The sequence below is a fragment of the Methylobacterium nigriterrae genome (genome assembly GCF_037106235.1).
Taxonomy (GTDB): Bacteria; Pseudomonadota; Alphaproteobacteria; order Rhizobiales; family Beijerinckiaceae; genus Methylobacterium; species Methylobacterium nigriterrae.
Genome location: NZ_JBAWTG010000041.1, coordinates 1 through 49445 on the forward strand (window position 1 = coordinate 1; position 49445 = coordinate 49445).

Annotated in this window: 35 protein-coding genes and 6 pseudogenes; 18 read left to right on the forward strand and 23 right to left on the reverse strand. The window is 67.9% G+C overall.

Translation table 11 applies throughout. From position 1 onward, the window contains the following. Positions 1–98, forward strand: a pseudogene (locus WDW90_RS20060) (succinate--CoA ligase subunit alpha); the annotation flags it as partial. A 422-nt stretch (positions 99–520) separates the two neighbouring features. On the opposite strand, the gene oxlT reads toward WDW90_RS20060, so the two are convergent. After that, positions 521–1798: an oxalate/formate MFS antiporter gene (gene oxlT / locus WDW90_RS20065; protein ID WP_336489236.1), complete on the reverse strand. Its 1278-nt coding sequence runs from the start codon at positions 1796–1798 to the stop codon at positions 521–523. A gap of 648 nt (positions 1799–2446) precedes the next feature. Here oxlT and WDW90_RS20070 point away from each other — a divergent pair. From WDW90_RS20070 to fdhF, 4 genes are all read left to right on the forward strand, one after another. Continuing rightward, positions 2447–3139, forward strand: coding sequence for a GntR family transcriptional regulator (locus WDW90_RS20070; RefSeq protein WP_336489237.1), 693 nt, complete (start codon positions 2447–2449; stop codon positions 3137–3139). Between the two features lie 605 nt (positions 3140–3744). Beyond that, the gene (locus WDW90_RS20075; RefSeq protein WP_336489238.1) at positions 3745–4065 is read left to right on the forward strand and encodes a hypothetical protein; all 321 of its coding nucleotides are present in this window, start codon (positions 3745–3747) and stop codon (positions 4063–4065) included. Between the two features lie 540 nt (positions 4066–4605). Then, positions 4606–6324 carry an NAD(P)H-dependent oxidoreductase subunit E gene (locus WDW90_RS20080; protein ID WP_336489239.1) on the forward strand — a complete coding sequence of 573 codons (1719 nt, stop codon included), beginning with the start codon at positions 4606–4608 and terminating at the stop codon, positions 6322–6324. A gap of 310 nt (positions 6325–6634) precedes the next feature. After that, a complete protein-coding gene (gene fdhF / locus WDW90_RS20085) occupies positions 6635–9406 on the forward strand; it encodes a formate dehydrogenase subunit alpha (RefSeq protein ID WP_336489269.1) in 2772 nt (923 codons plus the stop codon). Between the two features lie 197 nt (positions 9407–9603). Here fdhF and WDW90_RS20090 read toward each other — a convergent pair whose 3' ends face one another. From WDW90_RS20090 to WDW90_RS20110, 5 genes are all read right to left on the reverse strand, one after another. Further along, positions 9604–9846 (reverse strand): hypothetical protein, encoded by a 243-nt coding sequence (locus WDW90_RS20090; RefSeq protein ID WP_336489240.1) that lies wholly within the window; start codon positions 9844–9846, stop codon positions 9604–9606. 176 nt (positions 9847–10022) lie between these two features. Beyond that, on the reverse strand, positions 10023–10964 hold the full coding sequence (locus WDW90_RS20095) for an efflux RND transporter periplasmic adaptor subunit (RefSeq protein WP_336489241.1): 942 nt from the start codon (positions 10962–10964) through the stop codon (positions 10023–10025). Further along, positions 10961–11170, reverse strand: a complete 210-nt coding sequence (locus WDW90_RS20100) for a DUF1656 domain-containing protein (protein WP_336489242.1) — start codon at positions 11168–11170, stop codon at positions 10961–10963. Before WDW90_RS20100 ends, WDW90_RS20095 begins: the two co-directional genes overlap by 4 nt. After that, entirely contained in the window at positions 11167–13185 is a 2019-nt protein-coding gene (locus tag WDW90_RS20105; RefSeq protein WP_336489243.1) for an FUSC family protein, read from the reverse strand. Before WDW90_RS20105 ends, WDW90_RS20100 begins: the two co-directional genes overlap by 4 nt. After that, complete coding sequence (locus WDW90_RS20110; RefSeq protein WP_336489244.1) at positions 13182–13652, reverse strand: MarR family winged helix-turn-helix transcriptional regulator; 471 nt, start codon at positions 13650–13652, stop codon at positions 13182–13184. Before WDW90_RS20110 ends, WDW90_RS20105 begins: the two co-directional genes overlap by 4 nt. 425 nt (positions 13653–14077) lie before the next feature. Here WDW90_RS20110 and WDW90_RS20115 point away from each other — a divergent pair, with 425 nt between their 5' ends. Both WDW90_RS20115 and WDW90_RS20120 read left to right on the forward strand, forming a co-directional pair. Next, a complete protein-coding gene (locus WDW90_RS20115; RefSeq protein ID WP_336489245.1) occupies positions 14078–15160 on the forward strand; it encodes an HD-GYP domain-containing protein in 1083 nt (360 codons plus the stop codon). 396 nt (positions 15161–15556) lie between these two features. Continuing rightward, positions 15557–15817, forward strand: coding sequence for a DUF6894 family protein (locus WDW90_RS20120; protein ID WP_336489246.1), 261 nt, complete (start codon positions 15557–15559; stop codon positions 15815–15817). Between the two features lie 284 nt (positions 15818–16101). Here WDW90_RS20120 and WDW90_RS20125 read toward each other — a convergent pair whose 3' ends face one another. Both WDW90_RS20125 and WDW90_RS20130 read right to left on the reverse strand, forming a co-directional pair. Beyond that, positions 16102–17487: a TAXI family TRAP transporter solute-binding subunit gene (locus tag WDW90_RS20125; RefSeq protein WP_336489247.1), complete on the reverse strand. Its 1386-nt coding sequence runs from the start codon at positions 17485–17487 to the stop codon at positions 16102–16104. 172 nt (positions 17488–17659) lie between these two features. Beyond that, positions 17660–18358: a sigma-70 family RNA polymerase sigma factor gene (locus WDW90_RS20130; RefSeq protein WP_336489249.1), complete on the reverse strand. Its 699-nt coding sequence runs from the start codon at positions 18356–18358 to the stop codon at positions 17660–17662. 318 nt (positions 18359–18676) lie between these two features. On the opposite strand from WDW90_RS20130, the gene WDW90_RS20135 reads away from it, so the two are divergent. Further along, entirely contained in the window at positions 18677–18919 is a 243-nt protein-coding gene (locus WDW90_RS20135; protein WP_336489251.1) for a hypothetical protein, read from the forward strand. Between the two features lie 76 nt (positions 18920–18995). On the opposite strand, the gene selA is transcribed toward WDW90_RS20135, so the two are convergent. Beyond that, positions 18996–20408 carry an L-seryl-tRNA(Sec) selenium transferase gene (gene selA / locus WDW90_RS20140; protein ID WP_336489252.1) on the reverse strand — a complete coding sequence of 471 codons (1413 nt, stop codon included), beginning with the start codon at positions 20406–20408 and terminating at the stop codon, positions 18996–18998. A 313-nt stretch (positions 20409–20721) separates the two neighbouring features. On the opposite strand from selA, the gene WDW90_RS20145 reads away from it, so the two are divergent. Then, positions 20722–21270 (forward strand): FecR domain-containing protein, encoded by a 549-nt coding sequence (locus WDW90_RS20145; protein WP_336489253.1) that lies wholly within the window; start codon positions 20722–20724, stop codon positions 21268–21270. Next, a complete protein-coding gene (locus WDW90_RS20150; RefSeq protein WP_336489254.1) occupies positions 21270–23105 on the forward strand; it encodes a CHASE2 domain-containing protein in 1836 nt (611 codons plus the stop codon). Before WDW90_RS20145 ends, WDW90_RS20150 begins: the two co-directional genes overlap by 1 nt. 44 nt (positions 23106–23149) lie before the next feature. On the opposite strand, the gene WDW90_RS20155 is transcribed toward WDW90_RS20150, so the two are convergent. From WDW90_RS20155 to WDW90_RS20165, 3 genes are all read right to left on the reverse strand, one after another. Further along, the gene (locus WDW90_RS20155; RefSeq protein WP_336489255.1) at positions 23150–26755 is read right to left on the reverse strand and encodes a hypothetical protein; all 3606 of its coding nucleotides are present in this window, start codon (positions 26753–26755) and stop codon (positions 23150–23152) included. 171 nt (positions 26756–26926) lie between these two features. Beyond that, positions 26927–28303, reverse strand: coding sequence for an HlyD family type I secretion periplasmic adaptor subunit (locus tag WDW90_RS20160; protein WP_431311083.1), 1377 nt, complete (start codon positions 28301–28303; stop codon positions 26927–26929). 4 nt (positions 28304–28307) lie between these two features. Next, positions 28308–30059, reverse strand: coding sequence for a type I secretion system permease/ATPase (locus WDW90_RS20165; RefSeq protein WP_336489256.1), 1752 nt, complete (start codon positions 30057–30059; stop codon positions 28308–28310). 531 nt (positions 30060–30590) lie between these two features. On the opposite strand from WDW90_RS20165, the pseudogene WDW90_RS20170 reads away from it, so the two are divergent. Together WDW90_RS20170 and WDW90_RS40760 are read left to right on the forward strand one after the other, a co-directional pair. Beyond that, positions 30591–30884 (forward strand): annotated as a pseudogene (locus WDW90_RS20170) (helix-turn-helix domain-containing protein); the annotation flags it as partial. Positions 30885–30938: 54 nt separating this feature from the next. After that, positions 30939–31136: pseudogene (locus WDW90_RS40760) on the forward strand (DUF6894 family protein); the annotation flags it as partial. A gap of 308 nt (positions 31137–31444) precedes the next feature. Here WDW90_RS40760 and WDW90_RS20175 read toward each other — a convergent pair. The 3 genes from WDW90_RS20175 to WDW90_RS20185 form a co-directional block, all read right to left on the reverse strand. Beyond that, positions 31445–31762 carry an ArsR/SmtB family transcription factor gene (locus WDW90_RS20175; protein WP_336489257.1) on the reverse strand — a complete coding sequence of 106 codons (318 nt, stop codon included), beginning with the start codon at positions 31760–31762 and terminating at the stop codon, positions 31445–31447. Between the two features lie 118 nt (positions 31763–31880). Next, a complete protein-coding gene (locus WDW90_RS20180) occupies positions 31881–33350 on the reverse strand; it encodes an MmgE/PrpD family protein (RefSeq protein WP_336489258.1) in 1470 nt (489 codons plus the stop codon). A gap of 97 nt (positions 33351–33447) precedes the next feature. Continuing rightward, on the reverse strand, positions 33448–34503 hold the full coding sequence (locus WDW90_RS20185) for an asparaginase (RefSeq protein ID WP_336489259.1): 1056 nt from the start codon (positions 34501–34503) through the stop codon (positions 33448–33450). Positions 34504–34909: 406 nt separating this feature from the next. Between WDW90_RS20185 and WDW90_RS20190 the strand changes: the two are divergent. Continuing rightward, positions 34910–35176, forward strand: a pseudogene (locus WDW90_RS20190) (Na/Pi cotransporter family protein); the annotation flags it as partial. A 107-nt stretch (positions 35177–35283) separates the two neighbouring features. Here the strand turns inward: WDW90_RS20190 and WDW90_RS20195 are convergent. From WDW90_RS20195 to WDW90_RS20225, 8 genes and pseudogenes are all read right to left on the reverse strand, one after another. Further along, complete coding sequence (locus WDW90_RS20195; RefSeq protein WP_336489260.1) at positions 35284–35997, reverse strand: class I SAM-dependent methyltransferase; 714 nt, start codon at positions 35995–35997, stop codon at positions 35284–35286. Between the two features lie 57 nt (positions 35998–36054). After that, positions 36055–37044, reverse strand: coding sequence for an NAD-dependent epimerase/dehydratase family protein (locus WDW90_RS20200; protein ID WP_336489261.1), 990 nt, complete (start codon positions 37042–37044; stop codon positions 36055–36057). A 2-nt stretch (positions 37045–37046) separates the two neighbouring features. Beyond that, positions 37047–38474, reverse strand: a complete 1428-nt coding sequence (locus tag WDW90_RS20205) for a nucleotide sugar dehydrogenase (protein WP_336489262.1) — start codon at positions 38472–38474, stop codon at positions 37047–37049. A 118-nt stretch (positions 38475–38592) separates the two neighbouring features. Continuing rightward, on the reverse strand, positions 38593–39888 hold the full coding sequence (locus tag WDW90_RS20210) for a glycosyltransferase family 4 protein (RefSeq protein ID WP_336489263.1): 1296 nt from the start codon (positions 39886–39888) through the stop codon (positions 38593–38595). A 245-nt stretch (positions 39889–40133) separates the two neighbouring features. Beyond that, complete coding sequence (locus tag WDW90_RS20215; RefSeq protein ID WP_336489271.1) at positions 40134–40376, reverse strand: asparagine synthase-related protein; 243 nt, start codon at positions 40374–40376, stop codon at positions 40134–40136. Positions 40377–40396: 20 nt separating this feature from the next. Further along, positions 40397–41494 (reverse strand): annotated as a pseudogene (locus tag WDW90_RS40765) (asparagine synthetase B family protein); the annotation flags it as partial. Between the two features lie 157 nt (positions 41495–41651). After that, positions 41652–42836: a DegT/DnrJ/EryC1/StrS family aminotransferase gene (locus WDW90_RS20220; protein WP_336489264.1), complete on the reverse strand. Its 1185-nt coding sequence runs from the start codon at positions 42834–42836 to the stop codon at positions 41652–41654. 52 nt (positions 42837–42888) lie between these two features. Further along, positions 42889–43617: a sugar phosphate nucleotidyltransferase gene (locus tag WDW90_RS20225; protein WP_336489265.1), complete on the reverse strand. Its 729-nt coding sequence runs from the start codon at positions 43615–43617 to the stop codon at positions 42889–42891. Between the two features lie 330 nt (positions 43618–43947). On the opposite strand from WDW90_RS20225, the gene WDW90_RS20230 reads away from it, so the two are divergent. From WDW90_RS20230 to WDW90_RS20250, 5 genes and pseudogenes are all read left to right on the forward strand, one after another. Further along, the gene (locus WDW90_RS20230) at positions 43948–44745 is read left to right on the forward strand and encodes a sugar transferase (protein ID WP_431311084.1); all 798 of its coding nucleotides are present in this window, start codon (positions 43948–43950) and stop codon (positions 44743–44745) included. A 128-nt stretch (positions 44746–44873) separates the two neighbouring features. After that, complete coding sequence (locus WDW90_RS20235; protein ID WP_336489266.1) at positions 44874–46142, forward strand: polysaccharide biosynthesis/export family protein; 1269 nt, start codon at positions 44874–44876, stop codon at positions 46140–46142. 56 nt (positions 46143–46198) lie between these two features. Continuing rightward, entirely contained in the window at positions 46199–47440 is a 1242-nt protein-coding gene (locus WDW90_RS20240; RefSeq protein WP_336489267.1) for a right-handed parallel beta-helix repeat-containing protein, read from the forward strand. Between the two features lie 805 nt (positions 47441–48245). Next, positions 48246–48953: an HWE histidine kinase domain-containing protein gene (locus tag WDW90_RS20245; protein ID WP_336489268.1), complete on the forward strand. Its 708-nt coding sequence runs from the start codon at positions 48246–48248 to the stop codon at positions 48951–48953. Continuing rightward, positions 48950–49339 (forward strand): annotated as a pseudogene (locus tag WDW90_RS20250) (winged helix-turn-helix domain-containing protein); the annotation flags it as partial. The gene WDW90_RS20245 and the pseudogene WDW90_RS20250, both read left to right, overlap by 4 nt. Between the last annotated feature and the right edge of the window lie 106 nt (positions 49340–49445).

Consider the following 49445-nt stretch of genomic DNA (forward strand, 5'->3'; position numbering starts at 1 on the left):
CCGAGGACAAGATCGCCGCCATGGAGGCGGCCGGCATCCGCGTCTCGCCCTCCCCCGCACGCCTCGGAGCAACCCTCCTCGAACGCCTCAAAGGGTGAGGTCGTCCCTGTCCTGCCGCGACGCGCGGCAGGAGCCCGAATCACGGATTGCCGAAGGGGACGGGCCGCGCAACGCGTCCCGCCCCCTTCGCTTACCGCGCCCGCGGCCCGGAAGGGCGCCGGCGCCGGCGCCCGAATCAGAGGGGACAGCGGCAGGGCGCGCCTCGGATGAACCGGCCGGGATCGCCGTCCGTGCCCCGTTCGAGGCGCCGGCGACGGCCTCCAGCCGCTCGGGGACGGCCTCGGCTTTCTCCTCTACCGCCCGAGGGCTCGGCCCGCCGCTCAACGAAACCCGGCCTGTTCCCGAGCGCGCCGTCCGCGTGAAGGGATGCGCCGGGCGGGATCGCGCGGCGACGCCCCTTCACGAAAAAACCCGGCGCCGCGGGGCGCCGGGTTCGGGATCGTGGCTGTGTCGCGGACGATCAGTGCGCGGGAGCGGTCGCGAGACCCGCAGGCTCCTTCTTCACGTAAGCCGCCCGCATCGGCTTGAGGACGAAGACCGCCATCAGGGCCGCCAGGATGTTGAGGGCGGCGGCCGCGATGAAGACCGCGTGCCAGTTCCCGGTCCAGGTCGTGATGATGCTGGTGTAGGGCACGATCAGCGCGGCCGTGCCCTTGGCGGTGTAGAGAAGGCCCGCGTTCGTCGCCGCGTATTTCGACCCGAAGGTGTCGCCGCAGGTCGCCGGGAAGAGCGAGTAGATCTCACCCCAGGCGAAGAAGACGAGACCGGTCAGGATCACGAAGGCGATCGGGTCCTGGCCGAACACGCTTAGCGCGTAGATGCCGACGCCCTCGATGCCGAAGGACAGGAACATCGTGTTCTCGCGGCCGATATGGTCCGAGACCCAGCCGAAGAAGGGCCGCGTCACGCCGTTCAGCACACGGTCGAGAGTCGCCGCGAAGGTGAGGGCCGGGAGCGTGATGCCGAGGAGCGAGACCGGAACCTCGGCGATCTTGAAGTCCTTCGCGATCGGGCCGAGCTGCGCGGTGGCCATCAGGCCGCCCGCCGCCATCATCACGAACATGGCGTACATCACCCAGAAGATCGGCGTGCGCACCATCTCGCTCGGCTTGTAGTCGCGCTTGCTCTGGCTGACGCGCGCCACTTCCGGCACCTCGCCCTTTTTCGGGGCAACGAGGAACAGGGCGAGCAGCATCACGATGAGGCCTTGGCCGATGCCGAAGTAGAAGAAGGCAGCCTCGTAGCCCTGCGACTTGATCATCGCCTGGATCGGCACCACGGTGAGCGCCGAACCGGCGCCGAAACCCATCGCGGTGATGCCCGCGGCAAGGCCGCGCCGGTCGGGGAACCACTTCAGCGAGTTGCCGACGCAGGTGCCGTAGACCGCGCCTGCGCCCGTGCCGCCGATCGCCGCGGCGATGTAGAGGGTAGTGAGCGAGGTGGCGTAGGAGTTCATCACCCAGGCGATGGCGCAGAGCGCGCCGCCGAACAGCGTGACGATGCGCGGGCCGTACTTATCGACGAACCACCCCTCGATCGGCACGAGCCAGGTTTCGGTGACGACGAAGAGCGTGAAGGCGATCTGGATCGCGGCGCGATCCCAGCCGTGACGCTCCTGCATGGGGTTGACGAAGAATGTCCAGCCATACTGCATGTTGGCGATCATGCACATGCAGATGACGCCGAAGGCCAGTTGAAGCCATCGGCTAACTGGGGCCCCTTCCCGGGTGTCTGACATAGGCGTTTCTCCTGACCGTTGGTTTTTGTGGCGTCCCTGGGGTCCTCGCCAGCCCCACGCGCTCGCGACGATGCCCGGTACTTGAAGAACCCGCCGGGATAGCCGATTTGCCTCGGCCTAGGTCGACGGTATACCAGGGATTATTTGATCTGAGGAAAGACGGCCTGTCAATCGTTTGTGTTCGGACATTTGCAGCGAAGCAGGATGAAACTCATAGCTCTGCACGTGTGAAAAATTTTCGTTTTGCAGCGCAAGAAAATTTGGCATCGCACAGATTGGGTTCGTGCAATATCGACACATAGCCTGATGTGCCCTGCCGACGTCAGCTTCGGCTCGACTTCAGAACAGTGTGGATGCCGAAGAATTCGCGCGGTGGGGCGTGCCAGGGTTCGGCCGCTACGAGGCGTCGGACGTTCTTCGACGAAGGTATCATTTGACACGATGTATCTGGTATACCAATATAAGGTCAGAAACTTGCCGGTGCGCAGCCAGGCGGGCGGATCTTCGGATGGAGAGCGCGGCGCCGGTCACCACCGGATCGGGTGCAATCGAGTGCCCGGCTAGGACTCCACGCCTGATTGCGATAGGTCTCGGCGACCGCGCGAGGGCGAGAGCACGGCAGGCGCGGAACGGTCATTGGGTGCAGCGATGGTGAAGAGCGACCAGTTCAACATTACTCCGATCGTCGCGAGTTCGAGCCTGCGCACGCTGGCCTACGAGGCGCTGAAGGCCGCCATCACCAAGATGGACATCTACGGCCGTCCCGACGAGGTAAGGCTCGACGAGCGCAAGCTCTCGCAGGATCTCGGCGTGAGCCGCACGCCGGTGCGCGAGGCCCTGACGGTGCTGGAGCAGGAGGGGTTCGTCCGCTCGGAAGCCCGGCGCGGCGTCTTCGTCATCAAGAAGACGAAGAAGGAGATCGTCGGGATGATCCATGCCTGGGCGGCGCTCGAGAGCATGGCGGCCCGGCTTGCCTGCGAGCGCGCCACGGACGCGCAGCTGAGGTCGCTGCGCGAGCTCTTCCCGGAATTCTACGAGGGCAAGCCCTCCGAGCACATCGACGAGTACTCGGACGCCAATATCCGCTTCCACCAGACGATCATCTCGCTCGGGCACTGCCACGTCATCCAGGACCTGTCGAGCAACCTCCTGATGCACGTGCGCGGCATCCGCAACACGGCGCTCCGCCAGGGTGAACGGGCCGAGAAGTCGATCAAGGAGCACGTCGAGATCATCAAGGCCCTCGAGGCCCGCCAGGGCGACTTGGCCGAGCGCCTGGTGCGCGAGCACGGCCTCGGCCTCGCCGCCCACGTCAACATGTACGGCGACTACCTGGAGTAGGGATTGGCCGGGCCCGTTCGGGCTGCGTCGTCTTCGCAAGGCCCCGGCGGGCGGACCCCCGCCGGGGCTTTTCGTTCGAGCGTCGCGTCGGCCTCCGCCGCTCTCCGGGCCGCAAACGCGCACGGCGGACGCGCCAAGTCTCGGGCATCGCGGCGCCGGCCGGACGTTGCGCCGGTGTCGCCTAGCAACGGAACGGTCGGCCGCAGAGCCGCTCGCCGACGATGGCGTTCGCGGTATCGGCAGCGCGGAGCGAGATGCCCGTCTGCTGGTGCCGCTCATGCTCCTGACGCCTCCGTCAAAAAGCCAAGCGATCGGCGAGCAACGGCTTGCATCGCCGCCATCGGCGTCGATACCCACAATCAGTGCTGGTATTTGGTATACACAAATGCTAGCTTTGATTCGTCCTTCCTGAGACATGGGACTACCTTCAAGCGCGCTCCTGACGGACGCGCTTTTCTTTTTGACCGTGCGCCGTCCCAACCTCGACGATGCGACGCCGCCGCGGCTTGCGACCTCCTGCGGATACAAGCGCGACCTGTCGACGTTGACCGTGCCCGGGGCTCGATTTCGGATCGCGCCCCGCCTCGAGGCAGGGGGATGCGCGCATGATCATCGCTGACATTCAACGGACGGATCGATCTTGGGCCGCGCGCATCGCGCAGGCCTATGCGGCGGAGACTAAGCCTCCGCTCACGGCGGAACTCGTCGCGCGTGTGCAGGCCAGCCTCGTCGGCCTCGACCTGCCGGAGGGCAACCTCGACCCGGCCGCGGTCGCGCGGGTCAACGCGGCCCTCGATGCGTTCGAGTTGTCGCTTGAGGCAGCGGCGGGTCCACGCCTGATGTCCGCCAATGCCGGGACAGGTGCGGTCGAAGTAGCCCATCGCTCGGAAGCCGGGCATCCGTTGCGCTCCTTCGGCGGCCAGTGATGCGAAGCAGCACGGTCCGCCACGCGTCCTTCCGCCCGCAGAAAAATGCGCCGCGGTCATGCAGAAAATCGAGCCCAGCCATGCCGTCATGGCTTGCCTTCGCCTTTCTCGATGCTTGACCGGAAAGCGCGGCTTCGCTCGCGGGGGACCGACTTGAGCGATGCATTAAAATTCAGATGCCTTATCGGCGCGCGTCGGCGCAGATTTCAACGCTTCCAACCTGCATCGGGAATAAATGTGAGCCCTGTTTCAGCATTATGATGCCGGTATTTTGGCGATGCAAAAGGATATAATGCAGAAAGCGGTCTTGCTTCGATATGCACGAGCAGAGATCATTCGGTCCGCAGAGCTTGTACGCCAAATCCTGCGAAACTTCTCGGGCCTTGAAACCCGTGCTATGCCCCCGTGCGCGAAAACTGCGACCGGAGGGGATCAGGTTTTTGCACTGCACAAAGCGGTGATGCGGTCTCACTCCGCACCTATCGCCGACCCAGCCGACCGATAGCTTGTATTTTGTATGCCAGAGATTAGAGTAGCGGGATGAGCCAGCACGATATCTCCCGCGTTCAGCGGTTCGACCACCCCGGGCGCGGACGCGACCGTGCGAGGCCGGTGCCGAAGGGGCGCCAGGTTGAGCCGACCGCCAAGGCGGAGATCGAGTCGCTGCTGGGCGGCGCCTCGCGCCAGCGCGACCTCTTGATCGAGCACCTGCACCTGATTCAGGACACCTACGGGCAGATCAGCGCCGCGCATCTCGGGGCGCTCGCCGACGAGATGGGGCTCGCCTTCGCGGAGGTCTTCGAGACGGCGACCTTCTACGCCCATTTCGACGTGGTGAAGGAGGGCGAGGCGGCCATCCCAGCGCTGACCGTGCGCGTCTGCGACAGCATCACCTGCGCGATGCACGGTGCGGAGCCGCTTCTGGCCGCGCTCCAGGCCGAGCTCGGGCCCGGCATCCGGGTGGTGCGCGCGCCCTGCGTCGGACTCTGCGACCATGCTCCCGCGGTGGAGGTCGGCCACAACTTCCTGCACCGGGCGGACGTCGCAAGCGTCAAGGCGGCGGTCTCGGCCGGCGACACGCACGCGCATCTGCCAGACTACGTCGATTACGACGCCTACGTGGCGGGCGGCGGCTACAAGAGCCTGGAGCGCCTGCGCTCGGGCGATCTCACCGTCGACGCGATCCTGTCGATCCTCGACGACGGCGCCCTGCGGGGCCTCGGCGGCGCCGGCTTTCCGACGGGACGCAAGTGGCGCTCGGTCCGCGGCGAGCCGGGCCCGCGGCTGATGGCGGTCAACGGCGACGAGGGCGAGCCCGGCACCTTCAAGGACCAGCTCTACCTCAACACCGACCCGCACCGCTTCCTCGAGGGCACGCTGATCGGCGCCCACGTGGTCGAGGCCGAGGACATCTACCTCTACATCCGCGACGAGTACCCGATCGCCCGCCAGATCCTCGCCCGCGAGATCGCCAAGCTGCCCGCCGGCGGTCCACGCATCCACCTGCGGCGCGGCGCGGGAGCCTATATCTGCGGCGAGGAATCGTCGCTGATCGAGTCGCTTGAGGGCAAGCGCGGCCTGCCGCGGCACAAGCCGCCCTTCCCGTTCCAGGTCGGCCTGTTCGGCCGCCCGACGCTCATCAACAACGTCGAGACGCTGTTCTGGGTGCGCGACCTGATCGAGCGCGGGGCGGAATGGTGGAAGAGCCACGGCCGCAACGGCTGCGTGGGTCTTCGCTCCTACTCCGTCTCGGGCCGGGTGAAGGAGCCCGGCGTGAAGCTGGCGCCGGCCGGCATCACCGTGCAGGAGCTGATCGACGAGTATTGCGCGGGCATGGCCGACGGCCACAGCTTCGCGGCCTACCTGCCGGGCGGCGCCTCGGGCGGCATCCTGCCGGCCTCGATGGGCGATATCCCGCTCGATTTCGGGAAGCTCGAGAAGTACGGCTGCTTCATCGGCTCGGCCGCCGTCGTGATCCTCTCGGACCGCGACGACGTGCAGGGCGCGGCCCTCAACCTGATGCGCTTCTTCGAGGACGAATCCTGCGGCCAGTGCACGCCCTGCCGGGCCGGCACGCAGAAGGCCCGGATGCTGATGGAGAACGGGATCTGGGACACCGACCTTCTCGGCGAACTCTCGCAATGCATGCGTGACGCCTCGATCTGCGGCCTGGGCCAGGCGGCCTCGAATCCGCTGACGAGCGTAATCAAGTACTTCCCGGACCTCTTCCCCACGCCGCGCCCGATGGCGGCGGAGTGAGGCCGGGACGCGGAACGACCATCGCCCGAGACGGCCGCCACGGACGCGGCCGCGTGACACACAACCCTTCGCCGCCGGCGCAGCCAGGCAGGCCGGAGGGCGGGAGCGGAACCTGATGAGCAGCGGCACGCAGAACAGCAACCCGAGCGGCACCGATCCCCTGGTCAAGGGCCCGACCGGGCCGCAGGACGCGGGCGGAGATGGCACGCGGCCGGCGACCGGGGGCGCCTACTCGCAGGGCGCGAAGTCCGGCGGACAGGCCGGCCCCGCCGCGAGCGGGACGCTCGGCCTCAGGAACATCCCGGCCGGCATTCCGGGCGTCGTGTTCGAGTTCGACGGCGAGCAGATCGAGGCACGCCCTGGCGAGACGATCTGGCAGGTCGCTCAGCGACTCGGCACCCATATCCCGCATCTTTGCCACAAGCCCGATCCGGGCTATCGGCCGGACGGCAATTGCCGCGCCTGCATGGTCGAGATCGAGGGCGAGCGCGTGCTGGCGGCCTCCTGCAAGCGCGTCCCGGGCGTCGGCATGAAGGTCAAGTCGCAGAGCGACCGGGCCGTGAAGGCCCGCGCCATGGTGATGGAGCTTCTCGTCGCCGACCAGCCGGCCCGCGAGACCTCCCATGACCCGGACTCCCATTTCTGGCACCAGGCCGACCATTTGGAGATCGCCGAGAGCCGCTTCCCGGCCGCCGAGCGCTGGGAGGCCGACGTCAGCCACCCGGCCATGAGCGTCAATCTCGACGCCTGCATCCAGTGCAACCTCTGCGTCCGCGCCTGCCGAGAGGTCCAGGTCAACGACGTGATCGGCATGGCCTACCGCTCGGCCGACGCCAAGGTGGTATTCGACTTCGACGACCCGATGGGCCAGTCGACCTGCGTCGCCTGCGGCGAGTGCGTCCAGGCCTGCCCGACCGGCGCCCTGATGCCCTCGGCCTATCTCGACGAGAACCAGACCCGCACGGTCTATCCCGACCGCGAGGTCGACTCGCTGTGCCCCTATTGCGGCGTCGGCTGCCAGCTCTCGTACAAGGTCAAGGACGAGAAGATCGTCTACGCGGAAGGCCGCGACGGCCCGGCCAACCATAACCGGCTCTGCGTCAAGGGCCGCTTCGGCTTCGACTACGTCCACCACCCGCACCGTCTCACGAAGCCGCTGATCCGCCTCGACGGCGTCGCGAAGGATGCCAACGACCAGGTGGATCCGGCCAACCCCTGGACGCATTTCCGCGAAGCCACCTGGGAAGAGGCCCTCGACCGGGCGGCCGGCGGCCTCAGGAGCATCCGCGACACGCACGGCCCCCGCGCGCTGGCCGGCTTCGGCTCCGCCAAGGGCTCGAACGAGGAGGCCTACCTCTTCCAGAAGCTCGTGCGCCTCGGCTTCGGTTCGAACAACGTCGACCATTGCACGCGCCTCTGCCACGCCTCGTCGGTCGCTGCCCTGATGGAGGGCCTGAATTCCGGCGCGGTGACGGCGCCGTTCTCGGCGGCTCTCGACGCCGAGGTGATCGTCGTGATCGGGGCGAACCCGACTGTGAACCACCCGGTCGCCGCGACCTTCATCAAGAACGCCGTCAAGGAGCGCGGCGCCAAGCTGATCATCATGGACCCGCGCCGTCAGGTCCTGTCGCGCCACGCCTACAAACACCTCGCCTTCAAGCCGGGCTCGGACGTGGCGATGCTCAACGCGATGCTCAACGTCATCGTCGAGGAAGGCCTCTACGACGAGCAGTACATCGCCGGCTACACGGAGAACTTCGAGGCGCTGAAGGAGCGCATCCACGACTTCACCCCGGAGAAGATGGCCCCCGTCTGTGGCATCGACGCCGAGACCCTGCGGGACGTCGCCCGGCTCTACGCCCGGTCGCGCGCCTCGATCATCTTCTGGGGCATGGGCGTCAGCCAGCACGTCCACGGCACCGACAATGCCCGCTGCCTGATCGCGCTCGCGCTCACCACCGGCCAGATCGGCCGGCCGGGCACCGGACTCCACCCCCTGCGCGGGCAGAACAACGTGCAGGGCGCCTCCGACGCCGGCCTCATCCCGATGGTCTACCCGGACTATCAATCCGTCGAGAAGGCGGCTGTGCGGGAGCTGTTCGAGAATTTCTGGGGTCAGTCCCTCGACCGCAAGGCAGGCCTCACGGTCGTCGAGATCATGCGGGCGATCCATGCCGGCTCGATCCGCGGCATGTTCGTCGAGGGTGAGAACCCGGCAATGTCGGACCCGGACCTCAACCATGCCCGCCACGCGCTCGCCATGCTCGACCATCTCGTCGTGCAGGACCTGTTCCTGACCGAGACCGCCTTCCACGCCGACGTGGTGCTGCCGGCCTCGGCCTTCGCCGAGAAGGCGGGCAGCTTCACCAACACCGATCGGCGCGTGCAGATCGCCCGGCCGGTGGTGCCGCCGCCCGGCGACGCGCGCCAGGATTGGTGGATCATCCAGGAGATCGCCAACCGGATGGGCCTGTCCTGGACCTACGAGAGCCCGGCCGACGTGTTCAACGAGATGGCGCAGGTGATGCCCTCGCTGAACAACATCACCTGGGAGCGCCTGGAGCGCGAGGGCGCCGTGACCTATCCGGTGGACGCGCCCGACCAGCCCGGCAACGAGATCATTTTCTATGCCGGCTTCCCGACCGAGAGCGGCCGGGCCAAGATCGTGCCCGCCAACATCGTGCCGCCGGACGAGGTGCCCGACACCGAGTTCCCGATGGTGCTCTCCACGGGCCGCGTGCTGGAGCACTGGCACACGGGCTCGATGACGCGGCGCGCCGGCGTGCTCGATGCGCTGGAACCCGAGGCGGTGGCCTTCATGGCACCGCGCGAGCTGTACCGGCTCGGCCTCGAACCCGGCGACACGATGCGCCTCGAGACGCGCCGCGGCGCCGTCAACGTCAAGGTCCGCTCCGACCGCGACGTGCCGGATGGGTTCATCTTCATGCCATTCTGCTACGCCGAGGCCGCGGCGAACCTGCTGACCAACCCGGCGCTGGACCCGATGGGCAAGATCCCGGAGTTCAAGTTCTGCGCGGCGCGCGTCTCACCGGCCTTGGAGGCCCAGATCGCCGCGGAATAGGCCGCTTCAGCGGAAGATCCCGCAGGCCGATGATCTGCGGGATCTTTGCGAGGGTGTCGGGCATGGCCTCGGCCGATGCCCCTCGTCTCGGCCGCGGCTTGGGGAGCATCGGCGTCACCTTCGGGCGCCGTTCGCGATCCCTGGGACCATGAGCCTCCGGCGCGGGCGGACAGCGCGGGCGCGGGGTCTCGAGCCGTTTACTCGGCGCCGTCGACGAAGCTCAGGCGCAGGCGGAAGCCGTCCTGAAGCGAGGCCGGAAGCGGGTGGGGCGCCTCGTCGGCGCGGCTGAAGCGCAGCGCGTAGGTCATATCGTCGGGCAGCGGCTTCAGGGTGGCGGGCGCCATCGCGTAGGCCACGCAGGTGGTCAGCCAGGCACTCGCGGCAATCTGCGCTGCGAACCAGCGCAGGAGGCGACGGCGCACCGGGCTGCGGCGGGGCATGTCCACGGCCTCGTCGGACCGCGGCAGCAGTCCGGATCGCGGCAGCATGGCCGAACATTGCGCTGGCGCGGGCCACGAGAAGTCGAAGGCGTCTTGGTCGCGGTCAAGGGAGAACGGCAGCTCGGTCATGCCGCGCAGTTTGTCGCGACTTCGCTAAGGCCCTGTAAACCCGACGCTCAGCCGACCGTGCGCCCCAAGCGTGCCGTGAGCCGGTGCCAGAGATCGGCGAGACCGGCGGGCCGGACCCTTGTCCCCGGTTCCACCGTCACGGTCGCGGTGCGGCCGGCCACGAGCCGCAGCTCATCGGGCACCGCATCGAGCGTGATCCGCACCGGCACCCGCTGGGCGAGCCGGACCCAAGCGAAGGTCGGGTTGACGTTGGCGAGCAGCGTCGCACCGGCACCACGCTCGCGATCCTCGATCCCACCCGCGATGCTCTCGACGTGCCCGTGCAACGGGACGGCTTCGCCCATCAGCCGGACCCCGACCGGGTCGCCGACCTGAATGCGCGGCAGCTTCGTTTCCTCGAAATAGCCCTCGACCCGCAGGGTGTCGCTATCGACGAGGGCCGTCACCCCACGCCCGACCGAGACGTAGGCGCCTGGCCGCAGGTCGAGATTGGTGATGCGGCCGTTCACCGGCGCGCGCACCGTGGAGCGGTCGAGGTTCAGCCTGGCGAGATCGCGGTCGGCCACGGCGCCGTCATAGGCGGCCCTCGCCTGCTCGGCCGCGGCCCGGGCGAGTTCCAGCTTCTGCTGCGTGACCGCGTTGTCGCTGAGCTTGCGGTAGCGCTCGTCATCCGCTTCCGTCTGCCTGGCCGCGGCGCGCCGGCCCGCAACCTGTGCCTCGGCCTGCCGCAGGGCGACCTGGAAGCGCTCGGGGTCGATGCGGAACAGGACGTCGCCCCGGCGGACCTCCTGGTTGTCCCGCACCAGCACCTCGGTGACGAGGCCCGAGACGTCGGGAGCGACCGCGACCACGTCGGCGCGCACCCGTCCGTCGCGGGTCCAGGGCGCCTCCATGTAATAGTCCCACAGGCCGAGCCCGACCGGCACCGCGAGAGCGATGAGGCCTAGCGTGACGAGGACGCGCAGGGTCTGGGCGAGGATCCGGGTCATGGAACGACTTGGGGCAAGAGGGTGACGATCCCTCCGAGCAGCAGGACATAGAGGGCGAGATCGAAGAGCGGCCGATGCCAGACGAGCCGATAGAGGCCGATCCGGGCAAGCCCGCCCCGCACCGGCAGGCCGATCAGGAAGGCCGCCAGCATCGCGGCCGCGAGGCTCGGCATGAAGATGCCGTAGAGGTCGAGGTCGCCGCTCATGCCGCCCTCTCCAGGGGCTCGGGATCGCGCGCGCAGGCCCGGTAGGGCAACGCGTCGGGGAAGAGCGCGCGGCGCAGGCCGACGAGACCGAGGCACGCCTCGCCGCAAGGCTCGTCGGTGCCCGGCCCGGGCGCCGTCGCATCGAGCGCCGCGTCGATCCAGCCGAGGAGCGGGCGCGTGTTTCCGGCCGCGTGATCGGGCAGCCCGTCGAGGACACGGTCGACGGCCCTGCGCGCCCCGGCCGGCAGGCGAGAGCGGCCCCGGCGCAATTCGGCAAGGTTCATGGCGGCCCGCACTTCGGCGACGAGGTCGGCGGTGCCGGCGAGATCGTCGGGCGGGAGCGCCACGAGGCGCGGGGCCAGCAGGCCGAGCCGATCGAGCATCAGGGCCGAGAGACCGGCTCCGTCGCGGTAACCCACCCTGCGCGCCGCGCCGAGCAGCGTCGCGCGGTTTCGAAGCCGGAGGCGGCGGGCACTCCAGCCGGCGTCGACCGAGCGCAGCAGCCGCGTCACCAGGGCCGCCACCCACATGCCGACGATGACGGCGACCGCCGCGTTGGCGAAGGCGGGAAAGTCCGCGCTGTAGGTCGACTGCAGCGCGAGCAGGGTCGAGCCGTTCACGGCCGCGCCGGTCGCGAGCGGCGCGGTGCGAGGCTCCTGCATCAGCGCGCCGCAGACGAGATAGGCCGGCATCAGCAGGAGGATCACGCTCTCGATGTTGGTGGCGAGCGGCAGGAGCGCGAACAGGTAGAGGCCGCCGACCGCCGCGCCGATGATCGCCGAGGTGGCGAAGCCCATGATGGCCGGCGCCGGATCGTCCAGGGTCGCGTAGAAGCAGCAGGCGACCGCCGCCATCATGGGGGCGCCAGAGCCGTCGGGCCAGCCCGTCGCTATCCAGATCGCGCAGGTCAGCAGAATCGTCGCCGTGACGCCGAGGGCCGAGCGGAGCGCCATGCCGTGGTCGCGGTGGCGTACATGGCCCGGAGCGGCGAGATGCCGGAAGGCGGGAGGCACACGCGTGGTGCGACCGTCGAGAACCTCGCGGCGCAGCGCGCGGATATCCTGGCGCAGGTCGATGAAATCGCGCAGGCGCAGCATCAGGCTCGCGCGCAGCAGTTCGTCCCAGGTGGCGGGATGCGGCGGCGCCGCGTCGGCGGCCATTCTCGCGAGGCGCCGAGCCTCGTCCGGATCCGTGCCGCCCATCCGCAGCCAAGCGCCGAGATCGGCCAGCACGCGCCGACCGGCCCGGTCGAGACCGCCGCCGGCCTCCAGGGCCGCGACGCGATCTGCGATGGCAGACAGGATCGGCAGGAACATCAGCATGTGCTGGCGGAGCGCTGCCAGCGCCCGCACCGCGCCCGGGCGCGCCCCGGAATCGTAGGCGAGATGCGTCGCGAAGGCCTCGAGCGCCACCGCGTCGGCGGCGAGGCGCACAGGGCCGGCGTCGGGATCGGCACGTCCTTCGAAGGCCGCGAGCGCAAGCCGGCGGGCGTCGCCGAGCCACGCGTCGAGCCGGGCCGCGACCACCGGCGCAACGGGCCGAGGCAGGACCTGGGTGGAGACGAGGCTCGCGCACAGGATCCCGAGGGTAATCTCCTCCGCGCGCGCCACCGCGGTCTCGAACATTGCCTGCGGCTCGGCCACCGCCGGGAACCCGATCAGCGCCGCCGTGTAGCCGCCCAGCATGAACAGGTAGCTGCGCGGCGTCCGGTCGAGAAGCGAGAGGTAGAGGCAGAGCCCCACCCAGAGCGCGACGGCGAGGCAGAGCAGCTCCGGCGCGTTGACGAGGTTCGGCACGAAGACAACCGCCGCGACCGCGCCCAGAAGGGTGCCGCCGACGCGGTAAACCGCCTTCGAGCGCGTCGCCCCGGCGAGGAGCTGGCTCGTGATGTAGACGGTCGCGACCGCCCAGTAGGGCCGCGGCAGATCGAAGGTCTGCGCCAGGACGAGGGCCAGCATCGCCGCCGCGAAGGTCTTGGCCGAGAAGATCCAGGCCTGGTGACCGGGGAGCGTCACGACAGGCGCCCCTCGCCGCGTGCTTGCTCGCCGCGCGTGTAGTCCTGCAGCGCCTGAAAGACCCGCAAGCTCGCCTCGAGGTCCGCCGCGCTGATCCCCGCGAAGACGGTCGCGCGCAGGGTCTCGAGCTCGGCCTCGATCGCCGCGACCGCGATCCGGCCTGCCTCCGTCAGCGCGAGCACCTTGGCGCGCCGGTCGGTGGGATCCTCGCGCCGCGCGATGAGGCCGGCGGCGCAGAGCTGGTCGAGAAGGCGCACCAGGGTCGGCCCCTCGACGCCGACCGCCTCCGCCAGCGTCGCCTGCCGGGGCTCCTCGCTGAGCCGGCCGATCAACAGGAGCGGCAGCGCGGTGGCATCCGAAAGGCCGTGCCGGTCGACCACGGCGTCGGCCGCGCGCCGCCACAGGCGTCCGGCCTGCAACAGCGCCAGGGTGTAGGCTCGGCGAAGCCGGTGGAGTTCGGCGGACATCACGGTTCCATCGGACCGGCCGCGCGGCCAGGGTCGGATATTGATATGATGCGAATTGTTAGCATGCTACTTTTTTGAATGCAAGTGATTTGTGCGGCGTGTGGAGCGGCGATCCCGCCGAAGCTGCCGCAGGGACCGCATGGCCTCCGACAACCGGCGAGCAATGCAACCTAGGCGTTTATTATCGGCGGCCGAGTATCCGATGCGGTTCGGCCAAGTTGATTGCGCGGCCGTTAACCGTCCTGTTCGCACAAGGCCGACCGGCATGCGCGAAACCAAAATTCGGCGTTCGACAACGTACGGCGCCCTCGCGTATGAACCGCGAAGAAACGATTAACTTACAATTTTTCCGGTAGGGTCATCCGATCGTTTACCGAGCGAAGAGGCCGTGGCACTTGGCTCACAAATGGGCCGGATCGCTTGCGATGAGGCAGGATTCCTTCGTTCTTCTCGTCACCGACAGGCCGTCGCAGATGCGCGGCCTGGCCGGCGGCGTCGAGCGGATGGTGACCTGCACCTGCCTGACGCCGGGCGCGGCGCTGCCGGCCGAGCGCCCGCTCCTCGTCATCCTCGATCTCGATGAGCGGCAACCCGGCAATGCCGCGTCCCTCGCGAGCCTCGATCAACGCACCCGCGACGGCGCGGTACCCTGCCTGACACTGCTGCGGGATGCCGGAGGCAGGCGCGTCGATCCCGCGACGCTTTCCGACAGCCACCGGATCCTGCCCGCGACGACCCCGCGCGACACCGTGCTGGCGAAGGTGCTCGACATGATCGGGCAAGCTGCGCGGGCCTGCACGGAACGGACGCGGCGCCTGGAGGCCCGGGCCGTGGCGGCCACCGGCCTCGTCACGGAACTGTTCTTCACCGCCGCGGCCGGGCGGGGCGTGCGCGACGCCGATGCCGACAGGGGCACCGAGACGGTGCTCGAGGCCGTCTCGGAGACGGGCATCCGCGCCTGGCTCGACGTCATCTGGAAGCACGACGCGCAGGTCTACCAGCACACCTTGAGCGTGTCCGGCTACGCGGCGGCCTTCGGCGACGAGATCGGCCTCTCGCGCGACGATCATCTGCGCCTCACCAAGGCGGCGCTCCTGCACGATATCGGCAAGTCCAAGATCCCGGCTGCGATCCTGAACAAGCCCGGCCCGCTGACGCCGGACGAAACGGCCCTGATGCGCGACCACGCCAGGCTGGGCGCGGACCTGCTCCTCGCGCAGGGCGGATTCGCGCCCGAGATCATCGCCGTCGTGCGCCACCATCACGAGAAGCTCGACGGCAGCGGCTATCCGGACGGGCTTGCGGGCGTGCAGATCAGCGATCTCGTGCGCATCGTGACGATCTGCGACATTTTCTCGGCGCTCACGGAGCGTCGGGCCTACCGCGCTCCCCTCAGCGTCACCGAAGCCGTCACCGTGATGACGGGCATGCGCGGCCAGCTCGACCGGACGCTGATGCACGCCTTCGCGCCGATCATCGCCCGCACCACGGCCGGCGACTGGCGCTGACCGACTCAGGCCGAATCACCGTCGGACCCCGCCGACTCACACCGTACGCCGTTCGCTCCCGCGGTCCGTGAGGGTGCAGCGCGTGGCTCGAAAGACACAGGCGTCGCGGCCCAGCATGGCATGTCGACGCCGTCCGTCGGCAACGAATTTTTTGCGATCGGGCAGACCGGTTGAGAACACGAAGCTAACCGATTGCGGCAGGCGGTTTTTCTAGAAAAACATCAGTATTCTGGACGGCCGCGAAGCCTTCGCGGCAGGCCGATAGGTACTGATCCATACATCTTGGGCATATTGCATTGCGCCGTCTGCTCGGCCATACAGTGAACCCAACACCCGGCCTCCGGGCGTCTTGAACAAATACCCTCCCAGCACGACAGAATCGTGAGAGGTCATCACATGGCCCGATACTTCTTTGACTTCATCACATCATCGCTCTCGACTCACGACGACGAGGGATCGGACTGTTCAGACAGGAGCGCGATCTCCGAGAAAGCTCTTTCGGCCCTGTGCGAGATCGCGGCCGATCATCCGCAGCGGTACATGAACCAAGATCTGCGGATCGATGTGCGAAACAAGACTGATCAGATCGTGATGAGCGCCTCGCTTCGTCTTTCGACGCACTGGCTCGTCGCCAGCGAGCATATCGAGGCGGCCTGAACTTTCGCCGAGCCCGCGGGACCTCGGGCGGCCCCTGCATCGCTTGCACGGGCTCCCCTGCTCGCGCTGTCAGAACAGGCCGAGCAGCAGGCAGCCGAGGGCCACCAGGATCACAGCGCTGACGATGATCGTCCCCTGAGCATCGTTGATCATCGGATCGCGAATCCGGGTCATCAGGCTCATGGCCGGCTCCTGGGCAATGTTCGGGTCGAGGACCGAAACTGCGCCCGCGGCCCGCGCGCGTCCTTATCAAAAGTCAGGAGATGCAGGCGCTTGGCGCTCGCTCACTCGACCGCCCGGAGGCCGGGCTTCGGCGTCGGCCGGGGCGCCGTCGTCGCGCCGCCCGCGGCCTTGCGCGCCACGGTCGAGCGCGCGGCGTCGACCGCCATCGCGGCCGCGCCGATCGTGCGCAGTTCGGTCGGCTTATCGAGGGCGTAGCGCACGACCTCCGCGGCGAGATCGTCGATCTCGCCCGCGAGCGCCTCCAGCTTGGCCGCATCGGCCCCGCCCGAAACCTCGGCCTGGATCTCGAGGAGGCGGTCCGTCGCGACGCCGATGCGCTCGCGACGGAGCCGGAACACGCGCTGGCGCAGCCAGGCGAGCGCCGAGCCGATGCCGCCGCCGAGGAACGCGACGAGGTAGATCCAGGTCTCGTAGCGGTCAATGAAGCCTTCCTGCTCACGCTCGTAGTAATCGATAGCGCCCGGATGGATCGGCAGGCGCGCGCTCGTGGCCGCAACCGTGGACTCGTAGCTCGGGGCGTGGAGGTAATTGGCGGCCGGCACGGTGTCGGAGAGGCGGGTGCGCATCTCGAACAGGTACTGGGTCACTTCCGCCGCGACGCTCCGGGAGAGGTTCGAACGTGCCATCAGGCGGTAGGAGGCACCGACGGTGACGACATCGTCCTCGGGCAGCTTCGGGTTGCCGCCGAACAGGCCCGCCGTGACGGTGACCGCCTGGAGCCGCGGCAGGCGCTCGATGAGTGCCGCCCCGTCGGCCACGCCGACGAGGCTGATCCGGCGGTTGCGGCTCGCGCCCTGGACGAGACCGATGAGGCGCATCGCCGCCGGGGTCGTCGGCGTCGTCACCAGCGCCAGCGCGTCGATGCGCTTCTCCGCGAAGGCCTTGGCGAGATCCTCGTCCTCCACCGGGACGAGGGCGACGCTCCGGGGCGGCACCGGACCGGTCGGAGCGTCGGCGAGGAGCGTGAGCCCGTAATGCTCGACGAGATTCTTGACGAGCGAGCGGTCGGCCCCGCGCTCGGCGATGACGCCGAGGCGCTTGCGGGCGAGGTCGGGGATAGCCTTGATCCCCGCGGATTCGGGAGCAGCCACGAGCGCCGCCTGCTCGCGCAGGATCGCCAGCGTGAGCCCGTTCTCGGGCATCGCCACGTCCGGCCGCACGACGGCGAGATCGGCCTTGCCCGATTCAAGCGCCTCGGCTGATTCGCGCACGCCGTCGAAGGAAAGGACCTTGAGCCGGACGGGCTTGTGCCAGGTTGCTAGCGCGTCAGCGTAGGCCTTGAGCAGCGCCGGCTCGGTGCCACCGCTCGGGGCGACCGCGATGGTCAGCGTGGTCGCGCGCGAGACGTAGAAGACGCCCGCGGCTGCCAGCGCCAGGACCACGGCGGCGACGAGAAAGGCGACCTCCCGCCGCAACAGATTGGGCATCGCCCGAAGCCTCGTCCGATCGCGGGACCCGACCCGCGCCCGCTCGTGCGCAACGCTCCGGATCGGATCCCGGTTGCGATCGGCCGCCGCGTAGGTCCGGCGATCGGGCCGGGAAGGGTCTCCGGCCAGTCGACCGCGTCGCTGCAGCCAGGACGACGGGAGGCCCGGCCGCCTACATCGCTTCGGCGGCGGCCGCGGCGTCGTCGAAGCCCATCAGGCCGGCGAGCTGGGCTCGGGCCCGGCTGACCCGGCTCTTCACGGTGCCGACCCGGCACCCGACGAGGTCGGCTACCTCCTCGTAGGTGTAGCCCTCGGCCCCGACAAGCAGCAGCGCCTCGCGCTGGGCGGTCGGCAGCATCTCGAGCTTGGCGTAGAGCCCTTTCAGTGCGCAGACGTCTTCCTGGTCCGGCGTCGATGTCAGCCGACCTGCATGGCTGCCGTCGGCGTCCTCGACCTCGCGCTTGGCCTTGCGCATCTCCGAGTAGAACTGGTTGCGCATGATGGTGAACAGCCAGGCGACCAGCTGTGTGCCGGGCTGGAAGCGATGATGGTTGGCCCAGGCCTTCACCAGCGTCTCCTGCAGGAGGTCGTCCGCGCGGGTCGCGTTGCCGGTGAGCGAGAGCGCGAAGGTGCGCAAGGCCGGCATGGCCCGCATCAACCCGTCCCGGAAATCGGGCGTCGCGGTCTCGCCCTTCGTCCGCAGCGCGGATTCGAATCGCTCGACGAGGCGGGTCAGGCGCTCGGGAAGCGTCTCCGCCTGCGCGAGGCTGAAATAGGCCCGAAGGGAAGTGGCAAGGGATTCCCGCAAGGCGGTCGCGCCTTCAACCGGGACGGATCCGCGGTTCGGGTGCGTCGCTACGGCGTTCATCATGGCGTCTGTCCCGGCATCATCTCGACTCCCTTGCGGCGGGGCCGCCGAAGCAGGGAGCGAGCCTTCTTAGGATACTCTCAGGAACCAGGATATTGTTTTGTCATACCCTGGCAAAGGCGGAGTTCCCCGGCCGGTTTCGGGAAGGCCGGCCAGGCGCGCGCCCGAAGCGAGTTGCGATGGGCGCAAGTCGATCTTGAGAAATTCATTACCGCACAATCAAATCGGCACAAATTCGATCGTATTCGCTGATACGATTCGAGTGGAACGGGATGACGAGACCAGCGTTTTTGCTCCAATTCAGATTCAGGAGCATCTCACATGCGTCATGTACTCATCGCTGGCATCGCGTTTGCGGCCGTGGCCGGTTTCTCGGCAGACTCGATGGCCGAGACAACGGTCGTCCATCGCGATTCCGGGCCGAGCGTCGCGGTCGAGCACCGCGAAGGCGTGGTCGAACGCCGGGACGTCACGACGGGCAGCGTCGATTGCGGCTCGAAGACCGTTCACAAGGAGGACGGCATGGGCAATTCCAAGACTGTCCGCAAGGAAGGCTGCAACTGACGGGGCGGTCCCTCGGCGATCACGACGCGGCCGCGACGCCCGGAAGCGTCGCGGCCGCGTCTTTGCGCGGCGAGCATCAGAGCGGCAGCCTATCGAACTGGGCGAGGAATTCCGCCTCGTCTTCCAGGGTGCGCAGGTCGAGGCGTAAGGCGCCGTCGGCGATGCGGCCGATCACCGGCACCGGGCAGGCCCGCAGCAGCCCGGCGAGGCGCTTGAGCCAGGCTCCGCTGCCTCTGCCCCCCTCCCCCGGCGGCTGGAGCGCCAGGCAGGCGCTCGGCATTGTCTCGACCGGCAGAGCGCCGGAGCCGATCTGGCTCGTGCAAGGCTCGACCGCGACGCGGGCCCGGTCACCCAACCGAGACGTCAGGGCGGGCAGAAGACGCTCGGCCTGGGCGCGGATCGCGCCGGCTTCGCGGGTGAGGAGGCGGAGCGTGGGCAGGCGCTCGGCCAGCCTTTCGGGATGAAGGTAGAGGCGCAAGGTCGCCTCCAGCGCCGCGTAGGTCATCTTGTCGACGCGCAGCGCCCGCTTCAGAGGGTTCCGGCGGATTCTCGCCACGAGGTCGCGCCGCCCCGCGACCACGCCCGCCTGGACCGCACCGAGGAGCTTGTCGCCCGAGAAGGTGACGATGTCGGCCCGCGCCAGCGTCGCCGTGACGGTTGGCTCCGGCGGCAGGCCGTAGCGGGCGAGGTCGATCAGGCTGCCGCTGCCGAGATCGATCGCGAAGGGCACGCCTCGCTCGCGGCAGAGACCGCCGAGCTCGGCCTCGTCGGCCTCGGCGGTGAAGCCCTGGATCGCGTAATTGCTCGGATGCACCTTCATGACCAGACCGGTGCGCGGACCGATCGCCTCGGCATAGTCGCGCAGATGCGTGCGGTTGGTCGTGCCGACCTCGCGCAGGCGGCAGCCCGCGCGCGCCATCACGTCGGGGATCCGGAAGGAACCGCCGATCTCGACGAGCTCGCCCCGCGAGACGACGACCTCGCGACCCATCGCCAGGGCGTTGAGCACAAGGAGGACGGCGGCCGCGTTGTTGTTGACGACGATGGCGGCTTCCGCGCCGGTGAGCTGGCAGATCAGGGCCTCGGCATGTGCGTCGCGCTCGCCCCGCTCGCCCCGGCCGAGATCGAACTCGAGGTTCGAGGGCCGGGTCATCACGGCGGCAACAGCCTCGGCCGCTTCCGGAGGAAGCAGGGCCCGGCCGAGGTTGGTGTGCAGCACGGTGCCGGTGAGATTGAAGACCGGCCGCAGTGAGGGCCGGTTCTCGTCCCGCAGCCTCACTGCCGCCCGGGCAAGCAGGCCGGCGGGATCGGCCTCCGCCGCGCGTCCCTCGCGGACATCGGCCAGCACGGCCCGGATCGCGTCCGTCACGGCGCTGCGGCCAAAGGCCCGGATCGCGCCGTCCGCATCCGGTTCGCCGAGCAGACGCTCGACGGAGGGGAGCCGCGGGCGGGTCGGAGGCGCTGCGGGCGGCATCACGGCATTCGTCATCGCCGGCACGATAGAGCGAAGGCGCCGCGCCTACGAGACGGCTCTTTCCCGCACTCGGTACACGGCAGCGCGATGTCCACCGATGAGGCTCGCCACGGCTGCCGACGGCCGGGCGCAGCACAGCCGTCGCTCCGGCCCGCAGGACGGTCCATTCCGCACGAAGGCGCGCACTTCCTCTGCTCTGAGTTGCGCGCCCGATCGCGCCTGCCCAAAGTACCGGATTGCCCCATGCCGAGGGCGCACGGCGTCGCCGGCCGCGTCCCGGGACCGTCAGCGCCCGCATCATCGGCATGGCCCCACGGGATCAGTCGGCATGGCTGCTGCCCTCGCGCATCTCCCGATCCTGCAACCGCGCCGGCGCCTCCGGCTCGGGGCCGCCGTTCTGGCCGCCATCCTCTGGAGCTCGGTATCCGCGACCGCTCAGACGCGCGGCTGCACCGTCACGCCCTTCACGGACCCGCCGCGTCAGGTCCTGTCCTGCGCAGGCGGCGTGACGGTGAGCGCGGAAGCCAGGAGCGCCTATCGCCTCCTCGACCGCAACGGGGACGGCCGGCCGGACGGCGCGGAACTGACGAGCGGCGGCCTCCTGATCGAGGCCCCGCCGCGCCGGGGCGGCTTCCAGATCCTGACGCCGCACGCGATCGCCTCGGTGCGCGGCACGGTCTGGGCCGTCGACGTGGTGCCGCGCCGGACCTCGGTTTTCGTTCAGACCGGGGTGGTCGCGGTCCAGCGGCCGCAGGGGCAGGCCGTCACCCTGCGGGCGGGCGACGGGGTCGACGTGGATGCGGACGGCGGTCCGCTCGATGTCAAGCAATGGGGCCGCGAGCGCGCCGCCGGGCTGCTGGCCCGCTTCGGCCGCTGATGCCCGACGCGCTCCGGCTCGCGCGCGCCGCGCATTGCGCGGCCTCGCTGGCACTAGCGCTGGTCGTGGCGGCCCTCGTAGGATCTTGGCACATGGAGGGGCGATCGACCGTCCTCGACCGGATCGAGGCACCGCTGCTCGATCTGCGCTTCGCCCTGGCCGGACAGCGCCCGGCGCCGCCCGACCTCGTCATCGTCGCCCTCGACGACGCGGCGATCCGCGCGGCCAAAACCTATCCCCTGCCGCGGGCCATGATCGCGCGCCTTCTCCAGACCCTGTCGCGCCTCGGGCCGCGGGCGCTCGGCCTCGACATCCTGTTCCTCGATCCCGGGCCGGAGGCGGAGGACCGGGCGCTCGCCGAGGCCCTGAAGGACAGCGGCTCCATCATCGCGGGGGCTGCCCAGTTCGGCCGCCCCGGCCCGGACGGCGCGGCCCCGCGCGGCGAGGTCGAGGCCGCCGAGCAGGTGATCGAGCCGACAGAGCGCTTCCGGCAGGCGACCGCGTTCGGGCTCGTGAATCTCGCGACCGATCACGGCGGCACGCCGCGCCACGTGCCGCTGTTGATCCGGACCGGCGACGCCCTGCTGCCGTCCTTCGCGCTTCTCGTGGCCGCCCGGGCGGCGGCAGCCGAGCCGGTCCTGGCGGCGGGGCGGCTGACCGTCGGGACCGTCACGGTACGCCCTGATCTCGGCCTCAACTTGCCCCTGCGCTATTACGGCCCGCGCGGGACGATCCGCTCGCTCAGCGCCGTCTCGGTTCTGCGCGGCGAGGTCGGGCCGGACGCGATCCGCGGCCGTATCGTGCTGATCGGCGCGACGGCTTTGGGCGGCGGCGACACCTTCGCGAGTCCCTACGACCCCGTGTTGCCGGGCGTCGAGGTGCTGGCGACGGCGATCGGCCACCTCGCCACGGGCGACGGCCTCGTGCGCGACCGCGCCGTCCGGCGCCTCGACGCCGCCGCGGCGCTGACCCTCGGCATCGGAGCCGCCCTCGCCCTGACCCTCGCGCCCCCCGCCCTCGGATGCGCGCTGGTCGCCCTGGCGGCGGCGGCCTGGCTCGGTCTCACGCTGGCAGCCTTCGCAGCCGGCATCTGGCTCAGCGCGACAGGTCCCATCGTGGCGATGGCGCCGGTCGCGCTCGTCGCGATTACGGGCCGCCTGGTGCTGGACCGCCGTGCCGCCCAGCGGCTCGCCAGCGCCGAGGAGGCGCTCCGGGCCTTTCATCCGCCGGCTCTCGCGGACCGGATCGAGCGGGACCCGGCCTTCCTGGCCGAGCCGCGGGCGCAGTCCGCCGCGGTCGTGTTCTGCGATCTGAGAGGCTTCACGCAGCTGAGTGAGCGGCTCGGCCCGCGCCGGACCCAAGCTTTCCTCAAAGGCTTCCAGATCTGTCTGGGCGACGAGATCGCCCGGCACGGCGGTGCCGTGATGAGCTTCATGGGCGATGGCGCCATGAGCGTGTTCGGCCTGCCCGAGCCCCGGCCGGACGACGCGCACCGGGCGCTCGCGGCCGCCTGCGCGCTCGTTCCGCGCCTACGCCGCTGGTTCTCCGAGGAGGCGCCCGAAGGCGGCGCGCTCGATCTGCGGGTCGGCGCGCATCACGGCGAGGTCGTGGTCTCGCGCCTCGGCGCGGCCGACTACCAGCACATCACGGTGACGGGCGACACCGTCAATGTCGCCAGCCGCCTGATGGAAGTCGCGAAGGATCTCGGCGTGCCGCTGGTGGCGAGCCAGGCGCTCGTGTCGGCGGCAGGAGGGCCGGAATGCGACACCTTCACGGGCCATCTGTCCGTCCCGATCCGCGGGCGTCAGGAGCCAGTCGCGATCGCCTACCGGTGAGGCCGGTCACTCTTCGACGCCAGGCCGCAGGGCCGGGCGGCGTCTCAGGTGAAGCCCGGATGAAGACCGTGGAGATCGGTCGGGATACCGACCAGCTTGACGTCGGCCTGCATGTCCGGGAGGCCGAGCCAGCCGCCCGGATGCGCCGGATCGTCCTGTGGAGCATCCGCGCCGAAGACGAGCTCGCCGTTCTCCGACACCGCCGCGACCGCGTCGGGACCCGGCGGCTTCGGCGGCACGGGACCCGTCGCGGGATTCGCCGGCGTCGACGCGGACTCGATTTTCGGCGTGGCCGATCCGGCCGGATCGGTGGTGGGACCGGTTGGTGACGCTGCGCTCTCGCCGGGTGGGGGCAGCTTGTTCGCCGGCTGGGCGGTTCCGGCCTCGGGTGCGGCGGGCGGCACGCCCAGATCGAGTGCCTCGCCAGGTACCCCGCCAGGTGCCCCGCCAAGTGCCTCGCCCGCGCCGATCGGATGCGCGGCATCGTTCGGCGTGGCAGCGGCGGGGGAAGCCTCGGCGGTGGCCGGCGGGGTCTCCTTCGCGATGCCGGCACTCTCGCCCGACGGCGTGTCTCCGGGTGCCGCAATGGTCGAGGCGGTGGCAATCCCGCCTGCGGGTGCGGTCGCGATGCCGCCCGGATCCGGCGCGGCGACAAGGACGGCGACCGGCGCCTGCGCGCCGGGTCCGGTCTCGGCGGGCGTTGCGGCCGTGGCGCTCGGTTCGGATGCGACGATGGCGCTCGGTGGCCCGCCGTCATGCGCGGATGCGTGCGCGGCCTCGCTCGACGGCGTGTCCGCGTGGGCCGCTCCGGTTGCACTCTCGGAATCGGCAGGGTGGAGGCCGCCGGCCAAGCCCGCATGATCGGCCGCGGTCTCGGCGGTTGCGCTCGGTGGCGCCAAGGCGCCTCCCGTCGTGGAGGCCTGCACGATGGCGGGCGCCGCGGCCGGCCCGTGATCGTGGTCTGCACCGGTCCCCGAGTGCGATACGGCCGTCACGGCCGGGAGGCCGGCCGAGACCGCCGGCCCATCGCCCGCGCCGGATGCATGCGCATCGCCCGGCGAGTCGGCCGAAGCTGCGTGACCGGTCGTTGCCGCGGCCGGATGGTCCGGAGCATCCGCGGCGGCTCCTGCAGGGGCCGCCAAGGCGGCAATGGGTGCCGCGATCGGTTCGGGCGCAGCGCCGGGCCCGGCCGGATGCGGGACGCTCGCCGGTTCCGTCTGAGAAGCGGCCGAAGCCGGAATGCCGTCGAGCGGAACCGTCGGCTGGTTCTCGGACTGGGTGTGGACGTCCGCCGCGGCCGACACGGTGGTTCCGTGCGAACCGGCACTCGTCGTCTGTGCCGAGCCGCCATGCGAGACATGGGAACCCGCATCGTCTCCGGATGCGGGCGGCTGAGCGATTGCCGTCTCGACGGTGCCGGTCTTGGTCGGCGCTGCCGCGGGCGGCTTGGCGGCCGGCGCAGGACTGTCTGAGGCGTCGGTCGAAGCCGACGGCGCCGATGAGATCGGAACAGCCTGGCCGTGCGGCGCCTCGGCAGCGGGCGTAGGCTGGGTTGTGGCCTGTGGACCCGCCCCGGTCGGCGAAGAGGACGCGGGCATCGCAACCGGTTCGGGGGCAGAGCCGGTGCCGGCGAACGATGAGGCATCCGCCGCCGTCGCCGTCACGACGGGCGAGGCAGTTCCATCGATGGCCGCCGACGGGCTGGTCGAGACCGGCATGGGCGCGCCGGCGCCCGTCTGCGCCGTGGCGGTGCCCGACCCATCACCGGTTCCGGCAGGTTGAGGCATCCCGGCCGAGGTGGTCGCCGGGACGGTCGCGACGCCGGTTCCTCCGACGCTCGCCGGCGAAGTCAGGGGCGCGGCCGCGACCGTCTCGGTGACTGCCGCGACCGGGGACGCCGTCATGATCGGGGACACGGCGGCTGTGACCTGGTGCGGGGTTCCGGTCGGGAGGGCCACGGACACGGCAGGGGTGGTGCCGTCGGCGACGGCCGCCACGGCGGTCTTCGCGGGTAGGGCCGTGGCGGTCCCCGCCACCGGCGTGGCCGAGACATGCGTTCCGTCCGCACTCGTCGTCGTGGCCGGGGCCGCGACGATTTCGGTGGAGGCGGCCGCGCTGACCTTCGCCGAGGCGACCTCCACGCTGTTCGAGGGAGAGGAGGCCGCCGTGCTGGTCGAGCCGGCAGCGCTGTCCTGGCCGACCAGCGGGCTCAGCTTGGCGGTCAGGGCCGTGCCGGTCCCTGCGCCCGTCGTCGAGCTCGAAGCCGTGGATTTCGCCGCGGAACCGTCCGGAGCGGCCGACGCCTCCGTCGTCGCCTGGACGGCGGTACCGGTTCCGCCCGCATCGGTGGTGACCGCCGGGATCGGCGAGGCGGCGGTCTTCGAGACCGTCGTGGAACCGAGTGGGTCGGATGCAGCCTTCTGGGTGACCGGTGCCGCCTGGGCGGCGGATGCGGCCGTCGATGCGGCCGACGGCGCGCTCGCGGTCGGGGCATTTGCCCCGTCCCGGTGTTCGGGCACGCTCGATGCCTTCGCGGCAGAGGAAGACGGGGTCGTAGCCGGGGCCGGATCGGTCGCGGCGCTCGGCGCCGTCGACGCGCTCGGCGCGTCCACGGGCACAGGGGCAGCGCCCTTGTCGGCATGGAACCGCGCGACCAGCGCCCAGTTCGATCCGACGTCCGAGGCCTTGATCGCCCCGAGATTGCCGGGGCTGAGCTGCAGGAATTGCAGCAGGCTCGTGGATGTCAGCGTGCCGAAATCCTGGAAGGTGTGCGCCGCCGGACCGGCCGGTACGGCGCCCATCATGCCCGGCCCCGCACTATCGGTATGCTCGCCCGCCGAGTCCGCACCGGGCCGGAGGGCGGAGGCCGCCTCAGCGGTGCGGCCGTGCCCGCTGCCGCGATCGAGGGCTGGGGCCGAGGCGGACGCGGAGGCATCGGCGCGCGCAGCCTGCGCGGTCGCTTCGGATGCCTCGTCCGTCGAGAGCAGTTCGGCATTCAGCTTGTGCTTGAGGTCGCCGAGCACGAAGGCACCCTCGGCGATCATCATCGCCGACAGAATGATGCTGTCGACGTGACGGCGCGTGTCGTCCGGCGCGTCGTCGCGCGCTGGCGCGGCCTTGGCCAGGACCGGGTGGGTCGGTGCGTCCAGGATGCCGGCCTGCGGCGTCACGTCCTTCGCGTCCGCGCCCGAGGCCGTGCCGAACCCGTCCGAGGTCAACTCGTGGGCGACGGCATCCTCCGAGCAGAGGCTGAAGGCCGCGCTCGCGATGATGGCCGCCAGCAGAGCGGCGGGGTGGATGACGAGCCGCGCTCCGCTCTTCGGGCTCGGGATCGGCAGGAGCGTCGGGTAGCGGGCCGCCATCTCGTTGAGCAGGGCCCGGAAGTCGGGCCCTCGCAGCGGCGATGCGAGCGCGTCCGAGGCGATGACGTAGCAGCCGTCGATCCGCGCGAAGTGCATGATCGCGTCGCCATCGGCCCGGCAGAAGACGAACCAGGGGTCCTCCTCGTCGCTCGCGCCGCACTCGCTCGTGATCCGCATCCCGGCTTGGACCAGCGCGGCCTCGACCCGGTAGAACTCGGCGAGCTCCTGCTGCGACCAATGTCCACGCGTCGTCGGGGCGGGCCGGAAGAACGAGACGACGGCACTCATCGACGCACCTCACCCCCAGTGACCAGCTTCCTCGAAGGACGAGCGCCGCGAAAGTCCCTGTCGGAGCACCCCGCGTCGGCGATCCGCCGTCGCGGACGGGTGCGCGGGCTCGATGCTGATCCGAATGCCGGGCCCAAGCAACCGCCGGGACCGTACGGACCGGAACCCGGATCAGTGCTCGCGGAAGGCACGGCCCATCGCCTCGAACAGCGGCGCCACCATGTAATCGAGCGCCGTGCGCTCGCCGGTCGTGATCATAATCTCGGCCGGAAGGCCCGCGACGAGACGGCGCCGGACCGTGTCCGGGACCTCGAGATCACTGATCTCGATGATCCCGAGGAAGTAGGGTTGCTTCGTCGCCTCGTCGATCAGGCGGTCGCGCGAGACCGACGCGAGATTGCCCAGGATCGTCGGGATCCGGCGCGAGTGGAAGGTCGGGAACTTGATCTCGGCCGGCATGCCGGCATGCACCGTCTCGAGGTCGTTGGGCGCGAACTGCACGTGCACGACGAGCCGGTCGCTCGTCGGCACGATCTCCATCAGGGGCTCGCCCGAGCGGATGACCTGACCGACCGTGTAGACCTTCAGCGCCTGCACCACGCCGCCGCGCGGCGCCGTCACCGCGAGCCGCTTGAAGATGTCTTGCGCCACGGAGAGCTTCTCGCGGAGTTCCGAGATCTTCTGGCGCGCCTCGAGAAGTTGGCCGGCCACGTCCTCCTGGAACTTCTGCTTGATCTGAGCCGTCTGCAGGCCCGCCTCTCCGATGCCGTTCTGCGCCTTGGCGGCGTCGGCCATCGAGCGACCGATGATCCCTTCGAGCCGGGTGCGCTCGCGCTCCATCACGAGAAGGCGCGAGAGCGGGATGAGGTTCTTCTCGCGCAAGGCGCGCAGACCTGCCAGTTCCTGGTTGATGAAGCCGACCTGCTCCTCCACCGAGGCCTTCTCGACCGCGAGGCCCTTGATCTCGGTGTTGAGCTGCGTGACGCGCGCGGCCAGGAGATCGATCTGCGCACGCAGCGACGTTTGCCGCTCCTGGAGCTGGTTCATCTGATCGTTGATCACGCGGGCGACGTTGGGCTCGGCGAGGCGACCGGAGATCTCCTGCGGCAGGTCGAGGCCGCTCTTGCGGTCCCGCTCCGCCATCAAACGAGCCTCCAGGATCAGGGCGGCGTCGAGCTGACCCTGGAACAGGTCGACGCTCGCGCGCGACTGCAGGGAGTCGAGCCGCAGGAGAACGTCGCCCTGCCGGACGGTCTGCCCTTCCTTGACCAGGATCTCCCGGACCATGCCGCCCTCGAGATGCTGCACGACCTTCCGGCTGCTCTCCACATTGATGATCCCGGGGCTGACGACGGTGCGGTCGAGCCGAGCGACCGTGCTCCAGACGCCCATCACCCCGAAGGTCAGGAAGATCAGCACGTAGCCGGCGATCGCGGGCCTGCGCCACGTGCTGGTCGGAAGGGACGCGGGTCTCGGCCCCGCATCCGGCATCGCGCCGGCCGGAACGGATCGGGGCAGGCTCGGCGATGCGGCGAGAGTCGGCAGCATGGCTTCAGCCGACCGCCCGCTGCGGCGGGATGTAGAGTGGCTCGGCGGCAGCTTCGTAGGAGAGGCTCGCGACAGCCCGCGGCCGGGCGAGGCCGCGGATCACCTGCTCGGGCGAACCGCTCGCCAGAATGGCGCCCCCCTCCATCGCGATGACGAGGTCGGCCTCGGCCAGGATGCTCATCTTGTGGGTCACGATCATCAGCGTCGTGCCCCGACGCTTCAGCTCGGACACGGCCTGCATCAGCGCCTCGTCCCCGGCCGCGTCGAGGCTCGCGTTCGGCTCGTCGAGCACGATGAAGCTCGGGTTGCCGTACATGGCGCGCGCGAGCGCGATGCGCTGGCGCTGGCCGCCGGACAGGACGTAGCCGCCCGCTCCGATCTGCGTGTTGTAGCCGTCGTCGAGTTCCTGGATCAGCTCGTGACAGCCCGCCTTCTGGGCGACTTCGATCACGGCCTCCGCGTCGATCTCCTCGAAGCGGGCGATGTTCTGGGCGACGGTCCCGGCAAAGAGCTCCACGTCCTGAGGCAGGTAGCCGATATGGCGGCCGAGCGCCTGCGGGTCCCAGTGCGACAGGTCGGACCCGTCGATCCGGAGCGACCCGCGATGGACCTGCCAGATACCGGTCATCGCGCGGGCGAGGCTCGACTTGCCGGCCGCGCTCGCCCCGACCACGCCCAGCACCGTGCCGGGTGCCAGCCGGAAGCTGACCCCGCGCAGGATCGGGATCCGCTTGCCGGGTGCGGCCACGACCAGGTTCTCGGCCTCGATCTCGCCGCGGGGACGCGGCAACGCGAGGCGCTGCACCCGCGGGGACGCCGCCGCGTCGAGGTGCTTCAGCCGCGCGTAGCTGGCCCGCGCCGCCGAGAAGCCTCGCCAGTTCGCCACCAGTACTTCGATCGGCGCCAGCGCGCGCCCGCTGAGGATCGAGGCCGCGATCATCGAGCCCGCCGTGATCTCGCGATGGATCGCCAGATAGGCGCCCGCCCCGAGGATCATCATCTGCAGGAACATCCGGACGAACTTCGAGAGCGCGACGATGAGGCCCGCACGGTCGCTCGCGCGCATCTGGCAGGCCAGCACCTCCTGATGGCGACCGTTCCAGAGGTTGCGGAAGGCCGCGAGCATGCCCATCGCCTGGAGCACCTCGCCGTTGCGGAGCGCCGCCTGGGCGCATTGCCCGGCCGAGGCCCCGGCCCGCGCCGCCGCCGCGAGCGCGCGCCGCGTGGCCAGCTCGTTGAGGAGCGTCAACGCCAGGATCACGACGCCGCCGGCGGCCGTCATCCATCCGAACCAGGGGTGCAGAACGAAGCAGATGAACAGGAAGGTGGGCGTCCACGGCGCGTCGCAGAGGGCGAGCAGGCCGGGGCCGGTCAGGAATTCCCGGAGCGTGTCGACGTCCCGCAACGCGCGGCCGTGCCCGGCGTCCGGGCACAGGATGTTGCCCCGGTGGACGGCGCCGAAGATCGGCTCGGCGATCCGCTGATCGAACGCGACCCCGCCGCGCACGAGCACGCGCGCGCGCAGGGCCTCGAGCGCGGCGTAGACGAGGAGCGCGAAGGCCGCGATGACGGTGAGCCCGATCAGGGTCATCTCGTTGCGGCTCGCCAGTACCCGATCGTAGACCTGCAGCATGTAGAGCGGGCCGACGAGCAGCAGGATGTTGATGAAGAGACTGAAGATCAGCGCCGTGACGAGCGCGGGCATCACCGAACGAACGCCCTGACTCAATATCAAGGAAGCCTTGCTTGAGGTCATGATGCCCATTCTTGCACTGGAACAAGCCCTGCGGCGACAGGAGGGAGCATGATCGGGGCGGGACCGGGCGTTCGGACCGACGGGGCCGGCGCCAGGGCTTCTGTTCGGTTCGGCGAGTCTCCATGGTGCGACGACAGGCCCGGGCTTCACGAAGCTCGGACGTTCATCGTCGTGATCGTCCGCATCGGCAGATATCCTGACGCGGATCCGAGATCCTGGTCAGAACATCGCGTGCAGCGGTGAAGGCCTGCGCGGACACTCCGCGCAGACTCGGCGCCGACGGCGCAGCCATCGCACGCGACGCATCCAGGCAGCGTTCCGGATCTGCCTGGCTGAACGGCGCTCAGGTGTTGCAGGAGATACTACACCGATATCGCCGCACGACACCCCCGGACACTTGATGCGTCCTGGAACGTACCATCGTTCTGTTTGCGAACGCACGACGGGGAATTTGGCTGGACAACGACTTTGTACGCAGTTTTACTCTACTGACATCCGCCTGTCTTTGCTATCCGCGCAGAGCGAGGTCTCGTGTACGCGCATCATCAACGCCTGGACTTGGACGAAGTACAGGAGCTGCGCCGCGAGGGCGGACGCTTCCTGAGAGAGTTGCGGGAGGCGCGCGGCCTCTCCCAGCGCCAGCTGGCGGGCCTGATCGGCGCGGATTACTACACGTTCATCTCGCAGTTGGAGGCGGGACGCGGGCGCATCCCGCCCGATCGCTACCGCGTATGGGCCGAGGCGCTCCGCGTCGACGCCAGGGACTTCGTGCAAACCCTGATGCGATTCTACGACCCCATGACCCACGACGTCCTGTTCGGCGAGGATCCCGTCCGGACGGCCGGCGCGCCGCGACCGAGTCTTCAGCGCTATCATTTCAACCTCGTCTGCGGCGATGCGGTGATCGAGGATCCGGTCGGGGTCGAGGCAGGTAGCCTCGACGAGGTGCAGGACGAGATCCTGGCGGCGATCGACGAGCTACGCTCCGAGCGGGAGCTCGACGCGGATGCCGGGCAGTGGTGCATCGAGATCCGGAACGCTTCCGGCCATCTCATGCAGGCGATCGGACTCGCCTGAGGTTCGGGAGCGCCCTCGGCGGCGCACCTCGTTCAAGAACGCGGCGGGCCATGACGCCACCGCTGCGCGCAGATCGAGCGGGCTCGGCACTCGGGCACCGGGGCACCGCGCAAACCCGAACACTGCAGGCGAACGCGATCGGACTGGCGGCCGTGCCTCTCGCGTCGCCGGCGGGTGCCACCGAGGGCGGCTAGGAATTCCCTGCAAGCCAGCGGGCGGCCGCCTTCACCATCGATCAGGCGATGGAGAAGCCGAGACAGATTCTCGGCCAGGGGAGGACGCCCGGAGACGCGGGCGAGGACGGCAGGTCAGTCTCGGTCATCGCCATGGCCGGCCCCGGCGCTCGGGACCCTGTCGGGCGCGTCGAGGCGTTCCTCCCAGAAGGCCGTGTAGGAGCGCAGCCACTCGGAGGCTTCGACGAGCGGACGCCGGTCGAGCGAGCAGCGATGGATGCGCCCCTCGACCTCGCGGCTGACGAGCCCGGCTCCTTCCAGCACCCTGATGTGCTTGGAGGCGGCAGCCAGCGACATCGCGTAGGGCTCGGCGAATTCGATGATGGTCTGATGGCCGGACGCGAGTTGGCGGACCATGGCGCGCCGGGTCGGGTGCGCGAGGGCATGGAACACGTCGTCCAGGCCGTGATGCCTATGTTCAACCGTCCGGTTTATGCTGGCAGGCCGCCCATCCCCGCGCAAGCCCGCGTCGGCATCGGGGGCCGCTTGAGCCCCGACGCCGAGGGAGCGCCTATGCCTGCGCGCCGGCGCGGGCGACATCGCCCACATCCGGCAGTTCGGGAAGCCGCCAGCACATCTCCATGACGCGCCGGGCCTGAGCATCCGGCATGACGCCTTCGGCGAGATCCCTGAACTTGCGTTCGAGATCCGCGTCGCTCATCGGCTTCTCGACGCTCCCGACGGCGTGGACGATGCGGCGCTGCACGGTGCGCCCGTCGTTGAGCGTCACGCTCATCTCGACCTGCTCGGGCGCGATGCCCGGAGTGACGACGGGCACGACCTTCTCGCGCAACGCGATTACCGCGGGGTCGCGCACGGCGCGATCGCTGAACTGCTTCTCGCCGGCCGCACCCTCGACGAGCGCGACCGCCACGGCGTGATAGATGCTGAACTTGCCCTCCAGCCCGGATTGCGGGGCCGTCTTGCCGGTCAGTTCCAGCACCAGCGGATGCACCTTGAGGTCGATCCGGCGCACCTGATCGGCCGTGACGTGCTCCGCGTCGCGGATCTGGACGGCCGCATCGATCGCGGGATGCATGACGATGCCGCAGGCGAAGGGCTTGTAGGTGTTGAGAAGCGTCTCGTATCGCGTGCCGAGGCCTTCGGTGATCTCGCGGTAATCCTGCTTGGTCGAGATCGTGTTGGCCCAGCCGCGCTTGGCCTCGATCATCCCGTCGGAGCTCGTGAAGCCCTTGCCCGCCAGGATCGCGGCGAAGAGGCCATTGGCGGCGGCCCGGCCGGGATTGAAGCTCTTGTTCATGGAGCCGAACGACTCGCGCAGCCCGACCGGCTGCGAGGCCGCGAGCCCCAGCGCCCAGACCATCTGCTGTTCGTCGAGGCCCATCAGCCGGCCCGCCGCCGCCGCAGCGCCGAACACCCCGGCCGTGCCGGTGATGTGCCAGCCGACATCGTAGTGGTTCGGATAGACCGCGTTGCCGATCCGGCACTCGGTCTCGACGCCGAGCACCAGGGCGTTGAGGAAATCGCGGCCCGAGATCGGCTTCATCTCCGCGTAGGCGAGGATCGCCGAGGCGACCGGCCCGGCCGGGTGGATCACCGTCTTCAGGTGCGTGTCGTCGAAGTCGAAGATGTGGCTCGATACGCCGTTGAGGAAGGCGGCGTTCATGATGTCGAAGCGCTCCGCACGCCCGAACAGGCTGGCCTGCGCCGGACCCGAGAACGGCGCGAGGGCGGCCACCGCCACATCGAGCGTCCGGTGGTGCGAGCCGCCGATGGCGACGCCCACCCAGTTGAGGAAGGTGCGCGTCGCCTCCTTGCGCACGGGCTCCGGCAGATCCTCGTAGCGCGCGGTGGTGACATAGCGGGCGAGCGTGCGCGTCACCGCGGGCGGCGTCGCCTTCGCCGGTCCGGGGGCCTCCTTGGCCCCCGCCGCCTCGGCACCGGCGGCGGGCGTCAGGCCCCCGCCGGCGAGCGTGAGCCCGGCTGCGCCGATGAGTGAGCGACGATCGATCGTGGACATGGCGTTCACTCCCAGATGTTGCCTTCGTGGTCAGGCCGCAGCGCGGTCGGTTCAGGCGGCGGCGCCCGATCCGGCCGCAGCCGCGCCCGTCCTGCGGCTAACGGTCAAACAACGCCTGCAGCGACGCCCGGTCCTTGGTTCCCGGCAGCGCGATCAGCGTCAGGATCCGGGCCTTGTCGGGCGTGAGGTCGCCCGCGAACACGGCACCTGCCTTGAGGAGCGTGTTGCCGCCGCCCTTGAAGCCGTAAACCGGCAGGGCCCGGCCGTTGTAGACCTTCGTCGCCACGATGACCGGCACACCCTTTCCGATCACCTCCGCGATCGCGTCGTGCATCTCGGCGTTCATGTTGCCCCAGCCGTACGCCTCGACCACGATCGCCTCGGCGCCGGTCTCGGCGGCGTGCCGGACCTGGCTGCCGTCGGCGCCCGCATACATCGAGACGAGGTCGACGCGCGGCATCCGCTCCGGAAGCGGCAATGTCTGGCGCCGCAGCGACTTGCGGCTGAACACGACCCGGTCCTCGTCGACGTAGCCGAGGTCGCCCGCATCTCCGGAGTTGAAGGTCTCGACGTTGCTCGTGTGCGTCTTGCGGACCTCGCGGGCGGCGTTGATGTGGTGGTTGAGCGTCACCGTCACGCCCATGCCGGCCGATCCGTCGGCCAGGATCTGGCGCGCCGCGTTGAGGAGGTTGCGCGAACCGTCCGCGTCCCAGTCGGAGGCGTTGCGCTGGGCACCCACCAGCACGACTGGCTTCTCGCTCTTCAGCGTCAGATCGAGGAAGTAGGCGGTCTGGTCGAGCGTGTCGGTGCCGTGCAGGATAATGGCGCCGCGAATCGCGGGGTCAGACAGGATCTCGTCGAGCTTGCGCACCAAGGACGGCCAGCGATCCGGCCCCATGTAGTCGCTCGGAACGTTGCTGAATTCCGTCACCGCGATGGCGGCGATGTCCTTGAGCTTTGGCACGGCCGCGACGAGGTCGTCGCCCGAGAGCGCGGGCACGGGCGCGTGGGTGGTTGGATCGAGCTTCATCGCGATGGTTCCGCCAGTCGCGACCACGGCGATCTTGGGCAGTTCCGCCGCGGCAACGGAGCCCGCCAGCGATGCCGCACCCGCGAGGCCGACAAGCGTCCGCCTCAGGATCGTTCCCGCCATGTCCCAATCCTTCCCGATACGGGCCCGGACTCTCCCGGCCGGGCATTCTGCGTGTGACGGCTCATGCCTGGGCGAGGCCCCCCTCTCTGTCCAGACCTCATGCGAAAAAAATCAACCCGAAATTGTTCTCCTTCACGCGTCCCGGCGGCCTGGCACTTTCGGATGGCTCACGCCAACATTCTGATGCAGAGATGGAATTAGCTGGCTAACCAATCAGCGCTCTCCCGCTCGCCCTGTTCGACGCGCGAGCGCGCCCGCAGGCGGGACATCCGCCCGCGGAACGGCGGTTGGTTGCGGGGCTCGGAGGATCGCCGCGGCCTCGAAGGTCCCACGCTTACAGTAATGTGCGACCCTATCCGCCCGAGCGTAGACCATCGCGAGCGCTGTTCGGGGGAGGACATCGAGGATGAGCTTCTCATTCACGCTGATCAATCTCGCGGGCACCATCGTGCTGCTCCTGTGGGGCACGCACATGGTGCAGACGGGCATCCAGCGTGCGTTCGGCGCCGAACTGCGCGCCGTCCTCGGCAGCTCCTTGCGCAACCGTGTCTCGGCGTTCCTCGCCGGGATCGGCGTCACGGCCATCCTCCAGAGCAGCACCGCGACCGGGCTGATGACGGCGGGCTTCGCGGCCGGCGGCATGGTCGACCTGGTGCCGGCCCTTGCGGTTATGTCAGCCACGCATCAAGCTCCTGGAGCCGATCACGAGCCTCGGGCATCGCAGCCTCCCGCAGCACCAGGGAGACAACACCTCAGCCTGACAGAAGTGCCTAGGTACCGCTAGATCTTGGTGTGATCGAGCCTGTCTTTCCGAATAGAAACCAAGTAATGTGTGTTGAATATTTTGAGACTCTCAAGAATGTGGCAGGTCAGCCATGACCAAGGCGCGATGCGGCGAGTGATGGGTGGGGCGAGAGTGATCCGCTGGAACCGAAGTCGGGAATCCGGGAACAGCATCCGGATCTCGCTTGAACGAATCCCTTTGGTGTGAGGATTGGTTGGGTTCAGCCAGAAGTCATACCAGAGGATTAGTCCGTCAGAACACAAAATCCGGAGCATCTCGCTCGCCAAGTTGGCCTTGATGCTGTCGTCTAGGATAGACGAGAACGCGGTATATTGCAGCACGATATCGAAGCTGGCGTCCGCGTAAGGCAGCCGCTGGCCGTCGGCGCAGACCAGGTCCACGTGCGGCAACAAGCGCTTCGCCTCCTTCAACCGGTGCGGGAGGAGGTCCACTCCATGGAGCGTCTCCGGGGCGGCTCCGAAGGCCATGTATTCGTTGAGGACACGCCCCGTCCCGCAGCCCAGCTCTAATACCGTTCTCCTTGAGAGATCTCCGAACCCTTCCGCCTGCAGGAGGCGCAGCACCGCGCGCTGCCGCTGCTGGAACATGAACAGGCAGGCCGGATTTGTGAGCGAGTAGAGATCGCTCCCGGCCAAGCGTTTCTCGCGATCGGCATATTCCGTGCGGAGACGATCGAGATCGTTGACCATGCACGGTTCCCTCTCGAGCAAGTGAGCCGCTGGTGGAGGCGAGGATATCCCGGTCCTTCACACTGCGCAGAGTTCCGCGCGTGCGAACACGTGCTCACGATACCACTCGTAGGTCCGCGAGATCCCGGCTGCGAGGTCGACCTGAGACCGGTATCGGGTCGCCTCGATCGCTCTGCTCATGTCGGGCGCCCGCCGAGCAGGCGAGCCGGGCTCGGCAGGCAGCGCGACAATGGGCGCCCCACGGCCCACGATCGACAGCACGAGCTGCGCTAAGTCGCCGATCTGCAATTCGGGCCCCTCCGTGCCCACGTTGAAGGTCTTCCCGGAGCAAGCCGCCAGATCCGCCATGCGCGTCAGGTATTCGACCGCGTCCTCGACGAAGCAGAACGACCGGCTGTGCTCGACACTCGCGACTTGGAGCGCCTCGCCTGGGCCCAGACCGTGGGCTTTCTCCAGGATTTGAGGAATGACGTGCGAGCGGCCCATGCGCGGGCCGTAGATGTTGTGGAATCGCACGATCGTGAACGGCGTCCCGGAGAACTGGCACATCGCCTCCCCGTACAACTTGGACAGCATGTAGGAAGTGCGGGGATTGCCGAGGTCCCCGGCAGTTAAAGGTGTATCTTCGGGCGTCGGGACGGGTATGCCGAAGAACTGCAGAGTGCCGGCATAGAGCTCGCTCGTGGAGGCGAAGAAGAAGCGCTCCAGGGCCCGCTGGCGGCGCGCCATCTCAAGGGCCGTCTTCAGCATGGCGACGTTCTTCGTCAGGACCTCGTAGGGTCTCGACCGGACGTGCTGGACACCAATGATCGCGGCGAAGTGGAAGATGAGGTGGTAGTCTCTGTCGATGTCCCGCGCGACTGCCGGGTCGCACAGATCCAGGCCCAGCATCCGGATCCCGGGCTTGGCGAGCAGATCCTCGAGGGCATTATCCCGAACGCCGCGGTGCTGATTGTCGAGAATGTCGACCTCAAAATCGGCGGCGAGCTTGCGCGCGAGGTGATAGCCGATGAACCCCGCACCGCCGGTCACGAGCGCCTTGGGCATGGTCAACCTCTTCCGATGCTGGTGCAAGAGCACCCTGTGGCAGAAACCGAGCGCCGCTGCTCCCGCGTGAGTACGTTGTTCGCGTCGATGACCTCTGCCGCGGAGCCTCGGAGCCATTCCCCAAGCTCAATGGCCCGGTAAGAGGGCGCAGCTTGTGTGAACACGACCGCATCGAACATTTTGGCGGGGGGCAGCTCGCTTTCGACGGGCCGGTCGAGTTCGGGCCAGTACGTCACGAGCGGATCGTGGGTCGTGACCTCGGCCCCTTCCCGCTCGGCTGCCTCCACGAAGACTTGTGCGGGCGAATAGCGGGTGTCGCCGACGTCTTCTCGATACGAAACGCCAAGTAGGAGGATCCTGCTGCCCTTCAGCGAGCCGCCGAGCCGCTCGCGCACTTTCGCCAGCGCAAGGAGTGGCATGGCGGCATTCGTCCGCACCGCCTCGCTTGAGAACGGGAAGGCCAAATCGGGGCGGCTGAAGATGGCACGAGCGGCCACCACACCGAAGAGCGGATCCTTGGTGAGGCAGTACCCGCCGACGCCGAAGCCGGGCTGCCGGATATTGGCATGCGTCGGACGTTTGCGTACGGCCTCGACGATATCGAAGAGGTCAATCCCGACCGCCTCGGCGAAGCGCCCCCATTCCTCCATGAACGCGATGTTCACGGCACGGAAGCTGTTCTCAAGCACCTTCGCCGTCTCCGAAGCCGTAGGCGACGCGAGGCGGGTGAGCGGGTACTCGGCGACGTTGATCACGTTGCTCAAGAAATACTCGCATGCGTCCGCCGCCTCGGAGGTCGTTCCGGCATAAACGCGCCAGTAGTTGACGATAGAGCTGTAGTAGTCCGCCCCCGGCATAACCCGCTCGTAGGAGTGCGCGAGCAGGATGGCGCTGTCCGGCAGACCGCGCGTCCGCAGCGAGGCGGCAAGGCGAGGTGCGAGGACTCGCTCGCAGGTGCCTGGCGGAACGGTCGTCTCTACGATGATTAGGGAGCCGGGGCGCAGCCGCTGGCCCAGGTCGTCGACGGCTCGCTGCAAGGCGTCGAAATGCACGATCGGCTGTGGCGCACTCCAGTCGATGTCGAGGTTGATATCGACGACGACGACATTCGCCTCTTTGAAGATCTCCGGATTGCAGGTTGCGGTTAAGTTCCCCGCCGCGTGCGCCTCGGCCAGAGCGTGGCCGAGCATCTTGTCGGCGCCGGCGAAGGGAAGTCGGCCTTCGGCGATGGAGGCCACCCGATGCCGCCCCGCTTCGGTGGGCAGGTCGACCCCGACGACGTCATAGAATGGACCTCCGGGTCCGCGGGCGTTGGCGATCGCGATGGCCATGGCCGAGCCGACGAAGCCCAGCCCCTGCACGCAGACGAGCTGACGTCGCGTCTGCGAGGGGTGTGGGCAAGCCTGGGCTAGCATCACGTGCTCATTCATCGCGCGCCTCTGTGAGCTTGATGGCCGAGCCTTGACGGGCTCAGTGTTCCGGCATTCGAGAGTCCGGAAGGGCCTCGGCGCGCCGGCGGGACGTTTCGCGGGAGTTCGGGCGCGCGCATCAGGACGCCGACGCTGGGTTGCTGAGCGCGACGCTGTCGGGCTCGGGCGCGGTCCGCAAGGCCCCCGCCAAAGCTGACAGGAAGCGTGCGGCGAGGATCCTGTAGTCGTGCCGCTCGAGGACGTAGTGCCGGCCGCTCCGGCCCATCCGAATCCGTTCTACGAGCGGCATACGACACATTCGGAGAAGGGCATCCGCGTAGGCGGCGGTGTCCTCGGATGGAACCGTGATCCCGCAACCGGCGTCGGTGACCAGATCATTCGCTGCGTCGCAAGCTTGCACGATCGGACGCGCCGCCAGCATGTAATCGAAGATCTTGTTCGGCGACACGCCGTACCGGTAGAGCGGGCTGCGCCACCAGGTCATCGTAAGCGCGTCCATCTCGGCAAGGAATTTCGGGACTGATTGCTTCGGGATCGCTCCCATGAGGTGGAAATTCGTCAATGACCTGCTCTGCGCAGCGGCCGCCAAGGCGTGGGTATTCACTCCCTCCCCTACTAGGATGAAGGTAAGCGGCTCGGACGCCAGGAGCGATGCGGCCTCGACGATCATCGCCACGGCGTTGGAATCGTTCATCCCGCCTGCATATCCGACGAGAAAGCGGCCGCGCTCCCGTTCCTGCCGGATCCGGCTCACCACCGTTTCCGGGAGCGGCAGGCCCTCGCCTCCCTCCTGCAGTGTGGCAACCCGAACCCCGTTCGGGATGTGCACGAACTTGCAGGGAGCCATCCCGCGGCCAGTCATGTAGCTGGAGGCGAGCGGCAGGATCGACACGACCTTGTCCGCACGGCGATAGGCCCAGTCTTCGGCGCGCTGGAGCAGCCGGATATAGGGATGGGCGGCCGAGTACCCGCCCAGCAGCATGGGTGTGAGGGGCCACAGGTCATGCACCTCGAAGACGAGTTGGGCTCCGCACCGTGCGGCGATTCGAGCCCCTGGGTAGATGTCGAGCGGGTATGTGGAGGAACAGATCACCACGTCCGGCCGCTCCTCACGCGCGATGCGATCCGCGAAGGCGTAGAGCTTCGACACGAAGGTCAGCATATTGCCGACCCGACCCAGCCCGTTGCCTCGGTACCGGCCGGTCCGCACCCAGCGGAAGCGAACCCCCTCCTCCTCGGTGGAGATCAGATCGGAGTCGACCGTCGGCTGCCGCTTACGTAGATGGGAGAAGCTCGCAGCGACGATGGTCACGCGGTGCCCTCCGGCGACCCACTCGCGGCCAAGATAGTAAGGGCGATACTCCATGCCCATGCTTTCGGATCCGCCATAGTGATCGATGAGAAGTATGTTCACGGAGGTGACCTCACCGGAGCGTCCAGAACGAGTTGAGCGAGGACTTCATGGGACGGCTTCCCTGAAGGGTTGGCCCCGAAACACTTGCCGCAGATCCTGAGATTGACGATGCGCCATGGGGTGAAATCGGCCTGGCGGCGGCGATCGAGCATCTCGTGCACGAGGCAGCGGGTCTGTGTCGGGTTGACGAGCGCCGGAAAGGGTCGAAGTGGTGCTTCCACTCCTTGCAGCACCGGTGGCGCCAATCAGGGCCGGAACCAACTCTGTTCCAGAGTGACGAACTCCAGCTTGTCGCGCTGTTCGGCGACAGCGGATGGGATGATCGCCTTCGCCCGCCGCAGGACGCACTTCGTATCGGAGCGCATGATCTTGTGGTCGTTCTTGAGAGCGAGGCTGAACTCGACGAGCCGGTGATCCAGGAATGGGACCCGGACCTTGATGGAGTGCGCCGTCGCGTTCCGGTCCTCCCAGTGCAGCAGCTTCTGCAGGTTCGTGGATCGTCGGCTCCTTGGCCGTCGAGCATCACTTCAATGCCCGCCTCGCGCGCCACCCTGGAAACGGACCACCGCGCGAAGACCGAGCTCCATCCGAACGGCTCGTCCTGGTGCGACGCGAGGTCCCCTGCTTTGTCGAATAGATCGTCAGGCCTGGGACAGACATAGATCGGTCGAGCCCCCGTCCTAGACGCGGCCGCTTCCCTTAACGGCTTCTCGCCGACGCTTTTATCGGAGTAGCAAGCCGAGACGGAGTTCACGCGTGCGCCGTTGCACTCCAGGCTCAGCATGTCAGCCATCAGGCAAACGATGGAGGACGAGTCGAGCCCGCCCGAGAGACTAGATCCGACAGCCACATCCGAACGGAGATGCATCCGAGTGGCGTCTGTGAGGAGTTCGCAGACGCGATCAGCCGCGTCGTCCTTCGAGAGGTGCAGGTTCGAATACCGGGGACGTGCGTACCGGCGCCGGTCGCCGTAGCGCCAGCGCCACCCTTTCGACGCGTCCACGGTGATGCAATGCCCCGGCAATACGCGGAGCACGCCGTCGAACATCGTTTCCGCGGTGTGATCACTGGAACCTGAGGCTGGATAGTCTCGAACCTCGGCGAGATTTATCCGTGCCCTGGTATCCGGCAATCGCAGGAGCTGCTTGATCTCGGACGCGAATGGGACGCCGTGGGAGTTCGCTGGCATGTAGAGCAGCTCAATGCCGAACATCCGCTTCCGCGCGTCGTCCCAGACGACAAAGGCAGACTTGCCGAGCAAGGGATCAAGGCAAGCCTCTCCCCACGCCCGATACGCCGCGAGCAAGACTTCGCCGTCGCCTTCCGTCAGGAAGATATGCCCCTGCGCTTCCAGCGTCTCGCGAAGCTCGGGATGATTGTAGATCTCGCCATTGAAGACAGGGGGAAGGCGATGCGACCGGCCCGCGACCGGCTGGAGGCTTCCTTCGGAGAGGTCGATGATCGCCATTCTACGTTGGCCCGGCGCAACCGGGCCGGCGGGGGACCTGAACTCGCGCCACCCCTCGCCGTCAGGTCCCCGCTGCGACCCGACGTCGATGCATGGGCGATCGGGAGGAAAGCCGACGGAGGCGAACAGCCCGCACACGCTATGTCTCCCCGGTCGGAGTGTTCGAGCGGCCGCGGAGCCACCACGTGCCGCGAGCGCCGGGCCGGTCGCCGGGGGCCGGAAGCCTTTCTCGGAGCGAGCCGGGCATGGCCTCCCCTGATCTTCTCCGTGAGCGGTGGATCCAAAGGGCGAGTTGCTAGACGCTGGATACAAGGACCGGGTCCGACTGCATTGTGGCTCGCGCCGGCGACCCGGGGCGTTTCCCCGTGCGGCTCAGCGCTCCGTCGAGCGCCGATGCGACCAGCTGCACGTCGTCCGGCTCCATGCCCGGGTGCAGAGGGACCGTCAGCTCGCGCCCGGCGAACTCTTCTGTTACCGGTAACGTCACGCCCTTGAACAGATTCCGATACACCGAGAGCGAGTGCACCGGCGGATAGTGCATCGTGGTCTGGATCTCCAAGGCGCGTAAGTGATCCACGACCTGCCGTCGATCAACGCCTTCCGGCAGCACGATCGGCATAATGTGGTAGGCTGACGGCGCGTTGCGCGCGAGATCCTGCGTGAACGGAATCAAGATTTCCGGATCCAGCCGCTCGACATAGAGCCGAGTTAGCTGTTCGCGCGTCCGGTTCCAATCCCCGAGGCGCTGCAGCTGTACGAGGCCCACCGCCGCACGGAACTCATCCATGCGGCAGTTAAAGCCGATCGCGGTCACGTCGTAGCCGGAATTACGGGCCATGGTCCGCTGGAAAGTCCCGGCCGTCATGCCGTGGCTGCGCATGGTGCGGATACGGTCAAGGACGTCCGGCTGTTCCGCGACGACCATGCCGCCTTCGCCGGTGGTCATGTTCTTGTTGCCGTAGAAGCTAAACGCGGCCGCGTCGCCGAAGGGGCCGGCACCTGTGGCTCCGGCCGCGTGGGCCGCATCCTCGATCAGCCTCAGGCCACGACTTCGGGCGAACTCGCGCCAGTCGTCCCGATCCAACACGTAGCCTGCATAATGGACGAGGATCACCGCCCGGGTTCGATCGGTGCACTTCCGCGCTGCGTCGTCCCTGGACATGACGGGGCGGTCCAGGGCCTCGATATCGACGAAGACTGGCTTCGCGCGGACATGCACGATGCAGTTGACCGTCGCGACGAAGGTCATGGACGGCACCAGCACCTCGTCGCCCGGCCCGATCCCCAGTGCCAAAAGGACCAGGTGGAGGCCGGAGGTGCAAGAGCTGACGGCGACGGCGTCCTTCACCCCATGCGCTCTCGCGAACTCGCGCTCGAACTCGCGGACACGCTCTCCCATGGTGATCCAACCCGAATCCACCACACTCGCGAGCGCCGATTTCTCTTCACTCCCGAGAACGGGACCAGCAACCATCAACATCGCGCTCTCCGACGAGGCTTGACCGGGGACGGATCGCGGCGTCGAGGCCGAACTACGCGGCCGCGATGGCAACTGTGTCGTAGGCCGGCGGCTGGTCGTCCCAGGAGAGCTCCTGCGCCTTCCGGAAGTCGTCCACACGACCAATGTCGAGCCAGAGTCCGTCGTGCCTGAATGCAGAAACCGGGACTCGCTCCTCAAGCATGCACGCTATCAGATCGTCGAATCCGAACGGCACTCCGGACGGAATATACCGCAAAACGCTCGGCTCCATGCAGTAGAGGCCCATGCTGACCGTATGGCTGAGCACAGGCTTCTCCCGGAAGTGGGTGATACGCCCGTCCGACTGCTCGATCACGCCGAAATCCATTCTGAGCGTTCGGGTGACCGTGCCTACCGTGACGACCGCATTCTGGCTGTGGTGGAAGGCCGCCAATGCGCTGAGGTTGAGGTCTGTCAGCACATCGCCGTTGATGACCAGGAACGTGCTGTCGAGCTTGTCGGCGAGGAGTGAGAGCGCCCCGACGGTTCCCAGAGGCTGGAGCTCGCTGGTGTAACGGATCTGCATGTCCCATTGGCTGCCGTCGCCGATCAACGTACGGATCAGTGAGCCAAGGTATCCGGTCGTGATCCAGACCTCCCGAATGTTATTTCGCCTCAGCCACCGCAACAAGAGTGCAAGAACCGGGCTCGATCCAACCGGCATCAGCGGCTTAGGAAGGACCATGGTGTATGGCATCAGGCGAGTGCCCATGCCGCCGGACTGGATGACAGCCTTCATCATCTCAATCTCACCTGTAGTTGGTGCCCGGAAAAGGCACCAGCAGGCCCTGTGTGTCAAATCGTTCGAGGGGACTACACCACACGCACTAGGACTGAACGAACCCGTTTACAGGCGTGTAGTCCCATGCCTACATCGAACCCGAGCCGGCACACGGGGTTCACGGAGGGAGAGCGGTCACCTCCGGGCTCAACCGAGCCGGCGCATTTGCAGTGTAAATCTACACGCGACACGTCTTCTCTGCATATCCGCACCATATCCGACCGACCCGAAGAATAGAACTTGTCCTGTTATTGTGTGTCCACGCCCCCCCCGCGCAGCCGTGAGGATCACATGGGGAGACGAACCAGCGCCCACACCGTATCCCTATGTGCGGGTCCGAGCTTCGATGCGCAGCGACTCCTGGATATGTGCGTGGCCTCTCTCGCGCTCGCCGCGTTCGCGCCGCTGATGCTCCTTATCGCGATCGCGATTTTGATCGAGAGCGGGCGTCCGATCCTGTTCGCGCAGACCCGCCTCGGAAGGCACGGACGTCACTTCCGCATGTACAAGTTCCGTAAGCTCAATAACAGCTGCGGAACAGCCGGCTGCCCGCTCACCCTGGAGGGCGACGAGCGTCTGACGGTGGTCGGCGCCGTGTTAAGGTCGTCAAAGCTCGACGAGTTGCCGCAGTTCTGGAACGTCCTGATGGGCGACATGTCCGTCGTGGGCCCTCGGCCGGAAACCTTGGCCTTCGCCGATTGCTTCGAGGGCGAGTTCAAGGGGGTCCTCGAGTACAGGCCCGGGATCCTTGGTCCGAGCCAGGTGGCTTTTCGGAACGAGAGCGCACTGATACCGTGCGACGCTGACGTAATCGGGTTCTACAGGACCGTCCTCTTCCCCGCGAAGGCACGGCTCGATCTGGAGTATTACGGGAGCCGGACCGTCCTAACAGATCTGGGTTGGATACTGCGTGGCGCCTTGGCCGTGCTCGAGTTGCACCCCGCGCTGCCCTCCGGCGCGTTTGCGGCGCCGACGCGATCGGACGAGGATCTCGCGAGGTCTATCGGCGCGACACAGGGGGCGGGCTCGACAAGCGTGGAAACCCTACTCGACGGCGTCACGCAACGGTCCTTCGTTCCACCGAGATAGGTTTCGGCCTGCCAGCGAGAGCTGACGGGGTCGGGCGCGCGGGACCTAGGGGCGCCCGGGGACGGCTCCCCACCGCCGGTCGTCTCCGGCGTCCCGGGGGCCGTCCCGGCACCGTTGAAGGAGCTACAATGACAGCTCGTTACAGAAGAGCCTTGAGCGAGGCACGGAGAGCGGCTTGTGCCTCTCTCTGTCTCACGGCAGCCGCATGGACGAGCGCCTGCCTCGCGGAATCCCGGATCGAAGCGGGCGAGGTCCTCGAAGTCGCAGTTCTCGGTGTTCCGGAGCTACGGCAGCGCGTCACTGTAAATCGCGATGGACACGCCGGTTTCGCACTGATCGGGCGCATGAACGTGGTCGGGCTGTCCGTCACGGAACTGGGCGCCAAGGTCCGCGAGGCGATGGCGGCCAAGATTTTCCGCCAGAGGACCGTGGACGGCCGCGAAAACGTCCTCAACATCCTTCCGGACGAAGTCACGGTCGAGGTCGTGGAATATCGTCCGGTCTACCTCAACGGGGATGTCTCCAAGCCGGGCGAGCTGAGATACCGGCCCGGGTTGACCGTTCGGCAGGCGGTGGCGCTGGGCGGGGGATACGACCTCGTTCGATTCAGGCTCAACAATCCGGTGATGGAGGCCGCTGACTTACGCGCGGAACAAGTGTCGGTATCCGCTGAACTGGCGCGCGAGACGCTCACCGCGCGACGCCTCCAAGCCGAATTGGCTCAGAAGCCCGCTCCCGAATTGAACGTGCCTGACATGGCGCTTCCGGCAGGCTTCGTGTCCGAACTGGTGAAGCTCGAGACCGGGCAACAGAACACACGCGAAGCCATGGTGAGAAACGAGAAGCACGCAGTCGGCCGAGCGCTTGAGCTCTCCGACCAACAACTTGATGTCTTGGCCCAACAGCAGGAGAAGTCGATCGAGGGCTCCAAAGCCGACAGTAAGGACCTCGAGGATGTGAGGGAGCTGCAGAAGAGGGGCATGGTTCCGACCACACGCTTTCTGGAGGCGAGGAGATCCTTGCTGTATTCCACGACCGCATTGCTGCAGACCGTGGCGCAAATCACCAGCGTAGGGCGCGAGCAGGAGGAGCTCAAGCGAAGACTCGCGAGCATCGACGATCAGCACCGGCTTGACCTTATACGAGGCCTGGCGAGAGCGAACGTACGGATCGTGGCGCTTCGTGCGCGGCTCGATAGCGTCCGTCAGAAGCTCACATACAGCGCCGAGCTGCGATCGCAGCTTCTTGGCGGCGGAAGTCCGGAAATTGAGGTGATCAGGAAGGGCGACCAGGGCTGGGCGCACCTGCGCCTTGAGGAGGACTCGGAGCTCCAGCCCGGCGATGTCATCGAGGTCGCACTTCGGTCCCGGCACTCGCCAGATGTCGCCGAGCATTGATCAGCCGTGCTGACGCCGGGCCACCTTGTTCGTCATCAAACCGCCTGGAGAAGTCGATGAGGCTTCGGCTTTCGCACAGACGAGCGCCAGTCCTCGTCCTCGCCATCACCTTGCTTGGGCTCTTGGCGAGTACCGGCCTCCTCGGTCACGTCGAGCAATCGGAAGGGCTCGTCACGGCCGTCGTGCGCACGATCACGTCCACCGTGCGGATGAGAGCAGAGGCGGATACGAGCGGGCGGCACCTCTACGTCGCGCCGCATGGCGACGACGGCAGCCGGGGCAGCGCAGAGGCACCGTTCCGAACCATCCGAAGGGCATCGGATGCGGCGACCCCGGGCACCACCGTGCACGTGGCTCCCGGAATATACCCTGAGGTTGTCCACAGCCGGGCGGACGGGAATGAGCGCGCTCCCATCCGATTCCTCTCCGACGAGCCCCGAGGGGCGGCGGTCAGGCCGTCCGGTGCGACTGGAGCTATCTGGCGGAGCGACGGCGATTACGTCACGATCCAAGGCTTCGAGATCGACGGCACGGACAGCCCGGCCAGTCGCAACGGCCTGTACCTGACGGGAAGCCACAGCTCCGCCGTCGGCAACACCGTCCATCACATTCTAAGGATCGGGTCGAACGACGCCAAGGGCGGCGGCGGCATCGTCCTGGGCGGCAGCTACTACAAAAAGGTCGATCAACACGCGATCGGGAACCGCGTTCACAGCATAGGGACGGCGACGAGTGAGAGGGTCAATGCCATCTACCATCAAAGCACTGGCTCGGTCATCAACAATATCGTGCATGATAACCCCAACGCGATCGGGATCGCCTTATGGCATGATGTGCGAGAGGTCACGATCGCCAACAACACTGTGTATCGGAATGGGTACGCCATCGCGATTGGTGCCGGCGACTACTACAATACGCCAGCACCCGCCAACCATATCATAGTAATCAACAACATCGCCTATGAGAACTCAGGCTACGGCATCGGCGAAATGGGGTGGACCGGACCTGAAAACGTGGTCGCCAACAATCTCGTATTCCAGAACGGTACCGACTGGAATATGCAGAACGGCGGTCGCCACAGCGGTGACGTGAGCGCCGATCCCGAGTTTGTGAACTGCGCCGCCAACGATGTGCGGCTCGGCCCCCGGTCCCCGGCCATCGACGCCGGGACCCGGATTGGCGCCCCTGCTACCGACTTCGAGGGCCTTCCTCGCCGCGGTTTGCCCGATCTGGGCGCCATCGAGTGGCGGCCAGAGGAAAGCCTCATCCGCAGTCGGGACGGGAACGGGGTCCGCTAACACTACCGTTTCGTCCTTCTGAGATGGGAGTGTTGAACGGCGGCTTGGTGGGCGCGCCGCCAGGCTGACCAAGCAAGGGCAAAGGGGCTCAAGGCGCCGCTGCGCTAGCCGCATCGCCACGCGCCGGATCTCCTGCATGGACCAAGGCACCCGTAAGCTTGGCGATAAGCGCTGAGAAAGGCGTGGCCCAGGTCCGAGACATAGGCCGCAAGCACTCCGATCTGGCAGACCGTATGTTCGTCGCCGGAGCGGTGGCCCATCCCGCACGATGCGACCCGCAGGGTTGCGCTGGAACATCCGACGGGCGAACCGGCGCAAGTCGAAGGTTCGTGCTGCCGTCGAGCATGCTTTTGCCGACCAGAAGACGTGCAATCCTTCGCGAGGGCCGTTACGCCTGCCAGCGTACCTTGCAGAAACTACGATCGCGAGCTAATACTTTTGATCTAGGCACATTTTGCCATTTAGTGGTATGCGTTAAAATGCAGCTTGACCGCCCCGTTTCTGCAGTCGTACGAAGCCTCTCAGACAGATGCAGCGTAGCTGATTTCGTGGGCACCGGACTGATTTAACGGCTTGGTCGAATTGAGCAAGTAGCTTAGTTGCGCCAGTAGTGGTTCCAGTCTTTTTTGCTGAGTTCTCTACTGCTGACGCGGAGGGAATGCTTCATTAGCGGAGTGACTGGCAGGAAGTTCTGCTTCTCGGGCTAATGCTGATCGTCCGCGTGCCAATCAGAATATCCTCGTGGATGGGATTGGTGGCTGTAAGTTGCTGCCATAACCCCTCTCGTGTTGTCGGGGCGCCGCCAATGATTTGTACTCAGAATCAATCCTTGGGCGCCACCCTGTTTCTGGATGAGGCTTCGCAGGCCGACCAGATCGCCCCCGTGGCGGACAAAGAGCTAGAGCGCCTGCTGATTCGGGCCCGAGAGACGGACCACCGTCTCAAAAATTTCATCCCGGTCGTGCTTGCGATCGTGAAGCTCTCTGGCCAAACCTGCTCCAGCGTCCCGGAATTCCAGAGCACACTCGAAAGACGGTTGAGGGCGCTCGGCGACGCGATGGCGCTGGCGAGCAACTCTCAGGAAGACGTCAACATCAAGGATTTACTGAGAGCAGTGCTGCTTCCGTTTCTTCAGAAGGGACAGTTGCACATGACGGGGGCGCGGCTTCGTCTCTCTCCGTCACGAGCGGAAACCTACGCCATCCTTGTTCATGAGCTTGGGACGAATGCCATCAAGCACGGCGCGCTTTCAGTGCCGGAGGGGAGCGTCGAGGTCAGCTGGGAGCGGTCCGGCGCGAACGGATTCACGTTCGAGTGGTCGGAGCGCGATGGTCCGCAAGTGCGAGCCCCGGAGCGCCAAGGCTTCGGAAGCTTCTTGCTGGGGGGCGTCGATGGCCATCCGGTGGTCGGCGGAACAGCGCGAATCGACTTTGCCCCCGAGGGATTCCGGTACACTCTCACGGCGGCCCTGTCGAACACCGGCGATGAGGCGCCGTGCCTCGGGCGGGCTTAGCCTTCAACGCACAGGGACCTGACGGCCCGATCGACGGCAAGGCGCCCGGTATACGCCCGCGCCTGAACGCGGCCCAATGCGAGGCGCTGCGGGCCATGGTGGAGCAAGGCCCGACGCCAGGCCCACGGCGTCGTGCGCTGGCGCCTGGTCGATCTGGTTCAGATCCTGTGGGAGGACCACGGCGTCTCGGCCTCCGAGCAGACGCTCAGTCGCGTCCTGGGCGCCATGGGGTTTCGCAAGCTCTCAGCGCGCCCGCGCCTTTACGCCCGGGATCTGCAGGCGGCGGAATTTTTTAAAATGACTGTCCGGCCCGCCTGACAGAGATTACGCGGGCCACCGGCCGCAAGCCGGTAGAGGTCTGGTTCTCAGATGAGGCCCGTGTCGGCTAGGAGCCCTCTCTGATTGGGGGCAGTGAGGCAAGCTACTCCTGATCCTCATCGGTCCCGGATGTATCGCTCCCGCAGGTCACGCGCTTCTCTTCGCGGTCGGCGC

Coding starts and splice junctions, on each gene's coding strand:
- oxlT (WP_336489236.1), bottom strand. CDS start 1,798: ATGTCAGACACCCGGGAAGGGGCCCCAGTTAGCCGATGGCTTCAACTG.
- WDW90_RS20070 (WP_336489237.1), top strand. CDS start 2,447: ATGGTGAAGAGCGACCAGTTCAACATTACTCCGATCGTCGCGAGTTCG.
- WDW90_RS20075 (WP_336489238.1), top strand. CDS start 3,745: ATGATCATCGCTGACATTCAACGGACGGATCGATCTTGGGCCGCGCGC.
- WDW90_RS20080 (WP_336489239.1), top strand. CDS start 4,606: ATGAGCCAGCACGATATCTCCCGCGTTCAGCGGTTCGACCACCCCGGG.
- WDW90_RS20090 (WP_336489240.1), bottom strand. CDS start 9,846: ATGCCCCGCCGCAGCCCGGTGCGCCGTCGCCTCCTGCGCTGGTTCGCA.
- WDW90_RS20095 (WP_336489241.1), bottom strand. CDS start 10,964: ATGACCCGGATCCTCGCCCAGACCCTGCGCGTCCTCGTCACGCTAGGC.
- WDW90_RS20100 (WP_336489242.1), bottom strand. CDS start 11,170: ATGAGCGGCGACCTCGACCTCTACGGCATCTTCATGCCGAGCCTCGCG.
- WDW90_RS20110 (WP_336489244.1), bottom strand. CDS start 13,652: ATGTCCGCCGAACTCCACCGGCTTCGCCGAGCCTACACCCTGGCGCTG.
- WDW90_RS20115 (WP_336489245.1), top strand. CDS start 14,078: ATGAGGCAGGATTCCTTCGTTCTTCTCGTCACCGACAGGCCGTCGCAG.
- WDW90_RS20120 (WP_336489246.1), top strand. CDS start 15,557: ATGGCCCGATACTTCTTTGACTTCATCACATCATCGCTCTCGACTCAC.
- WDW90_RS20125 (WP_336489247.1), bottom strand. CDS start 17,487: ATGCCCAATCTGTTGCGGCGGGAGGTCGCCTTTCTCGTCGCCGCCGTG.
- WDW90_RS20130 (WP_336489249.1), bottom strand. CDS start 18,358: ATGATGAACGCCGTAGCGACGCACCCGAACCGCGGATCCGTCCCGGTT.
- WDW90_RS20135 (WP_336489251.1), top strand. CDS start 18,677: ATGCGTCATGTACTCATCGCTGGCATCGCGTTTGCGGCCGTGGCCGGT.
- selA (WP_336489252.1), bottom strand. CDS start 20,408: ATGACGAATGCCGTGATGCCGCCCGCAGCGCCTCCGACCCGCCCGCGG.
- WDW90_RS20145 (WP_336489253.1), top strand. CDS start 20,722: ATGGCTGCTGCCCTCGCGCATCTCCCGATCCTGCAACCGCGCCGGCGC.
- WDW90_RS20150 (WP_336489254.1), top strand. CDS start 21,270: ATGCCCGACGCGCTCCGGCTCGCGCGCGCCGCGCATTGCGCGGCCTCG.
- WDW90_RS20155 (WP_336489255.1), bottom strand. CDS start 26,755: ATGAGTGCCGTCGTCTCGTTCTTCCGGCCCGCCCCGACGACGCGTGGA.
- WDW90_RS20160 (WP_431311083.1), bottom strand. CDS start 28,303: ATGCTGCCGACTCTCGCCGCATCGCCGAGCCTGCCCCGATCCGTTCCG.
- WDW90_RS20165 (WP_336489256.1), bottom strand. CDS start 30,059: ATGACCTCAAGCAAGGCTTCCTTGATATTGAGTCAGGGCGTTCGTTCG.
- WDW90_RS20180 (WP_336489258.1), bottom strand. CDS start 33,350: ATGTCCACGATCGATCGTCGCTCACTCATCGGCGCAGCCGGGCTCACG.
- WDW90_RS20185 (WP_336489259.1), bottom strand. CDS start 34,503: ATGGCGGGAACGATCCTGAGGCGGACGCTTGTCGGCCTCGCGGGTGCG.
- WDW90_RS20195 (WP_336489260.1), bottom strand. CDS start 35,997: ATGGTCAACGATCTCGATCGTCTCCGCACGGAATATGCCGATCGCGAG.
- WDW90_RS20200 (WP_336489261.1), bottom strand. CDS start 37,044: ATGCCCAAGGCGCTCGTGACCGGCGGTGCGGGGTTCATCGGCTATCAC.
- WDW90_RS20205 (WP_336489262.1), bottom strand. CDS start 38,474: ATGAATGAGCACGTGATGCTAGCCCAGGCTTGCCCACACCCCTCGCAG.
- WDW90_RS20220 (WP_336489264.1), bottom strand. CDS start 42,836: ATGTTGATGGTTGCTGGTCCCGTTCTCGGGAGTGAAGAGAAATCGGCG.
- WDW90_RS20225 (WP_336489265.1), bottom strand. CDS start 43,617: ATGATGAAGGCTGTCATCCAGTCCGGCGGCATGGGCACTCGCCTGATG.
- WDW90_RS20230 (WP_431311084.1), top strand. CDS start 43,948: ATGGGGAGACGAACCAGCGCCCACACCGTATCCCTATGTGCGGGTCCG.
- WDW90_RS20235 (WP_336489266.1), top strand. CDS start 44,874: ATGACAGCTCGTTACAGAAGAGCCTTGAGCGAGGCACGGAGAGCGGCT.
- WDW90_RS20240 (WP_336489267.1), top strand. CDS start 46,199: ATGAGGCTTCGGCTTTCGCACAGACGAGCGCCAGTCCTCGTCCTCGCC.
- WDW90_RS20245 (WP_336489268.1), top strand. CDS start 48,246: ATGATTTGTACTCAGAATCAATCCTTGGGCGCCACCCTGTTTCTGGAT.